This window comes from Pseudomonas sp. GW456-L13, assembly GCF_017350115.1.
Classification (GTDB): Bacteria; Pseudomonadota; Gammaproteobacteria; order Pseudomonadales; family Pseudomonadaceae; genus Aquipseudomonas; species Aquipseudomonas jessenii.
The window spans coordinates 1691898-1748643 of sequence record NZ_JACNAS010000002.1 but is presented as its reverse complement, the minus strand read 5'-3'; the positions used below and the strand labels follow the sequence as shown (position 1 = coordinate 1748643).

Genomic DNA, 56746 nt, shown 5'->3' with positions numbered 1-56746 from the left:
CCGCTGGACTTCCTCAAGCGCCAGAAGAACCTTCATCGGGTGGTCAGCGATGGCCAGTTCAAGGGGGAGGGGCTGTCCAATACCCTCGCGTACCTGTGGGACAACTGGTATCGCAAATCCCGTCGGGTGATGCAGCGGGCGTTTTCCTACGAGTCGCGTAAACAAGTCACCGAGGAAGTGCCGGAACTGAAGATGGGCAACGCGATGGCCGCGCCAACGCCCTACGATGCGCAGCCGCAATTTGCACTGATACCGGGTTTGCCGGTGGTCAGCCAGTTCCGTTATCCGTTGTGGCAGGCCAAGCCGATCCAGCCACCTGCCGGGGTGAATCTGGCCGGTTCTTCCAGCGAGTTCGTCAGCGTCGCGCCGGGCAACGTGTACATCCCGCTGGGCAATCTGAAACCGGGTCTTTATCTGGTGGAAGCGCTGATCGGCAAGTACCGCGCCACCACCATGGTGTTCGTCTCCAACACCGTGGCGGTGAGCAAGATCGCCGGTGACGAATTGTTGGTGTGGGCCGCGCGCAAACACGAAGGCAGCTCGGTGCCGAAGGTCAATGTGCTGTGGACCGATGGCCTGGGCGTGATGAGCAGCGGCGCCACCGATACCGATGGCTTGCTGCGCTTGAAACACGTCAGCCCCGAGCGTTCGTTCGTGATCGGCGAAGACGAAGAGGGCGGGGTGTTCGTCTCCGAGAATTTCTACTACGACAGCGAAATCTACGACACCAAACTCTATGCCTTCACCGACCGGCCGCTGTATCGACCGGGGGATTGGGTGTCGCTGAAAATCGTCGGGCGGGAGTTCAAGAACGCGCGGGACTCGGTGCAGCCAAGCGCGGCCGACGTCAATGTGACCGTGCTGGATGCGACCGGCACGGCGCTGCAATCCCTCGATCTGAAGCTCGATTCCAAGGCTGGCACCCAGGGCCGATTCCAGTTGCCCGATAACGCTGTGGCCGGTGGCTGTGAATTGCGTTTCAACTACAAGGATCAGGCTTACAGCAGCGCCTTCCGCGTGGCTGAATACATCAAGCCGCACTTCGAGATTTCGCTCAACCTGGCCAAGCAGGATTACCGCACAGGCGAACCGGTCAAGGGCAGCCTGGTGCTGCTGTACCCGGATGGAAAACCGGTGGCCAATGCGAAACTGAGCCTGAGCCTGCGCGCCCAACAGCTGTCGATGGTCGACAACGAACTGCAATACCTCGGGCAATTTCCGGTGGAACTGACCAGCACCGAATTGACCACCGACGCCAAGGGCAGCGCGTCCCTCGACTTGCCGGCAGCGGACAAGCCCAGTCGCTACATGCTCACGGTATTTGCCAGCGACGGTGCGGCGTATCGGGTCAAGACCACCAAGGAAATCCTCATCGACCGTGGCGCGGCGAATTTCCGCTTGAGCGCGCCTCAACGCTTCAGCGCGGTGGGTGACAAGGTTGCCTTCAGCTACGCCCGCGAAGGCGAGCAAGCCGATGCCGTTACGCCAGGCAGCTATGGCTGGGTGCGTTTGGAGGACCAGAGCACCGGCGAAGGCAAGCTCGCGGCAACCGACAAAGGTTTCACCCTGGCCTTTGACCGGCCGGGCACCTACAACCTGACGCTCAAGGATGATCATGGCCGGGCGGTCGGCGCCACTGGCCATTCGGTGATCGGCGAAGGTGTCAAAGCTGTACCCGGCACCGTGGAAATCGTCCTCGACAAGCCCGAGTACATCGCAGGCGATGAAGCGCTGGCGCTGATCACTTTCCCCGAGCCAGTGAGTGATGCGCTGTTATCTCTGGAACGCGACAAGGTCGAAGCCACTGCGCTGCTTTCAAAGGGCGGCGACTGGCTGACGATGGAAAAACTCAGCGATACCCAATACCGCGCGCGCATCCCGGTGAAAGACGGTTTCGCGCCGAACCTGACCTTCTCGGTGTTGTACACCAAGGGTGGCCAATACAGTTTCCAGAACGCCGGCATCAAGGTGGTAACGCCACAGATCGACGTGGTCATCGCCACCGACAAAGAAACCTACCTGCCGGGTGAAACCGTCTCGGTGGACCTGACCACCCGGTTCGCCGGCAAAGCGATTCCCGCGCACCTGACGGTCAGCGTGGTCGATGAAATGGTCTACGCCCTGCAACCGGAAGTCGCGCCGAGCATCGACCAGTTCTTCTATCACCCACGGCGCAACAACGTGCGCACCAGCGCCAGTTTGTCGTTCATCAGTTATGACGTCGCCTTGCCGGGCAGCCCCGGCGCACCGGGCAAGGCCAATCGCAGTGAACGCGGCGTGAAAGTGCTGGAGCGGCCGCGTCGTGAGGACGTTGACACGGCGGCGTGGCAACCTGAATTGCTGACCGATGCCAACGGCAAAACCCGCTTCACCTTCAAGATGCCCGACTCCCTGACCCGCTGGCGCATCACTGTCAGGGCCATCGCCGATGACGGTCAGGTCGGGCAGAAGAAGCAGTTCGTACGCTCGGAAAAACCGCTGTACCTGAAGTGGAGCGGGCCGACCCGATTCCGCGTCGGTGACAAACCGGACCTCGGTGTGTTCGCCTTCAGTCAGGCCGAGAAACCGGTCAAGGCCGAACTGGTGACCCGTTACGCCGGCAACGAACAGCGCGTGCCTGTAACTCTGAACAGTGGCATCAACTACATCCCGTTGCCGACCTTTGAACTAGTCAATGGCGAGTGGAGCGCCGAGCTGATGCAGGATGGCAAAACCGCTGATGCCCTGGCGGTGCGCCTGAGCGCAACCGGTGACGGCTGGCAGGTGACTCAAACCCAGAGCCTTGATGTGGGTGAGGGCGATACGCCGCTGACGTTGCCGACAGACGCCAGTGATATCCGCCTGCGTCTGGACGACAGTCCGCAAGCGTTGTTCCGTTCTGCACTCGACGATCTGTTGAGCTACCCCTACGGTGGCGTCGAGCAGACCGCCAGCCGCCTGCTGCCATTGAGCATTGCCTACCCGACGCTGGCGGCGAATCCGCAGATCCGTGATCGCCTGCGTCTGATCATGCAAAACAGTCGCTTGCGTCTGGTACAAATGGCCGGCCCTTCGGCGAGCTTCACCTGGTGGGGCATGGATGGCGAGCCGGATGCATTCCTCACCGCCTACGCCTATTACGCCGACTGGCACGCCAGCCAGGTGCTGGAACTGAGCCTGCCGCCGGAGCATTGGCAGCGGGTGCTGGAGGTCTACGCCAAACAGGCGAAGAACACGCCGTTGTTGCAGCGGGCGCTGATCCTGTCGTTCGCCAAACAGATGCAGTTGCCGGTCAACACCTTGCTCAGTGGCTTGATGGACGACCTGGCGAAAGCGGGCGAGGGCACCGCGGCGAACCTGATGGAGAACGGCGAAGACAGCCTCGTCATGAGTGATCCGGATTCAGCCTTGGGGCTGGCGGCTGCACGCGTGCTGACGGCATCGTTGGCCAGGCAAGCGAAGGTCGCTTTACCGGACGCGTTCAATCGGCAACTGGCCGACGCGCAGCAACGTCTGGCGGTCAGTTCCCAGCCGTTTGCCGAAGCGCTGAACCTGTCGCTGCAACCCTTCGATCAGGCTCACGCCCAGGCCTTGCTGCAACGTTTGCTGCCTCAGCAATCGACCCTGGAACGTGCGTTGGCGTTGACCTGGCTGCAACGCAACATCGAGCAGGCATCGCCCACCATTGCATTGGCGCCGGGTGAAGGCTGGAAGAAACAGTACGGGGTTTCTGGGGAGATGTATTGGACGTGGCAGGGGGCTGCGCCAGTGCCGCCGGTATTGACGCTGACCGGCGCGCAAGAGCGTCCGCTGCGCGCTGCATTGAGTTACCGCAGCCAACAGCCGGCGGTCGATCCGATGGCCGTGACCATCACCCGTCGCCTGTCGCGATTGGTGCCGGGGGATGAGGCTTTCACCTTCAAACTTGAAGCGGTCGGCAACGCGCCACTGTCCAGCGACAACCTCTATCTCGATGAGGTGATCGTCACCAGCCAAGCCGCGAGACCGTTGCGTTACGGGATGCTGGAAGTGCCGCTGCCACCGGGCGCCGATGTCGAGCGCACGACCTGGGGCATCAAACTCATGGGCAAGGCCGGCACCGAGCCGACGTCGCTGGAGAAGGCGCGTTTCGAACCGGGGCAAATGGCTTACGCCATTCCGGTCGATGCCTTGAGTGGTGAACTGCGCCTGCGGCATTTGGTGCGTTTCTCGCAGAAAGGGCAGTTCAACTTGCCGCCGGTGCGTTTCACTCAGGTTTATGCGCCGCAGCATCAGGCGATGGAACAAAAGGCAGCCCTTGGCCAGGTCACGGTTCACTGACGTGCACAGGCGGCTGACAGCTTGGTTGTTGTGTTTGATCCCTGTGCTGGCAACGGCGCAGGACGAACCTTTGCGCCTGGCCTTCAAGGGCGATTTGTTGTCGCTGAGTCGAACGCAGGTGATCACCCGCGAGCCGTTGCCGCAGACGTTGCAGTCGCCATTGGGCAGTGTGTGGAAGTTGTTCGTCTACGCCTGGCTGGTGGACACCGGCGCGCGTGAGCCGGCTTATGAATGCCGGGGCCAGTCGAAGGAAGAGGTTTATTGCTGCACGGCGGGCGGCAGGATCGAGCGTGATCAGGCGTTGGTGAAGTCATGTGGTCTGTATTTCGAGCCCGCACGGTTGGGCATCAGCGATGCCGACTGGCGAGCCTATTGGCAGACGCGGCAGGCGCCGCAATGGTTGCTGGATTTGCCTTCGTTGCAACCGGCTACCCGGGTTTCGGTGGCGGAACTGTTGAAGATGTTGGCCGTGCTGCCGGCGCAGGATCAAGCCCGGCGTGTGTTGCTCGATGTGATGCTCAATGCCGCCGATGGCCAGGTCGTCGGCGAACTCGGAAGCCGTCTGCGGGTGAAGACCTGGAGCTGGCTGGCGGATCAGGATGCAACATCGCGACAGGGCGGGTTTGCCGGTTGGACGGCGGACGGTACACCGGTCTGGGCCGGCGGGCGCGGTACCAGTCAACGGGTACTGCGTGATTACGCGCAGGCACTGTCTACGGTGATTCCTGTTGCATGGCCTGTGGATGCAGGGCAGTGCGTAGAGGTCGACCTGTTCTCTCGCTATCCACTTCGGCGCGTGCTGTCAGGGGGCACCGCAGTGACTTCCGGGGCATTGCAGGGTGACTACCACGTCGAATTCGCCAACGGTAATGCGCTGGATATCCACAGCGACGGTGAACTTTTTCTGCTGAGCGACAAGCTCGTGGCTCGTCTGGATCGCGAAGAGTACGTTGCCCGTGTGCTCCAGCGCGAAGCCAGTACCGAACCGGTCGAAGCCGCCAAAGCCCTGGCCGTGGCCATCCGCACTTACCTGCTGCAAAACGCCACGCGCAGCGGTGACTGCCTGAGTATCGACGACAGCAGCAGTCGTCAGCGGGTCGCACCGCGTCCGGCGTCGTCCGAGTCTCGCGACATCGCCGCCTGGACCAGCGACCTGGTGCTGGCCGGCAGCACCATCACCTACCATTCCGATCAACCCGGCCCGGACAAACTGTCCTGGCAGCAAGCCGTCGAACAGGCCCGTGCCGGCCAGCGCTACGACGCCATCCTGCTGCACGCCTACCCACGCGCCAGTCTCAGTCGCTGGGACAACCCGATCGCGTCCTGCGAAGCGTTACCTGCCGCACAAGAATGGCTGCAGAAACAACGGCGCGGCTGGCGCCAAAAACTTGAAAGCGAAACCGGCTACAACGAAGTCAGCACCTTCGCCGTATGCCGCCTGGCATTCGGCCGCCCCTATGTCGACCGCGAACGCCAGCGCATCTACGTGCGTGGCGCGCAGACACTGCAAGACCGCCTCGACCTGACCCACGAATACCTGCACCTGGCCTTCGAAGCACACCCCAATGGCCAGGATGAAACCTACATCGAAGGGCTCGCCCGCCACCTCTTGCTGGAATAGACCATGAAACTCCGTTATCCACAGGTCTTGCTGTTGCTCTGTTCGCTGGTGGCGTTGCCATCGGTGATGGCGGCTGACAGCGTCAAACTCGACACGCCCGCAGGCGGCTGGCGCACCGGCGCGCCTGAGGGCGAAGGGGAAAACTTCCGGCAGACCGTCAACTACCCGGCTTCATCGGTGAATACCCCGACAGGGCAGGCCAACACGGCTCGCATCAGCGGGCAGATCAAAGCTACAGCGAAATCCACAGAGCCCGGCCGACTGATCGTCAACGGGGTCAGCATGCCGCTGAAAATCGACCCGGCCGGGCGCTTCGATCGCCCGTTCTCATTCCCCAACGGCAGCAACAGCGTCGAGGTTCGCAGCCCTGATGGCCAACAACGTCAGCGCACGCAATTTCTCAACAGCAGCGGCGGGGCGACCCCGGCCAAATTGCGCGTATTGCTGGCCTGGGACAGCGACGGCACCGACCTTGACCTCCACCTGATCACCCCCGACGGCGCGCACATCTGGTACGGCGACCGCGTCGTCCCCAACGGCGCAGCGCTCGACGTCGACGTCACCACCGGCTACGGCCCGGAAATCTTCGCCATGCCTGCGCCGATCAAGGGGCAATATCTGGTCTACGTGAACTACTTCGGTGGCGGGTACAGCAGTGATGAGGAGGGGCAGGAAGATGCGGTGCAAGCGCTGACTACCGCGCAGGTAACGGTGATTACCGAGGAAGGCACGCCGAGCGAGAAGATGGAGACGTTCCTGGTGCCGATGCGTGCGGTGGGGGAGTTGACGTTGGTGAAAGGGTTTAGTTATCCGTGAGGGGGAAGTGATAGCGCTGCTGAGACAAATGCAGGTTCTGGGCAGTTAACTTTTTTCAGGCATTAAAAAGCCGGCTTGTGGCCGGCTTCTCGGGGACTGGCTTGGATCATTTTTGGTAAACCGCGCCAGCCTTCAAAACGTACACCCGGATCTTGCGTCCGGCTGTGGGACCTGGTGAGAAAGTCATCTGCCAGGCCAGTGCATCTGAGCCGCAGGGCGGGTCGATGCACAAATGTGGGGCGCAGCATACGCAGGTTTGACGGAAATTCCCAGCGGGAAGTGCCGGGCAGAGCCTTTGGCCACCGGGGTGGGTGGTCGATGGGCGTTCTGGAGCGCTTAAAGAAAGGGCACCGTCGGCCGTCGTTTGTTCAGGGTCGACCACCAGAACACCCAGCCCAGCACCCTGATGTTCTGCTCTTCGATCTGTGCGGCCCTGAAGATTTCATCCGGGTATTCGGCGCGGTTGTGGCTGCGCAGTCGCAGGGAGTTGCCGGGTAGTCGGTGCAGGTACTTGATGCGCAGCATGCCGTCATGTTCGATGGCGTAGATCTCGCCATCGACAATTTGGGTCAGGCCACGGTCAATCGCCAGGGTCGAACCGTCTTCAATTTTCTCACCCATGCTATTGCCGCTCATCAGGGTGCAGATGGCGTCGGCGTGGTTGATTTCCAGGGAGTCGAGGTGGCTGCGGGGCAGGCGGATGGATTTCTCGGGATCTTCTATGACATGGGTTTTGTTGGATCCCGGGGCGGTGACAGCTTCTTTGAGGAATGGCAGTTCGACGTCGACAGGCTCTATGACCGTGTAGACGCCGCGGATGGTCTGGGCATCGAAGGTGTTGCCGGACTCGTCGAGCAGGCGCAGGTGTTGGGCGTCTTTCGAGCCTTCGCCGGTTTTCAGCCAGTCGCTGCTGACGGAGAGTTTTCTGGCGACTTCTTCCATGCAATGGGCAGGCACACCGCGGGTGTACCAGTTATGTACATTTTGCGGAGCCGTATCCAGGAATTCGGCAAATCCGGTGGTCGTGATGTTCGCTGCTTCGAGGAGCGCTTTGAAGCGTGGGCCGCTAGTGTTCTTTTTCATGAACGCGAGTCTACTGGCGGCTAACAAGGGATTGAATAAACGCCTCGTTCAAATTTTGCGGGAAATTTACGACCGGATGTAAGACGCTCTTGGGGAATTTTAAACAGGCAAAAACTATGGGAGGGCGTGTTTAAACGTGGTGTTTGGTGTGCTTGTCTGGCACCCACAAAAAACCCCGGATCATCCGGGGTTTTTCTTGCCGCTTGCAGCTAAAAGCCTGCAGCCGGGCTTAGCCTTTGTAGGCAGCAACCGACTTGGTGATCGCTTCGCGGGCGGCGTCTGCGCCGGCCCAGCCTTCGATCTTCACCCATTTGCCTTTTTCGAGATCTTTGTAGTTCGCGAAGAAGTGCTCGATCTGCTGGATCAGCAGAGCTGGCAGGTCGGTGTATTCCTTCACGTCGACGTACAGCTGGGACAGCTTGTCGTGTGGGACTGCGATGACTTTGGCATCGCCGCCGCCGTCGTCGGTCATGTTCAGGATGCCGACCGGACGGGCGCGGATTACCGAACCTGGAGCAACCGGGTAAGGGGTTACGACCAGCACGTCGAGGGGATCACCGTCGTCAGCCAGGGTGTTCGGGATGTAACCGTAGTTGGCCGGGTAGAACATTGGGGTGGCCATGAAACGGTCAACGAACAGGCAATCGCTGTCTTTGTCGATTTCGTATTTGATCGGCGCGTGGTTGGCCGGGATCTCGATCGCGACGTAGATGTCGTTCGGCAGGTCTTTGCCAGCCGGAATCTTGCTGTAGCTCATTGGGCGTTGCCCCCGTTAGTTGACCAAAAACACTTGGCCGGATTGACCAAAAAGTGGCGGCGATTATAGGCATATTCCTGTGTCGACGCCATGGACCAGAAGTCGTATGGCGCTCACTGGTGTGCCTGATAGACAGGGTCATGCGCCTGAAGTTGCTTCAACCTCGCCAGCGGATCCTGGCGATAGAACAGCTTCAACTGCTGGTACACCTGTGGATAAGCCTCGTGCAGCAAATCCGGGGCGCTGAAGAAGTATTCGCTGGTGACGGCGAAGAACTCGGCAGGATTTTCGGCGGCATACGGATCGATGGCGGTTTCGGCATCGGGATTGCGTTCCAGTTGCCGGTCGAGGTCGTCGTAGGCCTCTTGCATGACGTTGGCCCAGTCGCTGACGCGCATGTCGGCATGCAGCGGTGGCAGGCCGTTGGCGACGCCGTTGAGCATGTCGAGCTTGTGCGCCAGTTCGTGGATCACCAGGTTGTAGCCTTCCCAGCCTCCACTGGCCATTACGCCAGGCCAGGCGAGGATGATCGGGCCTTGCTGCCAGGCTTCACCGCTGTGCTCACCGTCCCATTCGTGCTCGACACCGCTGGCATCGCGATGGCGCTGGGGGCTGAGGAAGTCGTCTGGGTAGAGGATGATTTCGTGGAAGCCCTGATACCAGTTCAGGTCGCCGAGGTGCAGCAGCGGCAATTGCGCCTGGGCGGCGAGCAGCAGGCGTTGTTCCTGATGCAGTTCGACGCCGGGCAGGGCGCTCAGGTGCTTGTCTTCGAGGAACAGTACGCAGGCTTCGCGCAGCCATTGGTCTTCGGCGGCGCTGATGCCGTCGAGAAAACTCAAGTGATGGCGCACCCGTTGCCACATGTCGTCGGCAATCGGGTGTTTTGCCAGGGTGCGCTGGCGACGCCAGGCGCTCAGGGACCACATCGTGTCAGCGCGATTCGGCTTTGGAATTCGAACCGGCAAGGCGGTTACGCACCATGCCAATGATCATCGGCACCAGCGAGAGCAGGATGATGCCGACTACCAGTAGCGACAGGTTCTTCTTGATGAACGGCACGTTGCCGAAGAAGTAACCGAGCGTCACCAGGCCGCCGACCCATAGGAGGGTGCCCAGCACGCTGAAGGCAAAGAAACGCGGATAAGGCATTCTCCCCACGCCGGCGACGAACGGTGCAAAAGTACGGATGATCGGCAGGAAGCGCGCCAGGGTCACGGTTTTGCCGCCGTGCTTGTCGTAGAAGTCGTGGGTTTGTTGCAGGTAGTCACGACGGAAGATCTTCGAGTCCGGATTGCTGAACAGCTTTTCACCTGCCGTTCGTCCGATGATGTAGTTGGTGCTGTCGCCCAGGATCGCCGCCAGCATCAGCAGGCCGGCGAGCAGTACCGGATCCATGCCGCCACCGGCCGCCACGGCGCCAGCGATGAACAGCAGGGAGTCGCCCGGCAGGAAGGGCATGACCACAAGGCCGGTTTCACAGAAGATCACCATGAACAGAATGGCGTAGATCCATGCCCCGTAGTTGGTTACAAGCATGTCGAGGTAGACGTCGAGATGCAGGACAATGTCGATCGGGTTGAAATCCATGGAAAGCACCTGTGGTGACGGCCCGACTCAGCAGACCTGTGCGGATGACTTCGCGTAAGACTACGGATAGGGGTAGTTTTTCTTACAAGCCGGGAATATCGGGATTATACGAGGCGAGTGGTGAAAATCGCGTCGAGATTGTAGCGGGGAATGTCATGACAGGGCTGATGTTTGATAACGAACAGGTGGGAGCGAGCCTGCTCACGATGCCGTTACTTCGTTGGACCATTGTAATCCAGTCGATGCCATCGCGAGCAGGGTGCAGGTGATTCAGAGTTCGTCGCTGATCGGCAGCACGTAGTTCTTGAATTCGGTGTCTTCCTTGAATCCGATGGACTCGTAGGTTTTCTGCGCGACTTCGTTGTTGCTGCTGGTGGAAACACGCATGCGCACGGCATTGGTTTCCTTGGCCATTTTTTTTGCGGTGCGGATCAGGTTGTCGGCCACCAACTGGCGGCGGGCGTCTTCGGCGACATAAATATCGTTGAGGATCCACACACGTTTGAGCGAAAGCGAGGAGAAGCTCGGGTACAGCTGGCAGAAACCCATCAGTTTGTTGCTGTCATCATCGGACAGCGCCAGGTAGATCACCGACTCCTTGCGACGCAGGCGTTTCTCGAGGAACGCCCGGGACGAGTCCGGATACGGCAGGGAACCATAAAACTCGCGATATTTGACGAACAAGGGTGTCAGCAGGTCCAGGTGTTCGAGGGTCGCTTGAATAATCCGCATGGTAGGTCTCGTCTTCAAGTGGCTGTCTTACGTCTCTGACGGCGATGGGAAACCCTTGGCGGCCGCGCAACGATCCTGCCTGAAACTGGTACGAATGTGCAATGCGCAAGCGGTTCAGGCATTCGGCGGTCCGAGCAGGAAATTTCCTTTCATGTCGCCTCCCGTGTCCGAGTCCAGTGTCTGAACCTGCGCTTCGTCCTTCAGATTGACCCCTGACAACTGCCGCCGGCAGGCTTCGCGCATCAAATACAGCAATCGGTGTGCCGCCATGCCGTAGCTCAGGCCTTCGAGCCGGACATTGGAGATGCAATTACGGTAGGCATCGGTAAGGCCGACCTTGGGATTGTAGGTGAAATATAATCCCAGGCTGTCCGGGGAGCTGAGGCCAGGGCGCTCGCCGATGAGGATCACGGTCATTTTTGCGCCAAGCAACTCACCGATCTCATCGGCGACGGCCACCCGGCCCTGTTCTACGAGTACGACTGGCGCAACAGTCCAGCTGTCGCCGGTCATTTGCTCTTCGAAGCGCGCCAGAAACGGCAGGGTATGGCGATGAACGGCCAATGCCGACAGGCCGTCGGCGACCACGATCACCAGGTCCACGCCTCCCGGATGAGCCACCGCGTAATCACGCAGGGCCTGCGCCGAGGCATCACTGAGTTTTCGCCCCAGGTCGGGGCGTTGCAGGTACGTGTTGCGATCCGTCGCCGCACTGTGCAGCAAAAGGCACTCGCGATCACGTTCGGCCAATTGCGCGCTGAGGGAGGCATGGTCAAACGGCAAGTGCACCGCATCCCGCGCTTGAGCGTGGGCGTATTGGAAGTCCAGTTGTGCGCGGGTGGGAATGCTGGTGCCGGTGCGGCCCAGGGCAATTCGTGCCGGCGTCAGGCGTCGTAGCTCCAGCCAAGGGTTGTGTGGATCGAAGGGTAATTTATCCATGTCAATGCTCATCCCAGTTGCGCCAAGGCCTGCCGGAAGGCTGGCGGCAGGCTGTCGCCGAAGAGAACCCTGCCATCGGCTTGAGTGAAGATGCCCATTCTCGCCAGCCACTGTTCGAATTCCGGTGCGGGCTTCAACCCCAGGGTCTGCCGGGCGTAGAGCGCATCGTGGAACGAAGTGGTCTGGTAGTTGAGCATGATGTCGTCGGAGCCGGGGATGCCCATGATGAAGTTGATCCCGGCGACGCCCAGCAGGGTCAGCAGGGTGTCCATGTCGTCCTGGTCGGCTTCGGCGTGGTTGGTGTAGCAGATGTCGCAACCCATGGGCACACCGAGCAATTTGCCGCAGAAGTGGTCTTCGAGGCCGGCGCGGATGATCTGTTTGCCGTTGTACAGGTATTCCGGGCCGATGAAGCCGACGACGGTGTTCACCAGAAACGGTTTGAAATGCCGCGCCACGGCGTAGGCGCGGGTTTCGCAGGTTTGCTGATCGACGCCGTGATGGGCGTTGGCTGACAGCGCGCTGCCCTGGCCGGTTTCGAAGTACATCAGGTTCTGGCCCAGCGTGCCGCGATTGAGGCTCAAACCTGCGTCGTAACCTTCCTGCAATATATTGAGGTTGATGCCGAAACTGGCGTTGGCCGCTTCGGTGCCGGCGATCGACTGGAACACCAGGTCCAGCGGGACGCCACGATTGATCGCTTCGATCGACGTGGTGACATGGGTCAGCACGCACGCCTGGGTCGGGATTTCGTAGCGCTGGATGATCGCGTCGAGCATTTCCAGCATGGCGCAAATCGAGGCGATGCTGTCGGTGGCCGGGTTGATGCCGATCATGGCATCGCCGTTGCCGTGCAGCAGGCCGTCGAGAATGCTTGCGGCGATACCGGCCGGTTCGTCGGTGGGGTGGTTCGGTTGCAGGCGCGTGGACAGTCGCCCGCGCAGGCCGAGGGTGCCGCGGAATTTCGTGACCACACGGATTTTCTGCGCCACCAGCACCAGATCCTGCACGCGCATGATCTTCGACACGGCGGCAACCATTTCCGGGGTCAGGCCGGGGGCGAGGGCGCGCAGAACCTGCTCGTCTGCGGCATCGCTGAGCAGCCAATCGCGAAAGCCGCCGACGGTAAGGTGGCTGATGACCGCGAAGGCTTGTTTGTCGTGGGTGTCGATGATCAGGCGGGTGACTTCATCGGACTCATAGGGAATCAACACTTCTTGCAGGAAGTGGGATAGCGGAATGTCGGCCAAAGTCATCTGTGCCGCGACGCGCTCGCCGTCATTGAGGGCCGCGACACCGGCCAGAAAATCCCCGGAGCGCGCTGGGCTGGCCTTGGCCATCACATCCTTGAGGCTGTCGAAGCGATAGGTCTGGGCGCCGACGGAATGGGCATATACGGCCATGGGGGCGGAGTCCTCCTGTTCTCTAGCTAACACTGTCAATCCCTGTGGGAGCGAGCTTGCTCGCGATGACGGTTTCAAATCCAACGCATGTGTCGAATGAATATCCGCTATCGCGAGCAAGCTCGCTCCCACATGGAGCCTCTGTGCACTTTGATAAGGCAGGCACCGGCAAAAATCCCGGTGCCGGTGCATTCAGATACCTTCGAGCATAGCGTCTGCCGGTGCCTCGGAACGTTGCTTGGCAGTCAACTGGAAGTACAGGTACCCGGCAACCATGAAGCCGAGGAAGACCAGGCCGATCAAGGTGTTGAACCAGGCCATCGCCACCAGGCACACCACCGCCAGGAACAGCGCGATCCCCGGCACGATCGGATAGCCCGGCGCGCGGAAGGTGCGCTCCAGGTTCGGTTCGGTCTTACGCAGCTTGAACAGGCTCAGCATACTGATGATGTACATCACGATGGCGCCGAATACCGACATGGTGATCATCGCAGCCGTCAGGCTCATGCCTTGCAGGTTGACCAGGCCGTCGCTGTAGATCGCCGCGATGCCGATCACGCCGCCGGCCAGAATCGCCCGATGCGGCGTCTGGAAGCGCGAGAGTTTGGCCAGCCCCTTGGGCAGGTAACCGGCGCGAGCCAGGGCGAAGAACTGCCGGGAATAGCCAAGAATGATCCCGTGGAAACTTGCCACCAGACCGAACAGACCGATCCATACCAGCATGTGCATCCAGGTCGAATTATCGCCGACCACGGCTTTCATCGCCTGGGGCAGCGGATCGTTGATGTTCGACAGTTGACGCCAGTCGCCGACGCCGCCGGCCATCACCATCACGCCGATGGCCAGGAACACCAGGGTCAGAATGCCGCTGACATAGGCTCTGGGGATCGTGCGTTTCGGGTCCTTGGCTTCCTCGGCGGCCATGGCCGCGCCTTCGATGGCGAGGAAGAACCAGATCGCAAAGGGGATCGCCGCAAAAATCCCGGGAATCGAGCCCATCGTGAACTCGTTCGAACCCGACCAGCCATTGAGTACGAAGTTACTGAAGCTGAAGCCCGGGGCGACCACGCCCATGAATACCAGCAACTCAGCGACCGCCAGCACGGTGACCACCAACTCGAAGGTGGCCGCGATGCTGACACCTAGGATATTCAGGCCCATGAACACGAAATAGGCGCCAACGGCGGCGATTTTCGGGTCCAGTTCCGGGTATTGCACGTTGAGGTAGGCGCCGATGGCCATGGCGATGGCCGGTGGCGCAAAGACGAATTCGATCAGGGTGGCGATGCCGGCGATCAACCCGCCTTTCTCACCAAAGGCCCGGCGGCTGTAGGCAAACGGCCCGCCAGCGTGGGGAATCGCCGTCGTCAGTTCGGTAAAACTGAAGATGAAGCAGGTGTACATCGTCGCCACCATCAACGCGGTGACGAGAAAGCCCAGTGTGCCTGCGGTGCCCCAGCCGTAACTCCAGCCGAAGTACTCGCCGGAAATCACCAGGCCGACGGCAATGCCCCATAAATGCAGGGTGCCGAGTGTGGGTTTGAGCTGTGTGGAAGAAATAGTCATAAGTCCTCTCTAATTTTTATTGTTCGATCTTTTGGACTTTCGGGTGCGACGGGTTGGGTGCAATTCCTGAATGACGGGTACGCAAGGCCCGTGCCAGAGCGGCCAGCCTTTTGTGTTGTGTCATTTAAGTCGCTATCGCGAGCAAGCTCGCTCCCACAGGGTTCTGTGTCAGGTCTCAACAGCTGGATTCACCACAAAAACCTGTGGGAGCGGGCTTGCTCGCGAAGGCGGTAGAAAGGGCGACACAGAGTTAACTGTGTCGCCCCCGGTTTTAGAAGAAGCCCAGCGGATTGATGTCGTAGCTCACCAGCAGGTTTTTGGTCTGCTGATAGTGGTCGAGCATCATCTTGTGGGTTTCACGACCGACGCCGGACTTCTTGTACCCGCCGAACGCGGCGTGCGCCGGGTACAGGTGGTAGCAGTTGGTCCACACCCGACCGGCCTTGATGGCGCGGCCCATGCGGTAGGCGCGGTTGATGTCGCGGGTCCAGAGGCCGGCGCCCAGGCCGAACTCGGTGTCGTTGGCGATGGCCAGGGCTTCGGCTTCGTCCTTGAAGGTGGTGATGCTCACCACCGGACCGAAGATTTCTTCCTGGAACACGCGCATTTTGTTGGTGCCCTTGAGCAGCGTCGGCTGGATGTAATACCCGCTCGCCAGGTTGCCCTCGAGTTTTTCGACCTTGCCGCCGGTCAGCAGCTCGGCGCCTTCGCCCTTGGCGATTTCCAGGTACGAAAGGATTTTGTCGAATTGCTGTTCGGACGCCTGGGCGCCGACCATGGTGTCGGTGTCCAGCGGGTCGCCACGTTTGATTTGCAGGACTTTTTTCATCACGACGGCCATGAATTCGTCGTAGATCGACTCTTGCACCAGCGCCCGGGAAGGGCAGGTGCAGACTTCGCCCTGGTTGAAGAATGCCAGCACCAAGCCTTCGGCGGCCTTCTCGATGAAGGATGGTTCGGCTTTCATGATGTCTTCGAAGAAGATGTTCGGCGACTTGCCACCCAGCTCCACGGTGGACGGAATGATGTTTTCGGCCGCGCATTTCATGATGTGCGAGCCGACCGGGGTCGAGCCGGTGAAGGCAATCTTGGCGATGCGTTTGCTGGTGGCCAGGGCTTCGCCGGCTTCTTTGCCGAAGCCTTGCACGATGTTCAGCACGCCCGGTGGCAGCAGGTCGCCGATCAGTTCGACCAGCACGGTGATGCCCAGCGGGGTTTGCTCGGCGGGTTTGAGCACCACGCAGTTGCCGGCAGCCAGCGCCGGGGCGAGTTTCCAGGCGGCCATCAGGATCGGGAAGTTCCACGGAATGATCTGCCCGACCACGCCCAGCGGTTCATGGATGTGATAGGCCACGGTGTTGCCGTCGATTTCGGCGGCGCTGCCTTCCTGGGCGCGGATGCAACCGGCGAAGTAGCGGAAGTGGTCGGCGGCCAGAGGGATGTCGGCGTTGAGGGTTTCGCGAACGGCTTTGCCGTTATCCCAGGATTCGGTGATTGCCAGCAGTTCGAGGTTCTGTTCGATGCGGTCGGCGATTTTCAGCAGCACCAGCGAGCGTGCCTGGGCGGACGTGGCGCCCCAGGCATCGGCCGCCGCGTGGGCAGCGTCCAGGGCCTTGTCGATGTCTTCGGCCGTGGAGCGGGGGAATTCGGCAATCGGTTGGCCATTCACTGGCGAGGTATTGGTGAAGTACTGACCTTTGACAGGCGCGACGAACTCGCCGCCGATGTAGTTACCGTATTTGGCTTTGAACGAAACGATAGCGCCTTCAGTACCGGGGTGAGCGTAACGCATGGTGGTCTCTCCTTGCTTTTGTGCTTATAGGGAGTCGCGCATGTGCGCTTGCTTTAAGCGTAGAGCAAGGGGCGGGCCAGTGCCTTGCATGTCAGGTAAATCAAGGCCTTGCGAGGTTTTTGTCGGACGGGCGGGTAGCGCCTGTGACGCTTTCGGTACAGCCTGGGTGACACTTTGTACCCTTTGTGGCACAGCTTGTGACCAACCGGTCTTGCAGGCATTGCAATGCGGGCCGGGCTGGAGGATGCTCGGCATCACCTCATGCACGGGTCGCCGAGCCCCGGGGAGAATAATAAGAAATGCACGACAACCATTTGAGTCGCCATGCCCAGCAAGTATTGACGGTGACCCAGGGCAAGACCCACCTGCACGGTCCGGGTAGCGATCCGTCCATCGCCCGTTCCTGGCTGCGCTGCCTTGAGGACTATCACCTCGATCCGGCCCTGAGCATCGCGCCGACGGTGCTGGAACATGGCCGTGTCCTGGAAAGCCGCGAGCGCTTGCAGCAAGTGCTGCACATCGCCGGCAATGAAATGACCAGCCTGCATCAACAGCTCTCCGGCGCCGGTCATGCAGTGCTGCTGACCGACGCCCGCGGCGTGATCCTCAACTGCGTCACCGCGCCCGCCGAACGCCAGATCTTCGAGCGCGCCGGCCTTTGGCTCGGGGCCGACTGGAGCGAGGCCTGCGAAGGCACTAACGGTATCGGCACCTGTCTGGTGGAGCGTCAGTCGCTGACCATCCATCAGGACGAACACTTTCGCGGCCGCCACACCGGCCTGACCTGCTCGGCGAGCCCGGTCTTCGATCCCCATGGCGAATTGCTGGCGGTGCTCGACGTGTCGTCGGCGCGGCGCGATGTGTCGCGGCAAAGCCAGTTCCACACCATGGCACTGGTCAATCTGTCGGCGAAGATGATCGAGAGCTGCTACTTCCTGCGCTGCTTCGACAACCAATGGTTGTTGCGTTTTCACTTGCAAGCCGAGTCCGTCGGTCTGTTCAGCGAAGGGCTGCTGGCGTTCGACGGGGAAGGGCGCATTTGCGCGGTCAACCAGAGTGCGCTGAACCTGCTGGGACATATTCGCGGCGGCTTGCTGGGTAAGCCGGTGGAGGCGTTTTTCGATTGCTCGCTCGATGAGTTGCTCGGTCGCGCAAGCACCAATGCCGCCGCCAGTTGGCCGTTGCGCACCCGTGATGGTCGCAAGCTGTTCGCGGTATTGCGCGGTGAGGCACGGCGGCCGCTGCCAACTCCGTTGGTGCCAGCGGCCAAGGTCGCACAAGCACCGCACCTGTCGGGCATTTGCCTGGATGACGCGACGTTGCAGGCGGACTTCCGCAAAGCCTTGCGCGTCTACGAGCGCGACGTACCGCTGCTGATCAACGGCGAAACCGGCTCCGGCAAGGAGGCCTTTGCCAAAGCGGTGCACCACGCCAGCCAGCGGGCGGAGAAAGCCTTTGTCGCCCTCAATTGCGCGGCCATTCCCGAAAGCCTGATCGAAAGCGAGCTGTTCGGATATCGCGGCGGCAGCTTTACCGGTGCACGCAAGGAGGGGATGCGCGGCAAGTTGCAACAAGCCGATGGCGGGACCCTGTTCCTCGATGAAATCGGTGACATGCCACTGGCCTTGCAGACGCGCTTGCTGAGGGTGCTCGAAGACCGGCAAGTGGTGCCGATCGGCGGCGAGCCGGAATCGGTGAATGTGCGGATCATCAGTGCCACTCACCGTAAGTTGCTGGATCGTGTGCAGGACGGCAGCTTCCGTGAGGATTTGTATTACCGGCTCAACGGGCTGGAAGTCGCGTTGCCAGCCTTGCGTGATCGTAGCGACAAATCCCGGTTGCTCGACTTTTTGCTGGCCGAGGAGGCGGGCGGAGAAACCGTATTGATCGACGGGCCGGCGCGGGAGGCCTTATTGGGGTTCGCCTGGCCGGGTAACGTGCGGCAGTTGCGTAATGTGCTGCGTACGTTGGCAGCACTGTGTGAGGACGGGCGGATCGGCCTGGAGGATTTGCCGGCGATGATTCGCCAGGCGCGGCCGGTAGTGTCGACGATTGAAGAAGCTTCGGAGCATCCGCTGGAAGATGCCGAGCGGCTGGCGCTACTCACGGCGCTGGAGCAGACGCGCTGGCATATGACGCATACAGCGGAGCAGTTGGGGGTCAGTCGCAATACCCTTTATCGGAAGCTGCGCAAGCACGGTATCGCCCGATAAACCGCGTCGAACCATTCGCGAGCAAGCCCGCTCCCACAGGGTACACGCGGTCCCTGTGGGAGAGGGCTTGCTCGCGAAGGCGTCCTCAACTCTGAAACATCAGGTGCGATTTTCCCCTCCCTAAGCTAACCTGCGGCCATGTTTTACGAGGTCGACTATGCACATTCATATTCTTGGTATCTGCGGCACTTTCATGGGGTCAATGGCGGTTCTGGCCAAAGAGCTGGGCCATCACGTGACGGGCTCCGATGCCAACGTCTATCCGCCGATGAGCACTCAGCTGGAAGCCCAGGGCATTGAATTGACCCAAGGCTACGACCCGGCGCAACTCGATCCGGCCCCTGATCTGGTGGTGATCGGCAACGCCATGTCCCGGGGCAACCCGGCTGTGGAGTACGTGCTGAACAAAGGCCTGCCCTACGTCTCCGGCCCACAATGGCTGGCCGATCACGTGCTGCAAGGTCGCTGGGTACTGGCGGTTGCCGGTACGCACGGCAAGACCACCACCAGCAGCATGTTGGCCTGGGTGCTGGAACACGCGGGCATGAGTCCGGGCTTCCTGATCGGTGGCGTGCCGCAGAATTTCTCGGTGTCGGCGCGCCTGGGTGGCACGCCGTTCTTCGTCATCGAAGCCGACGAATACGACAGCGCCTTTTTCGACAAGCGCTCCAAGTTCGTGCACTACCGCCCGCGCACGGCAATCCTGAACAATCTCGAATTCGATCACGCGGACATCTTCCCGGACCTGCCGGCCATCGAGCGGCAGTTCCATCACTTGGTGCGGACCATTCCGAGCGAAGGCCTGGTGATTCATCCGACCACCGAGCCGGCGCTGCAGCGTGTCATCGAGATGGGCTGCTGGACTCCGGTGCAGACCACGGGTGCCGGCGGCCAGTGGCAGGTCGAGTTGCTCAGCGAAGACGGCTCGGCCTTTGAAGTGATGTTTGAAGGTGTTTCCCAAGGCGTGGTCGAGTGGGACATGACCGGTCAGCACAACGTCGCCAACGCACTGGCTACCCTGGCTGCGGCGCGCCACGTCGGCGTCGTGCCGTCCATGGGCATCGCCGCGTTGAGCGCCTTCAAAAGCGTGAAGCGCCGGATGGAAAAAGTCGCGGAAGTGGGTGGCGTCACCATTTATGACGACTTCGCTCACCACCCGACCGCCATTGCCACCACGCTGGATGGCCTGCGCAAACGCATCGGCGATGCGCCGTTGATCGCGATCATCGAGCCGCGTTCCAACTCCATGAAGCTTGGCGCGCACCGCGACGGATTGCCGGAAAGCGTGGTCGATGCCGATCAGGTGATCTGGTACGCCCCGGCCAACCTCGGCTGGGACCTGGCGGCCACGGCGGCGCTGTGCACCGTGCCGTCGATTGTCAGCGACTCCCTGGAAGGCATCATCGAACGCGTGAAGAGTCAGGCGCAACCAGGCACTCACGTGGTGATCATGAGCAACGGCGGCTTCGGCGGCCTGCACGGCAAACTCGCCGAGGCGCTAAAATGAACAACGGCCCGGACCGCATCACCCTGGCGATGACCGGCGCTTCCGGTGCTCAGTACGGTTTGCGCCTGCTCGACTGCCTGGTGCGGGAAGATCGTGAAGTGCACTTCCTGATTTCCAAGGCGGCGCAATTGGTGATGGCCACCGAAACCGACGTCACGCTGCCGGCCAAGCCGCAGATGATGCAGGCGTTCCTCACCGAATACACGGGGGCTGCCGCCGGGCAGATTCGCGTGTATGGCAAGGAAGACTGGATGTCGCCAGTGGCTTCGGGCTCCGGTTCGCCGGCGGCGATGGTGGTGGTGCCGTGTTCCACCGGCACTCTGTCGGCTATTGCCACCGGTGCCTGCAACAACCTGATCGAGCGTGCCGCCGACGTGACGCTCAAGGAACGTCGGCAGCTGATCCTGGTACCCCGTGAAGCACCGTATTCGAGCATCCATCTGGAGAACATGCTCAAGTTGTCGAACATGGGCGTGACGATTCTGCCGGCATCGCCGGGCTTCTATCATCAACCGCAAACCATCGATGACCTGATCGACTTTGTCGTGGCGCGGATCCTTAACGTGCTCAATATTCCTCAGGACATGTTGCCGCGCTGGGGCGAGCATCATCTGACCAGCGATGAATAAGCTGCTGGTGATGTTGCTGGCGCTGCAATTGGCCGGGTGCGCCACGGCGCGCACCCTCGATGCGGCCAAGGCGGGGGCGCCGGTGGTGTACGCCGGGACTCGCCTGGATTTGTACGCAATGAACGGTGGGTGCTGTGCGATGGACCGATTCGGCGCCGAAGCACCGAGCTATCCGGGCGTTGATCTGCCGGCCAGTGCGTTGCTCGACACGCTGCTGTTGCCGCTGTCGTTGCTGACGGTGATAGGGGTGAGTTTTCAGGCGACGGGTGGGTTGTAGGTATAGCGCTTTTGTGGCGAGGGGGCTTGCCCCCGTTGGGCTGCGAAGCAGCCCCAAAACCAACCATCTCCATTTTTCTGATACATCGCGAGTTCCATATTTACGACTGCTACGCAGCCGAACGGGGCGGTGCGGCGTTCCGACAAGCCCCATCGCCACAGGTTCGCGGTTTACTTGCCCAACTTCCTCAGCTCATCCGACTCTACAATCCTGATCCCGTCCTGCTCTTCCAGCGCCAGGCGCCACATCGCGCGAGCCAGTTGACAGGCCTCGATACCATGGTATTTGCCAGGGATCAGCCGAGATAACGGGCCGGCGACTTTCTCGCCCAGTCGCGGCTCGGTGCGATCACCCAGCAACAGCGAAGGGCGGCAGATGGTCAGCTGCGGCCAGTCCTGCGCGCGCAGTGCGTACTCCATCTCGCCTTTGACCCGGTTGTAGAGAATCGAGGATCTGCGATCGGCTCCCAGAGCACTGATCACGATCAGGTGCCGTGCGCCCATCTCCCGTGCGCGTTTGGCAAAGGCCACGACCATGTCCAGGTCCACCGCGCGGAACGCCTGTTCCGAGCCTGCCTGTTTGATGGTGGTGCCCAGGCAACAGTAGGCGATGTCGACACGGCCGTTCAGCTGCGGCAGAAACTCCGCCGGGTCGCCGACGGGGTTTTCAAGGTGCGGGTGCTCGGCCAATGGCCTGCGTGAGGGGGCCAATACCCGTGTAATCGTCGGCTCGTTAAGCAGGCGATCAAGCAGATGTTCACCGGTCAGGCCGGTGGCTCCGGCAAGCAATACGTGCTGAGGCGTCAAGTACATAGTGTTTCTCCCTTGATACTATTCAGCTTAGTTGCTGTTTGCATCCTTGCTTTCGATGGACGCACTTTGCAGCGCTTTTCGTGCCTGCTGTTTGCGCAGGAGTTGCCAATGCGAGAGGACGGTTTTCGGTGCCCAGATCTGTGGTTCGGACGCTTCGAAACCGTCCGCCAGCTCACGTTCGGCGACAGTGGCCTTGGCCAGTTTGAAGGCTTGTTCCAGGTCATCGGTCTGGTTCAGGGCCTGGGCGAACAGGGCATCTCCGAAATAAGTGAAGTTGGCTTCCTCCGAGCAACCGAAGGACACTCGGTCGGCCCGCGAGGCCGTCATGATCAGGGTCCGCTCATCCTTGAGGGCGGGAATGAAACCGCCGGAGTAGCAGGACGAAATCACGATGATCTTGTCGCGGTTTTTCAGGGGGGCGAGAACAGCGGCCAATTCGTCGGCTGGCAGATCGGCCAATTCCATGCGTGGCTGGTCAAGCACCAGTTCGTGTTCGCTGGTGCCGTGGCTGGTCAGGTAGATGAAAATCAGGTCTTCCGGACCGCTGCGTTCGGCCAGCGTCAGGGCAGCCCGGCGCAGGTTTTCCCGGGTAGCCATCGGGCGGTCGGCGAGGTGGTCACGATGGTTCACCAAGCGGATCTGGCCAAGGGTGCCAAAACGGGTGGTGAGCATGTTGGCGACGTAGTCGGATTCGCGCAGAAACACGCTTTGCTTGCCATCACCCCCCAGGCTCAACGAATACAGCTCCACCGCCGGCGTCGAGTGTGGAACGTTGGCCAGCGCTGCGTCGAGCAGGCGGCCCTGGGCCAGCAGGCCGAGTTCCAGGGTGTCGGGCAATAATTTGCCTTCGGTGTCGCGTACGCGCTGGCCGTTGATCCAGGTGCCGCTAAGTACGGTGCCATCGGTCAACACCAATGTGCCGCGCCCTTGGTAACTGTCGTTGTCGAACTGGCCGGTGTAAAAGCTGCCGTCGGACAGGTTCAGGCGGCCCTGGCCGGAAAAACGCCAGTCATTGAACTGGCCGATGTAGTGGCTGCCGTCAGTGCCGATCAACTCGCCCTTGCCGTTCAGCGAGCCTTCCTTGAACTGTCCCAGCCAGACATCGCCGTCGGCGTTTTCGTAGCGGCCCTTGCCGTGCAGTTGATTGTTCTTGAAGCTGCCGACATAGATGTCGCCGTCGGCGCTGTTGAAAGTCCCGTTGCCTTCCAGCTGGCCGTCGACGAAGTGCCCGGTGAACTGATTGCCGTTACCGTCGCCGCGCTGGCCTTCGCCATTGGGTTTGCCGTGGGCGAACTGGCCCTGATAGGAGCTGCCGTCTTCGAGTTCGAGGCGACCCAGGCCGGCGTATTGATCGGCCTTGAACTCTCCGCGATAGCTCATGCCGTTTTCTTTGAGGGTGCCTTCGCCGTTGCGCCGGCCGGCCTTGAAGCCGCCGCTGTAGCTGCTGGCGTTGGTGGTCAATGCCCCCTGGCCGTCGAACAGTCCCTGATTGAACTGACCGCGATAGACTTCGCCATTGCTGCCATGCCATTCGCCCTGGCCCTGCCACTGGCCCTTGTCGAATTCGCCGGCGTACCAGCTGCCGTTCGGGTAGTCGATACGCCCCTTGCCTTGCAGCAAGCCATTGACCAGGTCACCGCGATAGCGTCCGCCGTCCGGCAGGCGGGCGTCAGGAGGAAATGGCGATTCGCCGTCGCCGCAAGCGGTGAGCATCAAGGTCAAGGCAAGGAGTGCAAGTGGGCGCATAGCGGATTCCGGGCAATTAGGCGAGGGAGTATGCCGCAGCTATGTGTCCTTAATATAGGGTGAGGTTCCGCGTGAGGGCGCGAAACAGCATGAGCTGCTTCGCATCCGGCAAGGTTTATACGAAGCACAGAGACAGGGGTTCGGCGATGTACGCCGGTTTGTCCGAACCTTCGATTTCCAGGGTGGTGGTGGCCTTGAGCAGCCATTGGCCGGGTTTCTTCTCGATGACTTCGGTCAGGTCGACTTTCAGGCGCACTTTCGAATTGACCTTGACCGGCTGGATGAAACGCACGCTGTCGAGTCCGTAGTTGACCACCATCTTCAAGCCTTCGGGCATGACGAGGATGTCTTCCATCAGTTTCGGGATCAGCGACAACGACAGGAAGCCGTGAGCGATGGTGCCGCCAAATGGCGTTTGCGCGGCCTTGACCGGGTCGACGTGGATGAACTGAAAATCCCCTGTGGCTTCGGCGAACAGGTTGATGCGGTCCTGATCGATAGTGAGCCATTCGGAACGTCCAAGTTCCTTGCCGACATAATCTTTGAGCTCCGCAACTGGAACATAGGGCATTGAGACTCTCCTTGGGTTCATCGGTTTTATAGTTTTGGCTTGCGGGGATCTGACCTCCCGGCTTACTACTTTAGATCAACATGGCCAAACGCAGCGGTCAACTGACAATGCTTTTGGCGAATGCCGGTCTATAGCGCGAGCATGCTTATAATGCCCGGCCAATGCGGGTGATGGATTTTGCGGGAGAACTTTGATGTTGTTACGGGGCCTGACGTGGCTGGTGCTGTTCCAATTGCTCGGCACTGCGCTCAATCATTTGTTCTTGCCGGTGCTGCCGGGGCCGATTGTGGGGTTGCTGTTGTTGCTGGTGTACCTCATCTGTCGCGGGCAGGTTGGCGAGCCGCTGAACCTGGCGGCCAGTAGCCTGTTGCGTTACCTGCCCCTGTTGCTGGTGCCGCCGGCTGTGGGCGTGATGGTCTACGCCGCTGACATCGCGGCGGATTTCTGGGCCATTGTCGGTGCGCTGGTATTGTCGCTGCTGCTTTCCATGGCCTTCGCCGGGGTGCTGATGCATCGTATGGTCAAGGGGCACGCTCACTCCGAGGACAGCCAATGATCTTCGACTGGCACGGCGCCTGGACGTCGGTGATTCATCATCCCCTGTTTGGTATCGGCATTACTCTTGGCGCCTATCAACTCGTCCTGGCGGCATTCGAGAAAACCCGCTGGATCTTTTTGCAGCCGGTGTTGGTCTCCATGTTGTTGGTGATCGGCGTGCTGGTGGGCTGCGGCCTGACCTATGCCGAGTACCGCAAGAGCACCGAGATTCTCAGCATCCTGCTCGGCCCGGCCACTGTCGCGCTGGCGGTGCCGCTTTATCTCAACCTGCGACGGATTCGGCAGTTGTTCTGGCCGATATTTACTACGCTGGTGATAGGCGGGGTGGTGGCCACGGGGATGGGCGTGTTGCTGGGCTGGTCGTTCGGTGCCGAGCACATGATCCTGATGACCATGGCGCCGAAATCGGTGACTTCGCCTATCGCTATGTTGGTGGCCGAGCAGATCGGTGGTGTCGCGGCGCTGGCAGCGGTGTTCGTGTTGATTACGGGTGTGATCGGCGCGATTTTCGGCCCGGCGTTGTTGACCCGGCTGGGTGTGCATAGCCCGGAAGCCAGGGGTATGGCACTGGGCATGACGGCCCACGCGGTCGGCACGGCAGTGGCGATGCAGGAAAGTGAAGAGTGCGGCGCCTTCGCGGCGCTGGCGATGAGCCTGATGGGTGTGGCCACGGCGGTGCTCCTGCCGTTGGCGGTGTCGATGGTGGTGTAAGGAAATGTCTATGAGTCTGCCGCTTTTTCCGCTCAATACAGTGCTGTTTCCAGGCTGCATCCTCGACTTGCAGATCTTCGAGGCGCGCTATCTGGACATGATCGGCCGCTGCATGAAGCAGGGCGGCGGTTTCGGCGTGGTGTGCATCCTCGAGGGTGAGGAAGTCGGGATCGCCCCGGCGGGTTACGCCTTGGTCGGGTGTGAGGCGCTGATCACCGATTTCAAGCAACAGGACAACGGCCTGCTGGGGATTCGGGTTCAGGGCGGACGGCGTTTCCATGTATTACGAACGGAAGTCCAGCGCGATCAGTTGACCGTCGCCGAGGTCGAGTGGCTGGAAGACGAACCCGAGCAACCCTTGCAGGACGAAGATGCCGACCTGGTTGCGTTGCTCAAGGCCTTGGCTGAGCACCCGATGGTCGAAGCGTTGAACATGGGCACTGAGGCGACCGGGCAACAATCACTGGCCAATCAATTGGCGTACCTGTTGCCTTTCGCGGAACTGGACAAGATCGACCTGCTGCAACTTGATGATCCGCAGCAACGACTGGATGCGATTCAGGCGTTGCTGGATGAGTTGCAGGGGGAGTTGTTTGCCTGAGTGATTTTGGCGAACTTCCGATGGCTTGGCTGTATGTTATTTTTAATGGCATTGTTTTTGAGGTTTATTTTAGGTTCAGCCGGCTGAGTCTGTATTTATTTCTAATAACTAAAGGTGATGGTTTGTATTGAGTGTTCACGCGGTGGTGATTATATTTGCTGCGTCTGCATGAGGCGGGCGTTACATATATAAGGAGCTGTTATTGTGAAGAATTTTACTGGTGCCGAGCGTGCTTTGTGGGAGTTGTGCTTTTCTCGAATTATGGTCAACTATGTTTCTGCGCAATCACCGCAGGGCGAAGTTCAGTTTGCCGCGGACTCTGCAGCCAATGCGGCCAATGCGTTGATCCTGGTGCGTCGTTCGGGCCTGAATGGTGATCGTGATAATTATGAGCAGCGGCTTTGGGATAGTTATGTAGGGGACGCTATGATCAAGTTTTCGACAGAGGTTCGTTGGAAACTTGAAGACTATGTTGTCATTGCCGGCCGCGTTGCCAAAAATGCCGATTCAGCCGTTGCGAAGTATCGCGGCACGGAAGGTTCGGAACTGCCAAGCTTTCCATTCGGAAGCTAAGTCGTAATATGGTTTTTTGGTAGTTGATGGTAAAGCGATTCCTTGAATGACGTTTTGTGGGCTGATGTTCCATTTGCGCCAAGGGACGAACGCAGGCTTCAAGAACTCCATAACACCCTGTGGGAGCGAACTTGCCCGCGAAGAGGCTCTTTCAGTCGATACTGATATCGCCTGACTCTCCGCCTTCGCGGGCAGGCCCGCCCCACAGGATTCGATTTACTTCAGGTCCGACTCAGTCAGCTCAACACAAAGTAATCGCGATCTTCGAGCGGGCTAGTTCGACCTGCTGCAACTCGATGATCCGCAGCAGCGACTGAGTGCGATTCAGGCGTTACTGGATGAGTTGCAGGGGGAGTTGTTTACCTGAGCAGCATTTGGCAAACATTGCACTCGATTGCCAGCATTGCTGGGTGCCGGTGTTTTGATTAGTTTGGGGTTGTCCGCATAAGGCGGGTCACTTCAAAATATCAAAAGGATTTCAATGATGACTATTTTCACCAATGAGTGGGCGGCATGGGAAGCGGCCGCTGTAGGTTACCTGCTCAAACATGCAAGTTTTGGTCAGCCCTTCGAGGATACTGCAATTGCAGCAAGCCGGCTCGCTGATGCACTGATTCTGGAAATGCGTAAACGTCAACGTGCCTGATTGCAATTAGCGGAACGCATTCAAAAAGAACCCCGTCATATTGGTCGGGGTTCTTTTTTTATGAGAGGCCGAGATAAAACTGCACTCTTTTTAGTAGGCATACCGCAACATCGTATGGGGCAAGTGCCGCAATACGAAGAAGCCGAACAGGGCCACCAACGCCGGTAGCAGCAGCCACCAGACCTTGGGCGGCATTGCGTTCAGTGGTGCCTGACGTTGATTCAGCCAGAGGCTGGCTGCGCAGACACAGGCCGCCAGCATTGCACCTGCCAATACATCCGTCGGCCAATGTGCGCCGAGGTAAACCCTGGAGAGGGCAATCGCCAAGGCTGGAATGCAACCCAGTAGTAACCAGGTCAATCGCATCCGTGGCGGTTGTCCACGCCCGGCAAGTACGGCGAGGGTTAGAAACAGCGCGAAAGAACCCGAGGCGTGTCCACTTGGCATGCTGTAACTGGTCAGTGGATCGCTCAGGACTTCCGGACGTACGCGAGCGAAGAAGTGTTTGGTCGCGGTGTTGGCCAGTGCCGTGCAGAGCAGGGTGCTGCAGGCGAAGATCGCTTGCGGCCATTGCCTGGCGATTACAAGTAGCGCTACGAGCAAAGCACTGAACACCAGCATGTTGCGGAATTCGCCGATCAGTGTGAAAACTACGGCTACTTCATCGAGCATCGGATTGCGATGCTCTTGCACCAGTGTCATCACGCCCTGATCGAGCGCGCTCAGATGCGAATAGCCGATAAACAACCCTGCCAGAATCAGAAAACTCATGCCAGTGATGAACATCGTGGCATTGCGATGCCGGCGCAGGCTACTGGTTGCGCTCAAGCCGACCATCACAGCAATGCTGCCGACAACAACTCCGGCCTGGAGCCAGAAGCCTTCGGGCAATGGCAAGCGGATTGCCGCGCCCGTGGCCCAGCCAGGCATCAGATAAGCTAACGACCAACCCGCGCCAGCCAACAGGCTGACAGCGAAGAAGCGCGGGAAAGGCATGTCGCACATTCCGGCCACCATCGGCAGCATTGGCCGCAAGGGGCCGATAAAGCGCCCAACCAGCAGGCTGGCGATGCCGTAGCGCTGGAAGTACGACTCGGCTCCGGCGATCCATTCCGGATGATGGCGCAAGCCCGGCAGGCGCCGGATGTTCTGATGGAAGTGCCGTCCCAGAAAATACGAAATGACGTCACCCAGCACCCCGGCGACGAAACCCAGCAAGAGCGTCTCACTGAGCGTCAGTGCGCCACTGCCTGCCAGTACCGCCACGGCGAACAGCAGCACCGTGCCGGGAACGATCAGCCCGGCAATCGCCAGGCATTCCACAAAGGCCACGATGAATACCGCTGCCGCCAGCCATTGCGGGTTGGCCGCCAACCATCCGGTCACGCTATCGAGCCATGGGCCCATAAAAACCACTCCATCAAATGTTCAATTTTCTACTTGTAGGCGCGAGCCTGCTCGCGATAGCGCACTTTGAGTCAACGGTGATGTTGATTGTGCTGACCTCATCGCGAGCAGGCTCGCTCCTACAGAAGATTCCTTCAGTTTCAAAATCCGGATCGGTCTCAGGACAGTACAAAATAATCGCGACCTTCGACCTGTCCCCGTCGTAGCGGGTTGCGCGTGCAATAAGCCGCGTAGGCCGCATCGACGAAGCGGTACATCAGGTGTTCATCGCGCCCGTGGGGAATGCCCAGACGCGTGGTCTGGATGATGTGGGCAGGCGTCTGCCCTACGTGTTCTACCAGCAGCACTTCATGGTCGAAGCGTTTGGCGTCCCATACCGGCACTTTCAGACCCAGCGCCTTGCAGAGCAGGGTTTGCCCGGCACAGAGTTTTTGTGACGGGCGAGGGTGGCCCTGGGAATCGGGATTGTTCAGTAGCATCTGCGCCAGGCTGGCCGGCCCGCTCAATTGATCGACCCACGGGTAGGCGGATTTGATCAGTACCGCGTTTCCCGGCCCCTGAGCACTGAAGTTCAGTGAGTCGCCGCCCCGAGCGTAATACATATAGATGTGGCCACCATCCAGAAACAAAGCCTTACGCTTTTCTGTGTAGCCGAGGGATGCGTGGCTGCCCTTTTCCGCGCAGTAGTAGGCCTCGGTCTCGATAATTCGGGCGCTGAGCCACAGGTCGCCCACTCGATGGCGAATGACTTTGCCCAGTAAATCCCGGGCCAGAATTTGCGCGTCACGGTCGAAAAACGCGTCCGGGAGACCCGTGGGCAGGCTCGCGGCGGACGCTCGAACAGTCAGATTGGACATGATGACCGGCATTTGTCAGGGCTGAATGAGTCGTGATGATAACAATTTGCAGCTTAATCCCGGCTGAACATCGGCAATTTGCCCTCCATTTCGACCATCCGCCCGTCACCGCTGTTAGTCGGTGGGCGCGACAGCTATAATCTGTCGCTTTACTCTTTACCAAGACCTAATCAAAGACCACGCCAGACCATGACTGAGTCCGTTCTTGACTACATGACCCGCCTGGGTCGCGCTGCCCGCGAAGCTTCCCGCGTGATCGGCCGTGCCAGTACCGCGCAGAAAAACCGCGCCCTGCAGGCCGCCGCCAACGCGCTGGACGCTGCCCGCGCCGAGCTGACGGCGGCCAATGAACAGGATTTGGCTGCCGGTCGCGCCAATGGTCTTGAGCCGGCCCTGCTTGAGCGCCTGGCACTGACCCCGGCGCGTATCGACGGCATGATCGTCGGTCTGCGTCAGGTGGCAGCCCTGCCGGACCCGGTCGGCGCTATCCGTGACATGAGTTTCCGCCCGTCCGGTATTCAGGTCGGCAAGATGCGCGTGCCACTGGGCGTGATCGGAATCATCTACGAGTCGCGACCGAACGTGACCATCGATGCGGCCAGTCTGTGCCTGAAGTCCGGTAACGCGACCATCTTGCGTGGCGGTTCCGAGGCCATTCATTCCAATCGCGCCATCGCCGCCTGCATTCAGCGCGGCCTGGCCGAGGCCGATCTGCCGGCCGCGGTGGTGCAAGTGGTCGAAACCACCGATCGCGCTGCCGTCGGCGCGCTGATCACCATGCCTGAATACGTTGATGTCATCGTGCCGCGCGGCGGTCGTGGCCTGATCGAGCGCGTCAGCCGTGATGCCCGTGTCCCGGTGATCAAGCACCTGGACGGCATCTGCCACGTTTACGTGAGTGAACACGCCGATCTGGCCAAGGCACAGCGCATCGCGTTCAATGCCAAGACTTACCGTTATGGCATCTGCGGTGCCATGGAAACGCTGCTGGTGGACCACACCGTTGCCAAGGATTTCCTGCCGGCGATGGCGGCACAGTTCCGCGAAAAAGGCGTCGAACTGCGCGGCTGCGAGCGTACTCGAGCAATCATCGACGCCGTGGCCGCTACCGAAGAAGACTGGAGCACCGAGTACCTGGCGGCGATTTTGTCGATCCGCGTGGTCGACGGACTGGGACAGGCCATCGAGCACATCAATCATTACGGTTCCCATCACACCGATTCGATTGTCAGCGAACACCAGGGCGACACCCGGCGTTTCGTGGCTGAAGTCGACTCCTCGTCGGTGATGATCAATACCCCGACATGCTTCGCCGATGGCTTCGAATACGGATTGGGTGCCGAGATCGGCATTTCTACTGATAAGCTGCACGCCCGCGGCCCGGTGGGCCTCGAGGGACTGACCTGCGAGAAGTACATCGTGGTCGGCGACGGGCAGTTGCGCGGACAGGAGCCGGTCTGACTTGGGCGACTTCGACCCGTCAGCCCCGGTCACCGTCAGCGAGCCAGCCCCTCGCCGCATTGGTGTGCTGGGCGGAACGTTCGACCCGGTGCACATCGGCCATTTGCGCGGTGCGCTGGAAGTCGCCGAAACACTTGCGCTCGATGAGTTGCGCCTGACACCCAGTGCCAGGCCGCCCCATCGGGACAAGCCGCAGGTGTCGGCAAAAGACCGTCTGGCGATGGTCGAGTGCGCGGTGGCCGGTGTGGCGCCGTTGGTGGTGGACGCCCGCGAATTGCAGCGGGACAAACCGTCCTACACCATTGATACCCTGGAACTGATGCGCGCCGAACTGGCCGTATCCGACCAGGTTTTTCTGCTTTTGGGCTGGGACGCTTTTTGCGGCCTGCCCACTTGGCACCGCTGGGAAGAGTTGCTCCAGCATTGCCATATCCTGGTGTTGCAACGCCCGGATGCCGACAGCGAACCGCCGGATGCCTTGCGCAACCTGCTGGCAGCGCGCTCGGTGAGCGACCCGCTGGCCCTCAAAGGGCCGAGCGGACAGATTGCATTCGTCTGGCAGACACCGCTCGCGGTATCCGCCACCCAGATCCGTCAACTGCTGGCCAGCGGTAAGTCGGTACGTTTCCTGGTGCCCGACGCGGTCCTGGCCTACATCGATGCGCACGGACTCTACCGTGCGTCGAACTGAATGGGAGTGCCTCAAGGCACGTGGCAACAACGTGTATTGAAGCGCCCGAACAAACGAGCAAAACGAGTTTTATATGACGAGCAACAACGAAAGCAAAGTAAAACGCAAAGGCACATTCAAGAGTGCCCCGCTGCCGGAAAAGGTCCTCGCCGCCGAGCCGCCTAAAGGCGACGAGCTGGTCAAGATCGCCGTAGCCGCCCTTGAAGACGTCAAGGCCCAGGACGTGCTGGTGATTGATGTCCGCGACAAGCAGAGCATCACTGACTACATGATCATCGCCACCGGTACCTCCAACCGCCAGATCGGCGCGATGCTGGACAAGGTTCGCGAGGCCGTCAAAGCCCTGGGCATCAAGCCACTGGGTGAAGAAGGCAAGGGCGACAGCGACTGGGTGCTGTTGGACATGGACGACGTGATCGTTCACATGATGACCTCCAACGCCCGTCAGTTCTACGACCTGGAGCGCCTGTGGAAGGGTGCCGAGCAGAGCCGTGCGGCCGATGGCAAGCACCACAGCCCTGAAGTTGGTCACGAGCACTTCAACAAGCTCAACAAAGACCAGGAATAAGGGACCGCTGTGCGACTGCGACTGATCGCCGTCGGTTCACGCATGCCCAAGTGGGTGGAAGAAGGCTGGCATGAATATGCCAAGCGTCTTCCGTCCGAGCTGGCGCTGGAACTGGTGGAAATTCCGCTCAATACCCGTGGCAAGAACGCCGACGTGGCCCGTTTCATCCGTCAGGAAGGCGAAGCCATGCTGGCCAAGGTCGGGCCGAACGAGCGGATTGTCACTCTCGAAGTCCATGGCAAGCCCTGGAGTACCGAGCAACTGGCGGTCGAGCTCGATCGCTGGCGGCTGGACTCGCGCACTGTCAACTTCATGGTCGGTGGCCCCGAAGGGCTGGCGCCGGAAGTCTGTGCCCGGGCTGACCAGCGCTGGTCGTTGTCGCCGCTGACCTTGCCGCACCCGCTGGTGCGGATCCTGATCGGCGAACAGATGTACCGTGCCTGGACCGTGTTGTCCGGTCACCCTTACCACAAGTAGTTCTGCCCTCATGTCCCAGCCGATCCGCATCAAGGACCACGAAAAAGACGCCCGTCTGGTGCGTGGTCGCGTCGTGTTCGGGGCCATTGCAGTGGTGGCGCTGATTGCGGTGCTGATCGCGCGTCTGTATTTCCTGCAGGTGATCCAGTACGAGTACCACTCGACCCTGTCGGAAAACAACCGCGTCCACGTGCAGCCGATTCCGCCGACTCGCGGGCTGATTTTCGACCGCAACGGCGTGGTGATTGCCGATAACCGGCCGAGTTTCAGCCTGAGCATGACCCGCGAGCGTTCCGGCGACTGGCAGCAGGTGCTCGACGTGATCGTCGAAGTGCTGGAACTGACGCCCGAGGACCGGGTGATCTTCGAGAAGCGCATGCGTCAGGGGCGTCGGCCGTTCGAGCCGGTGCCGATCCTGTTTGAGCTGAGCGAAGAGCAGATCGCCCGGATCGCCGTTAACCAGTTCCGCCTGCCGGGGGTGGAAGTGGTCGCGCAGTTGGTTCGTCACTATCCCCAGGGGGCGCACTTTGCTCACTCGGTGGGCTACATGGGGCGGATCAACGAGAAAGAGCTCAAGTCGCTGGACCCGGTCAATTACAGCGGCACCCACCACATCGGCAAAACCGGCATCGAGCGTTTCTACGAGCCTGAATTGCACGGCCAGGTGGGTTACGAGGAAGTCGAGACCAACGCCAGGGGCCGCGTACTGCGCGTGCTCAAGCGTACCGATCCGATTCCCGGCAAGGACATCGTCCTGAGCCTGGACATCAAATTGCAGGAAGCCGCCGAAGCTGCGCTCGGTGGTCGTCGTGGCGCGGTGGTAGCGCTGGACCCGAAAACCGGCGAAGTGCTGGCGATGGTCAGCCAACCGAGTTTCGACCCGAACCTGTTCGTCACCGGCATCAGCTTCAAGGCCTATTCCGAGCTGCGCGACTCCATCGACCGGCCGCTGTTCAACCGCGTGCTGCGTGGCCTGTACCCGCCGGGTTCGACCATCAAGCCCGCGGTGGCGATTGCCGGTCTGGACGCGGGCGTGGTGACGGCGTCGTCGCGAGTGTTCGACCCGGGTTACTACATGCTGCCCAACTACGATCACAAATACCGTAACTGGAATCGCACCGGTGACGGTTTCGTCGACCTCGATACGGCGATCATGCGTTCCAACGACACCTACTTCTATGACCTGGCCCACAAGCTGGGGATCGATCGGCTGTCGGCATACATGACCAAGTTCGGCATCGGCCAGAAAGTCTCCCTGGACATGTTCGAAGAGTCGCCGGGGCTGATGCCGTCCCGCGAATGGAAACGTGCGACCCGCCGGCAGGCGTGGTTCCCGGGTGAAACGCTGATTCTGGGGATCGGCCAGGGCTATATGCAGTCGACCCCGTTGCAACTGGCCCAGGCCACCGCTCTGGTCGCCAACAAAGGCGTCTGGAACCGTCCGCACCTGGCCAAGACCATCGAGGGCGTGAAGCCGGTGGATGAGAATCCGATGCCGGACATCATCCTGCGCGACCCCTCGGACTGGACCAGGGTCAACCACGGCATGCAGCAGGTTATGCATGGTGCCCGTGGTACGGCGCGCAAAGCCTCGATCGGCGCGCAATACCGGATCGCCGGCAAGTCGGGTACGGCCCAGGTGGTCGCGATCAAACAGGGTGAGAAGTATGACCGTTCCAAGGTTCAGGAGCGCCATCGCGACCACGCCCTGTTCGTCGGTTTCGCGCCGGCCGACGACCCGAAAATCGTGGTGTCGGTGATGGTCGAGAACGGCGAGTCCGGCTCCGGCGTCGCCGCGCCAGTGGTGCGCCAAATCATGGATGCCTGGCTCCTGGACCAGGACGGTCGGTTGAAGCCCGAATACGCCAGCCCTATCAGTGCAGAGGCTACCGCCCGTGATGAATAACTTCGATCGCATGCTCTCCAGTGAGGATGTGATGCGTCGCCGTGCGACGCTGCTGCAACGCCTGCACATCGACGGCCCGTTGCTGATCCTGCTGCTGACCCTGGCGGCCGGCAGCCTGTTCGTACTCTATTCGGCCAGTGGCAAAAGCTGGGATCTGCTGGCCAAACAAGCCACCTCTTTCGGCATCGGCCTGGTGTCGATGATCGTCATCGCCCAGTTCGAGCCACGCTTCATGGCCCGCTGGGTCCCGGTCGGTTATGTGATCGGCGTGCTGTTGCTGGTAGTCGTCGACGTCATGGGTCACAACGCCATGGGTGCTACCCGCTGGATCAACATTCCCGGGGTGATCCGCTTCCAGCCTTCGGAGTTCATGAAGATCCTGATGCCGGCGACCATCGCCTGGTACCTGTCCAAGCGCACCTTGCCGCCGCAACTCAAGCATGTGGGGGTGAGCCTGTTCCTGATCGGCTTGCCATTCATCCTGATCGTGCGTCAGCCCGACCTCGGCACTTCATTGCTGATTCTGGCGGGGGGCGCCTTCGTGCTGTTCATGGGTGGCCTGCGCTGGCGCTGGATCCTCAGCGTGCTCGCTGCCGCCGTGCCGGTGTCCGTGGCCATGTGGTATTTCGTTATGCACGATTACCAGAAGCAGCGCGTCCTCACGTTCCTCGACCCGGAAAGTGACCCACTAGGCACCGGCTGGAACATCATCCAGTCCAAGGCCGCCATCGGCTCCGGTGGGGTGTTCGGCAAGGGGTGGTTGCTGGGCACCCAGTCGCACCTGGACTTCCTGCCGGAAAGCCATACCGACTTCATCATTGCCGTATTGGGTGAAGAGTTCGGCCTGGTGGGGATCTGCGCGCTGTTGCTGATCTACCTGCTGTTGATCGGCCGCGGCCTGGTGATTACCGCCCAGGCGCAGACATTGTTCGGCAAGTTGCTCGCGGGCAGCCTGACCATGACGTTTTTTGTTTATGTTTTCGTCAACATCGGTATGGTCAGTGGCCTGTTGCCGGTGGTGGGGGTGCCGTTGCCGTTCATTAGCTACGGAGGAACTTCGCTGGTGACGCTACTGTCAGCGTTTGGGGTTTTGATGTCGATCCATACCCATCGCAAGTGGATCGCGCAGGTTTGAATAAGGTGAAATTTTCAATGCAAGTAATGCGTGGCTGGGCGACTCGATACGCGCCATGGGTCAGCCTGGTAAGCATCCTTGGCACCATGCCGGACGCGTTGGCCGGCGACTACGAAGGCTCACCCCAGGTGGCCGAATTCGTCGGTGAAATGACCCGCGACTACGGTTTCGCCGGTGAACAATTGATGGGTGTGTTCCGCGAAGCCGAGCGCAAGCAGTCGATTCTGGACGCCATCTCCAAACCTGCCGAACGGGTCAAGCAGTGGAGCGAGTATCGCCCGATGTTCATCACCGATGCGCGCATAGCCCGGGGTGTGGATTTCTGGCGTCAGCACGAAGCGGTGTTGGCTCGTGCCGAGCAGGAATATGGCGTGCCGGCCCAGGTGATTGTCTCGATCATCGGTGTTGAAACCTTTTTCGGCCGTAATACCGGAAATTTCCGGGTGATCGATGCCTTGTCGACCCTGGGTTTCGACTATCCTCCCCGTGCCGAGTTTTTCCGCAAGGAGTTGCGTGAGTTCCTGCTGCTGGCCCGCGAAGAGCAGGTCGATCCGTTGACGCTCAAAGGCTCCTACGCTGGCGCAATGGGATTGCCGCAGTTCATGCCGAGCAGTTTCCGCGCTTATGCAGTGGATTTCGACGGTGATGGCCATATCAACATCTGGACCAATCCGGATGATGCCATTGGCAGTGTCGCCAGTTACTTCAAGCGCCATGGCTGGGTCGCCGGCGAACCGGTAGTCAGCCGCGGCGATGTCCGTGGCGATCAGGTCGACGAAGGTTTGACCACCGGTATCGAACCGACGAAAACCGTCGGGGAGTTGCGAGCCCTGGGGTGGTCAAGTCATGATGCGCTGCGCGATGATATGCCGGTTACTGCTTTCCGTCTGGAAGGCGACAATGGCTCCGAGTACTGGATGGGCCTGAAGAATTTTTACGCGATCACGCGATATAACCGCAGCGTGATGTACGCCATGGCCGTACATCAACTGTCTGAGCAGCTGGTCCAAGCACGGGGCGTCAAGTAATGCGGGCATTGCCTATCAATAAACCCCTGAAGCTGATGGCATTCGCCGCGTTGGCAATGCTGGTCGCCAGTTGTTCGACCAGCCGTGCGCCGGCCCAGAAGACCAGCAGCACCGCTGTGCGCACGACGCCGGGGCTGGACATAAACCGCGCCCACAAGGATGGCGCGCCATGGTGGGATGTCGATGTTTCGCGTATCCCGGACGCCACGCCGACCCTGCACACCGGCCCGTACAAGGCCGCTCCCTACTCGGTACTGGGCAAAACCTACTTTCCGCTGCAGGAGTCAAAGACCTACGTGCAGTCGGGCACGGCGTCCTGGTACGGCACCAAGTTTCACGGTCAGAACACCGCCAACGGCGAAGTGTATGACCTGTACGGCATGAGCGCTGCCCACAAGACTCTGCCACTGCCAAGTTACGTTCGGGTGACCAATCTGGATAACAACAAGTCGGTGATCCTGCGCGTCAACGATCGCGGGCCGTTCTATTCGGACCGGATCATCGACTTGTCCTACGCGGCCGCCAAGAAACTCGGCTACGCCGAAACCGGCACCGCGCGGGTCAAGGTCGAAGGCATCGATCCGCAGCAATGGTGGGCTGCCAAGGGCCGTCCGGCACCATTAATGCTCAACGAACCGAAAGTCGCGCAGAATAGCGCCCCGGTGATCACGGCTTCGGCCGGCACCGTCGAGCAATGGACGCCTCCGCCGCAGCAACACGCCGCCGCGGTGGTGCCCGTGCAGCTCGATGCAAAAAAAAACGCTTCTGTAGCAGCCTCTGGCCAGTATCTGCAGGTGGGCGCGTTCGCCAACCCGGACGCTGCAGAACTCCTGAGATCGAAGCTCAGCGGGATGGTGAGCGCTCCGGTGTTCATCAGCTCGATCGTGCGCAATCAGCAGACCCTGCATCGGGTGCGCATGGGGCCAATCGGTTCGCCGGGTGAAATCCAGCAGGTGCAGAACAGTGTGCGCCTGGCCAATCTCGGTTCGCCGAGTGTGGTCACGGAGTAATACGTAGAGCTTGATTGACGGTTCGTCTGCGGTATTGGGGGGCGAACCAGGTTGTTGACTCGTTGAAGAACAAAAGCCCGGCAAGGGTGACTGAGTGAGCAACTGAACACGCGATGACTCGTTAGAAAGTCATTTGATTAGTTTTGCCCTTGGGCAAGTTTCCATTAGCGATTTCGAGAGACGGATGAACATCACCACCTTTGCCAAACGCCTGTTCCTGCTAGTCCCGCTGCTTCTCTCACCCGCCGCGTTCGCGGTCGAGATGATGCCTTCGCCACCACAACTGGCCGCCAAGGCCTATGTGCTCATGGATGCCAGCAGCGGCAACGTGCTGGTCGAGAACAACGGTGACCAGCGTCTGCCGCCGGCCAGCCTGACCAAGCTGATGACCGCGTACATCGCGACTCTGGAAATCCGTCGTGGCCAGATCGGCGAAAACGATCCGGTGACCGTCAGCGAAAACGCCTGGCGTACCGGCGGTTCGCGGATGTTCATCAAGGTCGGCTCGCAGGTGACTGTCAGCGACCTGTTGCACGGCATCATCATCCAGTCGGGCAACGACGCCAGCGTTGCGCTCTCCGAGCACATCGCCGGTAGCGAAGACGCGTTCGCCGACATGATGAACAAAACCGTTGGCGACCTGGGCATGACCAACAGCCACTTCATGAACCCGACCGGTCTGCCGAACCCTGAGCACTACTCGTCGGCTCACGACATGGCCGTACTGGCTCGCGCGATCATCCACGAAGACCCGGCTCACTACGCGATCTACTCGCAGAAAGAGTTCTTCTGGAACGGCATCAAGCAACCGAACCGCAACCTGCTGCTGTGGCGCGACAAGACCGTCGACGGCCTGAAAACCGGTCACACCGACGAAGCCGGCTATTGCATGGTGTCTTCGGCCGTACGTGATGGCATGCGTCTGATCGCCGTGGTCTTCGGCACCAACAGCGAAGTGGCCCGTGCCGCCGAAACCCAGAAGCTGCTGACCTACGGTTTCCGTTTCTTCGAAACCCAGACCTTCTATCAGAAGGGCACCGAGCTGGCTCAGGCTCCAGTCTGGAAAGGCTCCACCAACCAGATCAAGGCTGGCCTGGCGCAAGACCTGACCATGACCCTGCCAAAAGGCCAGCTGAAAAAGCTCGCTGCCAGCATGACCATGAACCCGCAACTGATCGCGCCAATCGCCAAGGGCGACGTGATCGGTAAAGTCGAAGTGAAACTGGACGACAAGGTGGTGCACAGCGCCGATCTGATCGCTCTGGACGCTGTCGAGGAAGGTGGTATCTTCCGCCGCATGTGGGATAGCATCCGTCTATTCTTCTACGGCTTGTTCAACTGAATTTAGTGTGCACCTGCATGGCTCCGCGCTGATCTGGCGCGCAGCCATGCCCGTCGCCACGGCTTACGCTTACGAGGCCGTTACGCCATGACCGATACCGAAGTAAAGGCGCCAAAGATCGAGTTCCCTGCCAATGATTACCCGGTTAAGGTGATCAGCGACACCGGTGTGGGCAACAAGGACAGAATCATCGACATCGTCCGCAAATATGCAACGATCAACGATGAGCGTGTTGATGAGCGCCAGAGCAGCAACGGCAAATACACCACCATTCAGTTGCACATCGTCGCGACCGACCAGGACCAGCTGTACAACATCAACAGCGAACTGCGGGCAACGGGTTTCGTGCACATGGTGCTGTGATGTCCGGTGTGCTGGGCTTTCGCGAGCTCGGCCAGATGGCTTACGAGCCGGTCTGGCATGCCATGCAACGCTTCACCAACGAACGCGGCAACGATGCCGCCGACGAGATCTGGCTGGTCGAACACCCTGCGGTGTTCACCCAGGGCCAGGCCGGCAAGGCCGAGCATCTGCTGCTTCCCGGTGATATTCCGGTGGTGCAGGTCGACCGTGGTGGTCAGGTGACCTACCACGGCCCCGGCCAACTGGTGGCTTATCTGCTGCTGGACGTGCGCAAGCTCGGGTTTGGCGTGCGCGATCTGGTCAGCCGGATGGAGCAATGCCTGATCGAGCTGCTGGCCAGTTACGGTGTCACCGCCGTGGCCAAGCCCGATGCGCCGGGTGTCTACGTCGACGGGGCGAAAATCGCCTCCCTGGGTCTACGGATCCGCCACGGTTGTTCCTTTCATGGCCTGGCCTTGAACGTGGACATGAACCTGGAACCGTTTCGACGGATTAATCCCTGCGGCTACGCCGGGCTGGCGATGACCCAGCTGAGCGATCACGCAGGATCGATTGAATTTGCCGAGGTAAGTGCCCGGCTGCGCGCGCAGCTCGTCAAACACCTCGACTATGCTGAGCAGACGACCCTGACGGGCGGAATCGACTGATATGACTACTGATGCAGTGCAAACCATGATCCCGACGCTTGATGTCACCGAGCGCCCGGCCCCGCGTCCCAAGGTTGAAGCCGGCGTCAAGCTGCGCGGCGCCGAAAAGGTTGCACGCATCCCGGTGAAGATCATTCCGACCACCGAACTGCCGAAGAAGCCGGACTGGATTCGCGTCCGCATCCCGGTTTCGCCGGAAGTCGACCGCATCAAGGCCCTGCTGCGCAAACACAAGCTGCACAGCGTGTGCGAAGAGGCGTCCTGCCCGAACCTGGGCGAGTGCTTCTCCGGCGGCACCGCGACCTTCATGATCATGGGTGACATCTGCACCCGTCGTTGCCCGTTCTGCGACGTCGGCCACGGCCGTCCGAAGCCGCTGGACGTCAACGAGCCGGAAAGCCTGGCCATTGCCATCGCCGACCTGCGCCTGAAGTACGTGGTGATCACTTCGGTAGACCGCGACGACCTGCGTGACGGCGGTGCCCAGCACTTTGCCGACTGCATCCGCGAAATCCGCAAGCTGTCGCCGAACGTGCAGCTCGAAACCCTGGTCCCGGACTACCGTGGCCGCATGGACATCGCGCTGGAAATCACCGCCGCCGAGCCGCCGGATGTGTTCAACCACAACCTGGAAACCGTGCCACGTCTGTACAAGGCTGCCCGCCCAGGTTCGGACTATCAGTGGTCGCTGACCCTGCTGCAACGCTTCAAGCAGATGATGCCGCACATTCCGACCAAGTCCGGCCTGATGCTGGGTCTGGGCGAGACCGACGAAGAAGTCATAGAAGTCATGAAGCGCATGCGCGAGCACGACATCGACATGCTGACCCTCGGCCAGTACCTGCAACCGTCCCGCAGCCACTTGCCGGTCCAGCGTTTCGTGCACCCGGACACCTTCGCCTGGTTCGCCGAGGAAGGTTACAAGATGGGCTTCAAGAACGTCGCTTCCGGTCCATTGGTTCGCTCCTCGTACCACGCCGACGAGCAGGCGAAGCTGGTCAAGGCCGAGCTGATGTCGTCCTGATCGACCGTGACGCATAAAACGCCCGCAAGGTTTCAAAGCCTTGCGGGCGTTTTTTTGCCTGGCCTACGACAACGGCTGCCTTTTCCTGCAACCTGCGGGGCAACGGTTCCTCTTCTGTTTGTCCTCGTTCCTGACTACTGTGTGCTGATGTTTTCACGCAGGGAGATTCACGGATGACCGCTCGACCGACCCTCACCCTTTGCCCTCATGCTCCCGTCCCGGCACTGCCGTCGGAAGGCATGATCGGCGTTATCGCACCCGCCGGTCCCGCGCCGCTGGACACCGACAAGGCGGTGCAATGGATGCGTGCCCGGGGTTATTCACTGAAAGTGTTTCCCGGGGTCTACGAAAAAAACGGCTACCTGGCCGGCAGTGACGAGGTGCGACTCGACGATCTGCATGCAGCGTTCGCCGACAGCGAGGTGGATGCGATCATCTGCCTGCGCGGTGGTTATGGCACGCCCCGGCTGCTCGACCGCATCGATTTTGATTTGCTGCGTGACAACGCCAAGCCGTTCGTCGGCTACAGCGATATCACTGCGCTGCATTTGGCGATCAGTCGTTATGCCGGCTTCGTGACCTTTCATGGTCCGTTGCTCAATGCCGACCTGCTGGGTGAGAAGCAAATACCTACCGAGTCTTCGTTCTTCAACATGCTGCGAGGGAAGGTGAGGGCGGGAACAGTGCTGGCGCATCCGGTGGCCTACCCGCTGACCACGATCGAGCCCGGCGTGGCTCACGGGCGCTTGCTCGGTGGCAATCTGGCCATGATCGCCGCGACCATGGGCACGCCCTACGAGATTGACGCCGAGGGCGTCATTCTGTTGATCGAGGATATCAACGAGCCGCTGTATCGCATCGACCGGTTGCTCACCCATCTGCGGCTGGCAGGCACGTTGCACAAGCTGCGCGGCGTGTTGGTCGGGGATGTGGCGGGGGTTGAGGTGGCGGCGCTGGACAGGTTGCTCAAGCAGATCTTCGAGCCATTGAAGATTCCGGTGCTGTCCGGGTGGCGCAGCGGCCATTGCGACCCGAACCTGACGTTACCCATGGGGGCGCTGGTCAGGCTGGATGCCGGAAACAAGGAATTGATGCTGGAGCAGGATGTGGTGGCCAGGCGCTAGATTTTTATCGCCTGTCAGTCAGTCTTCGCGGGCAAGCCCGCTCCCACAGTGTCCGCGTCGTACACAAATCATGTGAACGCCCCTGAACCTGTGGGAGCGGGCTTGCCCGCGATGCTTTTAGCGGTTACGCAGTCCTTCGAGCAACTTGTGCGTCGGATACCCATCTGCCGGCCAGCCAAACGACTGTTGGGCGCTGCGGATAGCCTTGCGGGTGTTGGCGCCGATGATCCCGTCGGCGGTGCCGGCGTCATAGTTTTGCGCGCTCAATAGGCTTTGCAGCTCGATCCGCTCGGTACGGCTCAGAGGCAGGTCATCCTTTGGCCACGTACCGCTGATCAAGCCTGCGCCATTGAAGCGTTCGGACAACAGGCTCACCCCCAGGGCATAGGACGACGAATTGTTGTACTTGAGAATCGCACGAAAGTTGTCGAGCACAAGGAACGCCGGGCCGCGGTAGCCAGCCGGCAATAGCAGTGCCGCAGACAGTTGCTCCGAGCCTGCCGGGACCTGGCCACCGTTGGGCAGCGTAACGCCCATTTGGCGCCACTCGGCAACACTCTTGCGAATCGTGCCATCGGCCAGTACGTAGTTGAAGCCGCTCGGCAGCTGGACTTCAAAGCCCCACGGCTGACCTCTCTGCCAGCCGGAGCTTTGCAGGTAATGCGCGGTCGAGGCCAGGGCATCAGCCGAACTGCTCCAGATATCGCGACGGCCGTCGCCGTCGAAATCGACGGCGTGGGTGTTGTAGGTGGTCGGGATGAACTGGGTCTGGCCCATGGCGCCGGCCCAGGAACCGAGCATCTTTTCGGGTTCGATGTCGCCTTGTTGCAGGATTTGCAGGGCCGCGATCAATTGCGCGTGGGCGAAGCCGGGACGGCGGCCTTCGTAGGCCAGGGTCGCCAGCGAGTTGATCACCGACTTGCTGCCCTGGAACTGGCCAAAATTGCTTTCCATGCCCCACACGGCCACCAGCGCCTGACGATCAACGCCATAACGCTGCTCGATGCCTTGCAGGATGTCGGCGTACTGGTCGATCAGTGACTGGCCTTTGCGTACCCGCAGCGGCGACAACGCGCCATCGAGGTATTCCCACACCGGTTTTGCGAATTCCGGTTGGCTGCGATCGGCACGAATCACACTGGGGTCGAAGCTGACATTGGCGAAAGCGCGATCAAACAGATCGGCGCGGATACCGGCGGCCAGGGCATCCTTGCGGAAACCCGCCTGCCATTCGGCAAATGTCTGGGTAGGCTGGATGTCGAGGTTCTCACCCGTCGGAACCACCTGCGGAACAACCGCCGGGGCGGTAGCGACAGGAAGTGTCTGAAGCGGCTGAGCGTCGGCTGCGGTCGGTTTTTCCGCACAGGCGACAAGCAAAACAAGGCTGGAGGCAGCGATCAATTGGCGTAAGTGCCAACGATGGGGAAGACAAAAGGGCATGCACGGGTCCAGGGAATACGAATCAGGTACAGACCTTAACATGTTGAAGGGGGGTTCTGCTTTACGCAGCCAGAAAGTAAGAAGCCTCCCAGCTGTCAGACTGGAAGGCTTCGCGGCGGTAGCTGCCTTTGCCCTTGGTGGGGCGTTCCTGGCGGCTGCGGAACAATGGCTGGGCGATGATGGATTTGGCCTTGTTGGGGCCATGCTTTGATGGCTTTTTGCTCATGATGGTGCCTCGCAAGTGAGTGGTTTTTGCGGGGCAAATCATCGGCCGAAGTTGAGGGGCTGTCTAGTCCCTGTAGCTGTCGGAAAAAGCGCCGTTCTTTGTAGGAGCGAGCTTGCTCGCGAAGCACTTGAGGGCGCTGCGTTAAATCAGAAAGTCTGCGTTATCGTTAACGACCATCACGAGCAAGCTCGCTCCTACAGGGGGCGGTGTTATTCAGCGGGTAGGGTTAAGCGTTGCCCGGCCATCAACAACGTCAGCCGGCTCAGACTCATCCACGGCGAACCGGCCGCCTGGCCCTTGATCTGCGCGTCGATGCGCTGTGCTTCGAGCAGCAATTGCGCCCAGCGTTGCGCCGAGTAGCGTTGCAGGGCTTTGCTCATCAAGGGTTTTCGTTTGTCCCAGACCGGAGGTTTGGCCTGGCTGAAAGCCTTGTCCAGCGGCGTGCCCTGACTGTATTGCAGCGAAATATTGGCCAGCAGGCGCAACTCTCGGGCCAGGGCCCAGAGAATCACCGGCGGCTCGACGCCTTCGCCGCGCAACCCTTCGAGCATGCGCAAGGCATGGGCTGCTTCACCATTGAGAACCGCATCGGTCAGGCCAAAGACGTCGAAGCGCGCACTGTCGGCCACCGCAGCCTGCACGGTTTCAACGGTGATCTGACCCCCTTCGGCCATCAGTTTGAGCTTTTCGATTTCCTGGGCGGCGGCCAGCAAGTTGCCCTCGACCCGTGCCGCGATCAGCTCAACGGCGTCCTGGCTGGCGGAAAGCCCGGCCTGGGACAAACGTTGGCGGATCCAGCTTGGCAGTTGGGCGACATCGACCGGCCAGATCTGCACGAACTGGGTCTGTTGTCCTTCGACCAGCGCCTTGCCCCACTTGGTTTTCTGTGCGCTGCCATCGAGTTTCGGCAAGCTGATCAGCAGCACGGTGTCGTCGGCCGGGCGCGAGCAGTACTCGATCAGCGCGGCAGCGCCCTTGTCGCCGGGTTTGCCGGACGGCAGGCGCAGTTCCAGCAGGCGCTTTTCGGCGAACAGCGACATGCTGGCACCGGCTTGCAGCAGCGTCCCCCAGTCGAAACTGGCGTCGGCGGCAAACACTTGGCGTTCATCGAATCCCTGCTGGCGGGCGGCAGTGCGAACAGCATCGGCCGCCTCCTGGCACAACAACGGGTCATCGCCGCTGATGATATAGACCGGCGCAAGGGCGCCTTGCAGGTGTTTGGCGAGTTGGGCGGGGGCGAGCTTCATAAGAGAGGGCGAACGGGGCGCACAGGCGCCCCGTAAGTCTTACTGCTGTGGCAGTTCGACAGGCGACTGACGCGGGGTTTCCGCTTCAGCCTTCTTTGCCGCTTCCAGCGCCGCGGCATCAGCCTTGGCCCTGGCTTCGGCAGTCTGCTGCAACTGGTCCAGTTGGGTGGGGCTCAGTTGTTCCAGGCGCAGCATCATGCGTTGAACCAACTCCCGGCGGCCTTCTGTCCGGGCCGTTTCAGCTTCTTGGTCAGAGCCCACCAAGTTGTTGCCGTCGTGCATATAGATCTTCTGCACTTCAAGCTTGTCGCTCAACAGGGGCAGATCGCCGCGACCACGGATGTCGTAGCTCAACACGGTGGTGACTTGGTACTCGCCGGCACGACCGGCACCTGCGTAGGTGAGGATGCGCTGGCTTTCCTGTTCATTGGTCAGTACCAGCTTGTAAGGAGCGCCGGTATAGACCTTGACGCCGCTGCCAATCAGTACCTGACGCAACTGGGTAACGGTTGGGCCATAAGCGTTACGGGCGCTCAGGTCGAGTTCCTTGATCGCCAGTTCATTGGTGCCGGTGCCGCGCAGCTGGAAACCGCAGGCACTCAGCAGAACCGCGAGGCCCATCACCAGCAGATTGCGTTTGATCATCTTGTTGCTCCCCTTGAAACCATGTGGGCCGATCAAGCGGCCCGAAAGGTTTTACTCGGCGCCAGGCTCACCTGGCGCCTGATCCAATTAGCTGGCGACGATATTGACCAGTTTCCCGGGCACTACGATCACTTTACGAATGGTCAGACCGTCGACGAAGCGCAGCACGTTCTCGTTGGCACGGGCGGCGGCTTCGACTTCTTCACGGCTGGCACTGGCCGGCATTTCGATGTGGCCACGCAGCTTGCCGTTGACCTGAATCACCAGTTGCAGGCTGTCCTGTACCAAAGCGCTGTCATCCACCACCGGCCAACCGGCGTCGATCACAGGATCGGCGTGACCCAGTTGATTCCACAGCTCGTGGCTGATGTGCGGCGTGATCGGAGCCAGCAGCAGCGTCACGGTTTCCAGACCTTCGTGAATCAGTGCGCGATCCTGGTCGGTGGTTTGTGCGGCTTTTTCCAGTACGTTCATCAGCGTCATCACCTGAGCGATGGCGGTGTTGAACTTGTGGTTCTGGCCGACGTCCTGGCTGGCCTGCTTGATGGCCAGGTGGATCGAGCGACGAACGGCTTTCTGCTCGTCATTCAGGCTGGCGACGTCCAGTTTGCCCGGCAGGCCCTGAGTGACGTGGGCTTGAGCCAGGCGCCAGACGCGCTTGAGGAAACGGTGCGAACCTTCGACGCCGGAGTCGGACCATTCCGCGCTCATGTCAGGTGGCGAGGCGAACATCATGAACAGGCGGCAGGTGTCTGCGCCGAACTGGTCGATCATCGACTGTGGGTCGACGCCGTTGTTCTTCGACTTGGCCATCTTCTCGGTGCCGCCAATTTCCACCGGCAAGCCGTCTGCTTTCAACTTGGCGCTGATGACCTTGGCCTTGCTGTCACGCTCAAGCTCGACGTCCGCCGGGTTGAACCAGGTGTAAGCGCCATTGGCTTCGCGGCGATAATAAGTCTCGGCGATCACCATGCCCTGGGTCAGCAGGTTCTTGAACGGCTCGTTGGAGCTCACCAGGCCTTCGTCGCGCATCAGCTTGTGGAAGAAGCGCGCATAGAGCAGGTGAAGAATCGCGTGTTCGATACCGCCGATGTACTGATCCACCGGCAGCCAGTGGTCGGCCGCCGACTTTTCCACCAGGCCGCCTTCAAAGTGCGGCGAGGCGTAGCGGGCGTAGTACCACGAGGACTCGACGAAGGTGTCCATGGTGTCGGTTTCACGCTTGGCAGGCTGGCCGCATTTAGGGCAGCTGCACTCGTAGAACTCGGGCATGCGCGCCAGTGGCGAACCGGCGCCATCGGGTACGACGTCTTCCGGCAGCACGACAGGCAGTTGATCTTCCGGTACCGGCACGTCACCGCAGGTGCCGCAGTGGATGATCGGGATCGGGCAGCCCCAGTAGCGCTGGCGGCTGATGCCCCAGTCGCGCAGACGGAACTGGGTACGCGAGGCGCCCAGTTCTTTCTTGATCAGCGCGACTTCGATAGCGTCGAAGGCGCCCGCGAAGTCCAGGTCGTCGAACTCGCCGGAATTGATCAGCGTGCCGTACTCGCCGTAGGCGTCTTGCCATGGCGCCGGGTTGCTGTCACCGGAGCTGGTGCGCACCACGGATTTGACCGGCAGGTTGTATTTGTGGGCGAATTCGAAATCGCGCTCGTCGTGGGCAGGAACAGCCATGACCGCGCCGTCGCCGTAATGCATCAGCACGTAGTTGGCGACCCATACCGGTAGCTTTTCACCGGTCAGTGGGTGCTCAACGAACAGGCCGGTCGGCAGGCCTTTTTTCTCTTGAGTCGCAACGTCGGCTTCCGCAACGCTGCCGCCCTTGCATTCAGCGATGAACGCTTGCAGCTCAGGGTTGTTCTGTGCGGCCAGGGTAGCCAGGTGGTGCTCGGCGGCGACGGCGACGTAGGTCGCGCCCATCAGGGTGTCCGGACGGGTGGTGAAGACTTTCAGCGCGCCCGCTTCGCCGATGGAATCGACGTTGTACGGGAACTGCACTTCCATGCCGCGGGACTTGCCGATCCAGTTGCGCTGCATGGTCTTGACCTGTTCAGGCCAGCCAGTCAGTTCGTCCAGGCTCTCCAGCAGTTCATCCGCGTAGGCGGTGATCTTGAAGTAGTACATCGGGATTTCGCGCTTTTCGATCAGCGCGCCGGAACGCCAGCCGCGACCGTCGATCACCTGTTCGTTGGCCAGGACGGTCTGGTCGACCGGGTCCCAGTTCACGGTGCCGCTTTTTTTGTAGATCACGCCTTTTTCGAACAGGCGGGTGAACAGCCATTGTTCCCAGCGGTAGTAATCGGGCTTGCAGGTGGTCACTTCACGCGACCAGTCCACCGCCAGGCCCAGGCTGCGCAGCTGGGATTTCATGTAGGCAATGTTTTCGTAGGTCCACTTGGCGGGCGCTACGTTGTTCTTCATCGCGGCGTTTTCCGCCGGCATGCCGAAGGCGTCCCAACCCATGGGTTGCAGAACGTTCTTGCCTTGCATGCGCTGGTAGCGGGAGATCACGTCGCCGATGGTGTAGTTGCGCACGTGCCCCATGTGTAGCTTGCCGCTGGGGTAAGGGAACATCGACAGGCAGTAGTAAGTCTCCTTGCCTGGCTGTTCGCTGACTTCAAAGGACTTTTGCTCGTCCCAGAACGACTGGGCGGCGGCTTCGATTTCACGGGGCTGATATTGTTCGTGCATGGCTACTTTTGAACTGAATAGGGGTGGCCTAATCCTCTTCAATGCAACGCTGGACGCTGATCACGCCGCATTGGCGTTTTCGATGTCCAGCCGAGCTGGAAGTGGAGTTACAGGAAGCGCCGTAGCATACATGACCGCGCTCTACCGAGGGAAACCCTGATTGCTGCCGCGCGTCCCGCAAAAACCGCCGCGAGGGCCGTTGGTCGCGGCGCTCAGCCGGTTTGTTCATGGAAGCTAAGCTCTAACTGGGGAGTAGGTCTTATCTTCCAATGAGGTGAGGGATGGTTGAGTCACAGCAAAAAGCTACAAAACCGGAGCTGTACGAAAGGCTGATCGATCGTTTGGCCCTGGCCTTGGAAGCGGCAAGAACTGCTGGCCGGTTGCGCGACGTACGCCCTCTGGAACTGGAACTGCGTGGCCTGAGCTCCGCAGAGTTTGCATTGATCAAGGCGTATCTGGATCGCAGTGAGCGTGAGACGCACGGATGCTTGTCAGAGGCGATAAAGCAACTCGACGCACCACGTTCGGCCAAGATCATCTGGCTCAAGGACAAGGTTCCCGGCAGAGACGCGGTAAAGGTCCGGTCTTTGCAGTTCAAATAAGACGCAGAGCCGTGCTCAATGGTTTTTTGAAGCATAGTTCTTCTGTATTGATTGTCGCATTGCGCTAACCCACTTAGGCTTCGGGCATCTCCAGGAGATGCTCGATGCCTTTTCGTTACTTTGTAAAACAACTTCTTTTGCCCCCCGGCATTCTATTGCTGCTGCTTTTGCTTGCCTGGTGGTTGCGCCGCTCAAGGCCAAGGCTCGCCGGTGTGTGCTTTGCACTGGGGCTGGGTGGCCTTTGGCTGATGAGCCTGCCGGTGGTGGTGCAGTGGAGTGCCAGCCTGCTCGAGCGCGAGCCACCGCTGGCCCGCGACGAATGGGCGGTGCTGGGGCAGCGCGCGGACGCCATCGTTGTCCTTGGTTCCGGGCGCGAGCGCGGTGACGTGGCCTGGGGTGCCGACCAGCCCACGGGTGTAGGCCTGGAGCGCCAGCGTTTTGCCGCGCGACTGACCAAGGCTTCCGGCCTGCCGGTACTGACCAGCGGCGGCTTGCATTACGGCACTCCGCCAAGCGAAGCGCAGATGATGGCTGACTCCTTGCGCGACGATTTTGGCGTGACCGTGCGCTGGCAGGAAGGGCACAGCCGCACGACCTGGGAAAATGCGCAGTTCAGCGCCCAGGTGTTGCTGCCACAGGGCATCAAACGTGTGGTGCTCGTGACTCATGCCGGGCATATGCCACGAGCGGTCTGGAGTTTCCGCAAGGCCGGGTTTGAGGTGGTGCCGGCGCCGGTAGGGTTTCTGAGCGGCGACAATGCGCGGCCACTGGGAGGCTGGATGCCGGAGTACAAGGCGATCTGGCAGAACGGGCAGTTGATGAACGAGGCGGTGGGGCAGATCGGTTATTCGTTGTTCTATCGTTGAGCGCTAATCCCTGTGGCGAGGGAGCAAGCTCCCTCGCCACAAATGATTTCAGACAGTCTTCGCCATCCGGCTCGCAACCAGCGCCCAGCCAAACAACAACACGCAGAGAATGAGCAATGGCCACGAACGCCATTCCAGGTACGGCGTGAGGTTGTGCATCGGTACCACTTCGCCATACAGGATGCCGCGTTCGAACTGCGGGATCTGATCGGTAATCTGACCGAACGGGTTGATCAGGCCGGACACGCCGTTGTTGGTGGCGCGGATCATCCAGCGGCCGGCCTCCAGCGCACGCATCTGCGCCATCTGCAGGTGTTGCAGCGGACCGATGGAGGTGCCGAACCAGGTGTCGTTGCTGATGGTCAGCAACAGGTCGCTGCGGGCGGCGAGGCTGGCGGCGAATTCCGGGTACACCACTTCATAACAGATGTACGGCGCGATCTGATAACCCTTGGCTTGCAGCAGCGGCTGGTCAGATGGTCCGCGGGCAAAGTCCGACATCGGCAGATCGAAGAAGGCGATCAGCCCGCGCAACAGATCCTCCAGCGGAACATATTCACCAAACGGCACCAGTTTTTGCTTGAGGTAGGTGCCGTCGCCTTCGCCGACAACGGTGATGCCATTGAAGAAGCGCTTCTCGTGGTGGACCTCCATGCGGACCGGGACGCCGGTAATCAGCGCCGATTTACGCTCGGCCGCGAAGCTGCCCATCATGTTCAGGTAGCCCTCGGCGGACTCCTTGAGCACCGGGATCGCCGTTTCCGGCCAGATGAGAAGGTCGACTCGCCTGGAGCTGAAACTCATGTCGCGGTACAGCGCCAGTTGCGCGTTGAGCTGCGTCGGGTCCCACTTCATGCTTTGTTCGATGTTGCCCTGGATGGCTGCGACGCTCAGTGGCGGGCCCGACGGGCTGGTCCAGGCGTGGTGCTTGAGCGCGATGCCGGCCAGCCACGGGCCGACGAGCAGCAAAACACCGGCAACGATGAAGCCTTTGCGCCCCGTGCGAACCAGGCGCATGCCGTTGTAGATCAGCGCAGCTGTCAGGGCCAGGGTAAAGGAAATCAGCCACATCCCGCCGACAGGCGCGAGCCCGGCCAGCGGGCCATCGAGCTGGCTGTACCCGGAATATAGCCACGGGAAACCTGTCAGGAACCAGCCGCGGAAGGCTTCCTGGCCGACCCACAGCGCTGCGAAGGCCAGGGCGTCGGCCAGCGGCGCTTCATTTCGGCGAAGCCAGCGCACCCATATCCAGGCGGGCAGGGCAAAGAACCAGGCAATTGCCGCCGTGAAGAGCAGCATCAGGAAGCCGGCCAGCAATACCGACGCGCCGCCGAAGTGGTGAATGCTGTAGTAGATCCAGCTGGTGCCGGCACCGAACAGGCCGAAACCGAAACACCAGCCGCGCCCTAGTGCCTGACGTGGGCTCAGCTCGCGCAGGCCTGCATAGAACAGGCCGACGGCGAGCAGTGCCAGGGGCCAGATATCGAACGGCGCCAGGGCCAGTGTGGTGATTGCACCGGCCGCCACGGCCAGCAGGTTACCGGGCCAGCCGGGGCGGGTTGTCCAGCGCATTTCAATCCTTAGCGAGCAATGGGCGTCAGGCGAAGCAAGTGAATCCGACGGCTGTCGGCGTTCAGGATGCGGAAGCGGTACGGGCCGATTTCAGTGATTTCGTTACGTTTTGGCAAATGCCCGAACGCGCTCATCACCAGGCCGCCAACGGTGTCGAATTCGTCGTCGGAGAACTCGCTGTCGAAAAACTCGTTGAAGTTCTCGATCGGTGTCAGGGCCTTGATCAGGAAATCACCGCTGGGCAGCGGCTTGATGTAGCTGTCTTCTTCGACGTCGTGTTCGTCTTCGATGTCGCCGACGATCTGTTCCAGCACGTCTTCGATGGTCACCAGGCCTGCCACGCCGCCGTACTCGTCAATGACGATGGCCATGTGGTTGTGGTTGGCGCGAAACTCGCGCAGCAGCACGTTAAGGCGCTTGGACTCCGGCACGAAGGTGGCTGGGCGCAGGAGGTCCTTGATGTTGAAGCTGTCGCCGTTCTCCCTGAGGATCAACGGCAGCAAGTCCTTGGCCAGCAACACGCCCATCACGTCATCATGGCTTTCGCCGATCACCGGGTAGCGGGAGTGGGCCGAGTCGACCACGGCAGGCAGGAACTCGCGGGGTGTCTGGGTCGCCTTGATGCTGACCATCTGCGAGCGCGGGACCATGATGTCCCGGACCTGCAAGTCAGCCACCTGGATGGCGCCTTCGACGATGGCCAGCGCTTCACTGTCCAGTAGTTTGTTCTGGTGTGCATCGCGCAGCAGCTCCAGCAGCTCCTGGCGGTTTTTCGGCTCGTGGGCAAAAGCCTGGGTGAGTTTACCCAGCCATGACTTCTGCCCGTTGCTCGATCGATCTTCGCTCATAGCGATTACTCTGAATCCTTTGTTGTTTCGGTAGGGAATGCGTCGGTTTCGTCGTCCGCGTACGGATCGGGAAAGCCCAGTTCTGCAAGCAACGTTCGTTCCAGTGCTTCCATTTCTTCGGCTTCTTCGTCATCAATATGGTCGTAACCAAGCAGATGCAAGCAGCCGTGAATCACCAGATGCGCCCAATGGGCCTTGAGCTCCTTGCCCTGTTCAGCGGCTTCGCGCTCGACCACGGCCACGCAGATCACCAGATCGCCCAGCAGCGGGATGTCGAGGAACTCATCCGGCACGTCGGCCGGGAATGACAAGACGTTAGTTGCGTAGTCCTTTTGCCGCCAGGTGTGGTTCAGCTCGCGTCCTTCGGCTTCGTCGACCAGACGAATGGTCATCTCCGAGTCGGCGGTGCGCTGGCGCAGGGCCAGTTCGCACCACTGGCGGAACTCGGCCTCGCTGGGGGCGCAGGCTTCGGTAGCGATTTGCAGGTCAAGCTCAAGCATCGCGGCGGCTATCCTTGGCGGCGGCATCATCGGCCGCTTTGGTTTCGAAGCGCTCGTAGGCTTCGACGATGCGCTGTACCAGTGGGTGGCGCACGACGTCCTTGGGCTGGAAGTGGGTGAAGCTGATCCCCGGCACATCCTTGAGCACTTCAATCACGTGGTGCAGGCCGGACTTGGTGCCGCGTGGCAGGTCGACCTGGGTGATGTCCCCGGTGATGACGGCCGTGGAGCCGAAGCCGATCCGGGTCAGGAACATCTTCATTTGCTCGACCGTGGTGTTCTGGCTTTCGTCGAGAATGATGAAGCTGTTGTTCAGCGTGCGGCCGCGCATGTAGGCCAGCGGCGCGACTTCGATCACCTGGCGCTCGATCAGCTTGGCGACGTATTCGAAGCCGAGCATTTCGTAGAGCGCGTCGTAGAGCGGGCGCAGGTACGGGTCGATTTTTTGCGACAGGTCGCCGGGCAGGAAGCCGAGTTTTTCACCCGCTTCGACCGCCGGACGAACCAGCAGGATGCGGCGAATCTGCTCGCGCTCCAGTGCATCCACCGCGCAGGCGACAGCCAAGTATGTCTTGCCGGTACCGGCCGGGCCGATGCCGAAGTTGATATCGTTACCGAGGATTTCCTTCACGTAGCGCAGCTGATTCAAGCCACGGGGGCGAATCATGCCTTTCTTGGTGCGCAGGGCCACGGACGGTTCGGCAGGGGAGTGGTTGTCCAGCTGCTCGACGGCCGATTCCTGCAGGAACAGGTGCACCATGTCCGGCGACAGCTCGGTACCCTTGGTTTCCCGGTACAGGCGGCGCAGGAGGTTTTCCGCGGAGGTGGTGTGTTTGGGTTCGCCGATCAGCTCGAACTGGTTTCCGCGATTGCGGATCTCGATGGTCAGGCGCTGTTCGATCAAGCGCAAATGCTCGTCGAATTGCCCGCACAGATTGGCGAAGCGGCGAGCTTCAAAAGGCTCGAGGATGAAACGATGTGGTTCTATGGGTGCGTTCAAGGTCGTATTTAGCCGCCCTGGGGCAATGGTGATGAGTTCAAGGATAGCGCCAGTGGCGTGGGTGCGAAAGCTCTTAAATAACCAACGTCGTACGCAGTCCCTGTGGGAGCGAGCTTGCTCGCGATGACGGCCTGACATTCAACATATGAGTTGTCTGGCCTGACGCTATCGCGAGCAAGCTCGCTCCCACAGTGGAATGCAGTGTTACTGGATCAGCGAGCCCCGCAGCGAGTGCGGCTGCGCGGCATCGATGTGCACGTCCGCGAACTGGCCGATCAGGGTCGGATTGTCGCAGCGGAAGTTGACGATACGATTATTCTCGGTCCGGCCTTGGAGCTCGCCCGGGTCTTTTTTCGAGTAATCGGTCACCAGGATTCGCTGGATCGAGCCGACCATTTGTCGGCTGATCTCGAAACCTTGCTGGTTCAAGCGATGCTGCAGGGCATTCAGACGTTCTTTCTTCAGCTCTTCCGGCGTGTCATCGGCCAGATCGGCGGCCGGTGTGCCCGGGCGCTGGCTGTAGACGAACGAGTAGGAAAAGTCGAAGCCGACGTCGGCAATCAGCTTCATGGTTTGCTCGAAGTCTTTCTCGGTCTCGCCGGGGAAGCCGACGATGAAGTCCGAGCTGATGCAGATTCCCGGCACGGCGGCGCGCAGTTTGCGCAGTTTGGATTTGTATTCAAGCGCGGTGTGGTTGCGTTTCATCGCCGCGAGGATGCGGTCCGAGCCCGATTGCACCGGCAAGTGCAGGTGCTTGACCAGCTCCGGCACGTCGGCGTGGGCCTGGATCAGGCTGTCGGAGAACTCCAGCGGGTGCGACGTGGTGTAGCGGATGCGGTCGATGCCATCGACCGCGGCGACCACGCGGATCAGCTCGGCCAGGTCGGCCAGGCGCCCGTCATGGGTGAGGCCGCGATAGCCGTTGACGTTCTGCCCCAGCAGCGTCACTTCCCGCACGCCGTTTTCGGCCAGGTGAATGATCTCGGCAATCACGTCGTCGAACGGCCGGCTGACCTCTTCACCGCGGGTGTAGGGCACCACGCAGAACGTGCAGTACTTGCTGCAACCTTCCATCACCGACACGTAAGCGCTCGGGCCGTCGATGCGGGGCTCGGGCAAGTGGTCGAACTTTTCGATTTCCGGGAACGAGACGTCGACTTGCGGCAGCTTGCTGATGCGCGCGGCGTCGATCATTTCCGGCAGGCGGTGCAGGGTCTGCGGGCCGAAGACAACGTCGACGTACGGCGCGCGATCGCGAATGGCCGCGCCTTCCTGGCTGGCCACGCAACCGCCGACGGCGATCACCATGTCCGGGTTGGCCAGCTTCAGTTCGCGCCAGCGGCCGAGCTGGGAGTAGACACGATCCTGGGCACGTTCACGAATCGAGCAGGTGTTGAGCAGGATCACGTCGGCGTCTTCAGCGCGAGCGGTGACTTCCAGGGCCTGATGTTCGCCCAGCAGATCGACCATGCGCGAGCTGTCGTACTCGTTCATCTGGCAACCGTGGGTTTCGATGTAAAGCTTCTTGGCCATGGAATAGAGTCATCACGTGATTCAAAGAACCGCGCATTATAGGGAACATGTACCCAGGTTCCTACCGCTGCGCGTCCGATGGCTATGCTATAGTTCGCGCCCTCATTTTTATCCCCCGATGTGTTTCGCCCACCATGACCAAACGTGAAGCTCCAATCTACAAGGTGATTTTCCTCAACCAGGGCCAGGTGTTCGAAATGTACGCCAAGCAGATCTATCAAAGTGATCTGTGGGGCTTTCTGGAAGTGGAAGAGTTCGTCTTTGGCGAGCGCACGCAAGTGGTCGTCGATCCGAGCGAAGAAAAGCTCAAGGCTCAGTTCGAAGGCGTAGTGCGCAGTTTTGTGCCGATGCATTCGATCGTGCGTATCGATGAAGTCGAGCGAATGGGAACACCGAAAATCAGCGAAGCCCGTGGCGCGGTCGGCAATGTCATGCCGTTTCCGATGCCGATGCCCGAGAAGTAGGGCTCAAGACCGGGTCGCCCCCAATCGCGAGCAAGCTCGCTCCCACAGTTGGCCGAGTTCTCACATGGGAATGCAGTCGGATGTGGGAGCGAGCTTGCTCGCGATTGGGGCAGTCAGAACAACACGGAAGTCAGGGCAGTGGCGCGAACGGCGTACGCCCATCGGCGCTCTGCAATTCCATCAGGTATTTACGGAAAATTTGCCCGAGCACCTGGGTAGCAAGCTCCAGTTCTTCGCGGGGCATCTTTTCGGTGACTTCGTCGGCGGTGTCCAGGGCCTCTTCGGCGCCGTTGACCGCCGCCATTTTCAGCAGGATGTACGCCTGAACGTTATTGGCCGGCACGCCTTCGCCGTGGAAGAACATGGTGCCGAGTTTGAATTGTGCCTGGGCGTGGCCTTGCAGCGAGGCTTTTTCGAAATAGCTCAGGGCTTGATTGAGGTCGCGCGGCGTGTTTTTGCCTTCGTAGTAGAACTCACCCAACTCGTATTGCGCTTGCGCATCCCCTTCTTCCGACGCTTTCTGGCAGGCGGCGAGCGCCTGTTCCAGGTCTTGCGGCTGGGTATTGAGGGTGCAGCGACCCATCGCTGGGATTAACAACGAGTTGCCGCCTGCTTGTGCGTGCGCGAGCA

General features: G+C 60.5%; 53 protein-coding genes (2 of these 53 only partly in view). 28 read left to right on the top strand and 25 right to left on the bottom strand.

Translation table 11 applies throughout. The annotated features are described in order from the left end of the window. The 3 genes in view from J4D25_RS22065 to J4D25_RS22055 are tightly spaced (at most 3 nt apart) and all read left to right on the top strand, a layout consistent with a single transcriptional unit that may run on beyond the window. Positions 1-4299, top strand: the 3' portion of a protein-coding gene (locus J4D25_RS22065) for an alpha-2-macroglobulin (RefSeq protein ID WP_079246708.1). 261 nt of this gene lie to the left of the window's left edge; the window shows 4299 of its 4560 coding nt (coding positions 262-4560); its start codon lies off the left edge, out of view; the stop codon is at positions 4297-4299. A gap of 1 nt (position 4300) precedes the next feature. After that, the gene (locus J4D25_RS22060; RefSeq protein WP_057713138.1) at positions 4301-5920 is read left to right on the top strand and encodes a DUF2300 domain-containing protein; all 1620 of its coding nucleotides are present in this window, start codon (positions 4301-4303) and stop codon (positions 5918-5920) included. Between the two features lie 3 nt (positions 5921-5923). Then, positions 5924-6736 (top strand): YfaP family protein, encoded by an 813-nt coding sequence (locus J4D25_RS22055; protein ID WP_057713139.1) that lies wholly within the window; start codon positions 5924-5926, stop codon positions 6734-6736. 336 nt (positions 6737-7072) lie between these two features. Here J4D25_RS22055 and J4D25_RS22050 read toward each other — a convergent pair whose 3' ends face one another. From J4D25_RS22050 to J4D25_RS22010, 9 genes are all read right to left on the bottom strand, one after another. Beyond that, positions 7073-7819: a S24 family peptidase gene (locus J4D25_RS22050; RefSeq protein ID WP_057713140.1), complete on the bottom strand. Its 747-nt coding sequence runs from the start codon at positions 7817-7819 to the stop codon at positions 7073-7075. 229 nt (positions 7820-8048) lie between these two features. Next, positions 8049-8576 carry an inorganic diphosphatase gene (ppa, locus tag J4D25_RS22045; RefSeq protein WP_007990564.1) on the bottom strand — a complete coding sequence of 176 codons (528 nt, stop codon included), beginning with the start codon at positions 8574-8576 and terminating at the stop codon, positions 8049-8051. 113 nt (positions 8577-8689) lie between these two features. Further along, positions 8690-9502 carry a zinc-dependent peptidase gene (locus J4D25_RS22040; protein WP_057713141.1) on the bottom strand — a complete coding sequence of 271 codons (813 nt, stop codon included), beginning with the start codon at positions 9500-9502 and terminating at the stop codon, positions 8690-8692. Between the two features lie 4 nt (positions 9503-9506). After that, on the bottom strand, positions 9507-10163 hold the full coding sequence (locus J4D25_RS22035; RefSeq protein WP_057713142.1) for a DedA family protein: 657 nt from the start codon (positions 10161-10163) through the stop codon (positions 9507-9509). Between the two features lie 270 nt (positions 10164-10433). Next, complete coding sequence (locus tag J4D25_RS22030) at positions 10434-10895, bottom strand: N-acetyltransferase (protein WP_007990572.1); 462 nt, start codon at positions 10893-10895, stop codon at positions 10434-10436. Between the two features lie 114 nt (positions 10896-11009). Then, positions 11010-11834 carry an ethanolamine ammonia-lyase subunit EutC gene (gene eutC / locus J4D25_RS22025; protein WP_057716554.1) on the bottom strand — a complete coding sequence of 275 codons (825 nt, stop codon included), beginning with the start codon at positions 11832-11834 and terminating at the stop codon, positions 11010-11012. An 8-nt stretch (positions 11835-11842) separates the two neighbouring features. Continuing rightward, complete coding sequence (locus J4D25_RS22020; protein WP_057713143.1) at positions 11843-13237, bottom strand: ethanolamine ammonia-lyase subunit EutB; 1395 nt, start codon at positions 13235-13237, stop codon at positions 11843-11845. Positions 13238-13429: 192 nt separating this feature from the next. After that, positions 13430-14803, bottom strand: coding sequence for an ethanolamine permease (gene eat / locus J4D25_RS22015; protein ID WP_057713144.1), 1374 nt, complete (start codon positions 14801-14803; stop codon positions 13430-13432). A gap of 271 nt (positions 14804-15074) precedes the next feature. Beyond that, complete coding sequence (locus J4D25_RS22010) at positions 15075-16595, bottom strand: aldehyde dehydrogenase family protein (protein ID WP_034148108.1); 1521 nt, start codon at positions 16593-16595, stop codon at positions 15075-15077. A gap of 299 nt (positions 16596-16894) precedes the next feature. Between J4D25_RS22010 and J4D25_RS22005 the strand changes: the two genes are divergently transcribed. The 4 genes from J4D25_RS22005 (at position 16895) to J4D25_RS21990 (ending at position 21221) form a co-directional block, all read left to right on the top strand. After that, positions 16895-18808 carry a sigma-54-dependent Fis family transcriptional regulator gene (locus J4D25_RS22005; RefSeq protein WP_057713145.1) on the top strand — a complete coding sequence of 638 codons (1914 nt, stop codon included), beginning with the start codon at positions 16895-16897 and terminating at the stop codon, positions 18806-18808. A 157-nt stretch (positions 18809-18965) separates the two neighbouring features. Continuing rightward, positions 18966-20315 (top strand): UDP-N-acetylmuramate:L-alanyl-gamma-D-glutamyl-meso-diaminopimelate ligase, encoded by a 1350-nt coding sequence (gene mpl / locus J4D25_RS22000; protein ID WP_057713146.1) that lies wholly within the window; start codon positions 18966-18968, stop codon positions 20313-20315. After that, positions 20312-20944 (top strand): flavin prenyltransferase UbiX, encoded by a 633-nt coding sequence (ubiX, locus tag J4D25_RS21995; protein WP_057713147.1) that lies wholly within the window; start codon positions 20312-20314, stop codon positions 20942-20944. The genes mpl and ubiX overlap by 4 nt, the downstream gene beginning before the upstream one ends. Beyond that, positions 20937-21221, top strand: coding sequence for a YceK/YidQ family lipoprotein (locus J4D25_RS21990; protein ID WP_057713148.1), 285 nt, complete (start codon positions 20937-20939; stop codon positions 21219-21221). The genes ubiX and J4D25_RS21990 overlap by 8 nt, the downstream gene beginning before the upstream one ends. 170 nt (positions 21222-21391) lie before the next feature. On the opposite strand, the gene J4D25_RS21985 is transcribed toward J4D25_RS21990, so the two are convergent. The 3 genes from J4D25_RS21985 to J4D25_RS21975 form a co-directional block, all read right to left on the bottom strand. Continuing rightward, positions 21392-22033, bottom strand: a complete 642-nt coding sequence (locus J4D25_RS21985; protein WP_057713149.1) for an oxidoreductase — start codon at positions 22031-22033, stop codon at positions 21392-21394. A gap of 27 nt (positions 22034-22060) precedes the next feature. Further along, complete coding sequence (locus J4D25_RS21980; protein WP_057713150.1) at positions 22061-23779, bottom strand: C13 family peptidase; 1719 nt, start codon at positions 23777-23779, stop codon at positions 22061-22063. 115 nt (positions 23780-23894) lie between these two features. After that, on the bottom strand, positions 23895-24350 hold the full coding sequence (locus tag J4D25_RS21975; protein ID WP_057713151.1) for a MaoC family dehydratase: 456 nt from the start codon (positions 24348-24350) through the stop codon (positions 23895-23897). 193 nt (positions 24351-24543) lie between these two features. On the opposite strand from J4D25_RS21975, the gene J4D25_RS21970 reads away from it, so the two are divergent. The 5 genes from J4D25_RS21970 (at position 24544) to J4D25_RS21945 (ending at position 27439) form a co-directional block, all read left to right on the top strand. Continuing rightward, a complete protein-coding gene (locus J4D25_RS21970; RefSeq protein WP_057713152.1) occupies positions 24544-24906 on the top strand; it encodes a CidA/LrgA family protein in 363 nt (120 codons plus the stop codon). After that, positions 24903-25619, top strand: coding sequence for an LrgB family protein (locus J4D25_RS21965; RefSeq protein ID WP_057713153.1), 717 nt, complete (start codon positions 24903-24905; stop codon positions 25617-25619). The genes J4D25_RS21970 and J4D25_RS21965 overlap by 4 nt, the downstream gene beginning before the upstream one ends. Positions 25620-25629: 10 nt before the next feature. Continuing rightward, positions 25630-26220, top strand: a complete 591-nt coding sequence (locus tag J4D25_RS21960) for an LON peptidase substrate-binding domain-containing protein (protein ID WP_046041675.1) — start codon at positions 25630-25632, stop codon at positions 26218-26220. A gap of 204 nt (positions 26221-26424) precedes the next feature. Beyond that, on the top strand, positions 26425-26793 hold the full coding sequence (locus J4D25_RS21955) for a hypothetical protein (protein ID WP_057713154.1): 369 nt from the start codon (positions 26425-26427) through the stop codon (positions 26791-26793). 484 nt (positions 26794-27277) lie between these two features. Further along, the gene (locus J4D25_RS21945) at positions 27278-27439 is read left to right on the top strand and encodes a hypothetical protein (protein ID WP_157858919.1); all 162 of its coding nucleotides are present in this window, start codon (positions 27278-27280) and stop codon (positions 27437-27439) included. Positions 27440-27529: 90 nt separating this feature from the next. On the opposite strand, the gene J4D25_RS21940 is transcribed toward J4D25_RS21945, so the two are convergent. Continuing rightward, on the bottom strand, positions 27530-28846 hold the full coding sequence (locus J4D25_RS21940; protein WP_057713155.1) for a bifunctional DedA family/phosphatase PAP2 family protein: 1317 nt from the start codon (positions 28844-28846) through the stop codon (positions 27530-27532). Between the two features lie 158 nt (positions 28847-29004). Continuing rightward, the gene (locus J4D25_RS21935) at positions 29005-29703 is read right to left on the bottom strand and encodes a DNA-3-methyladenine glycosylase (protein WP_057716555.1); all 699 of its coding nucleotides are present in this window, start codon (positions 29701-29703) and stop codon (positions 29005-29007) included. 189 nt (positions 29704-29892) lie between these two features. Here J4D25_RS21935 and J4D25_RS21930 point away from each other — a divergent pair, with 189 nt between their 5' ends. From J4D25_RS21930 to J4D25_RS21870, 13 genes are all read left to right on the top strand, one after another. Further along, entirely contained in the window at positions 29893-31164 is a 1272-nt protein-coding gene (locus J4D25_RS21930) for a glutamate-5-semialdehyde dehydrogenase (RefSeq protein ID WP_057713156.1), read from the top strand. A 1-nt stretch (position 31165) separates the two neighbouring features. Beyond that, complete coding sequence (gene nadD / locus J4D25_RS21925; RefSeq protein ID WP_007975898.1) at positions 31166-31855, top strand: nicotinate-nucleotide adenylyltransferase; 690 nt, start codon at positions 31166-31168, stop codon at positions 31853-31855. A gap of 73 nt (positions 31856-31928) precedes the next feature. Further along, positions 31929-32423 carry a ribosome silencing factor gene (gene rsfS / locus J4D25_RS21920; RefSeq protein WP_007975896.1) on the top strand — a complete coding sequence of 165 codons (495 nt, stop codon included), beginning with the start codon at positions 31929-31931 and terminating at the stop codon, positions 32421-32423. 9 nt (positions 32424-32432) lie between these two features. Next, positions 32433-32900, top strand: coding sequence for a 23S rRNA (pseudouridine(1915)-N(3))-methyltransferase RlmH (gene rlmH / locus J4D25_RS21915; protein ID WP_008052376.1), 468 nt, complete (start codon positions 32433-32435; stop codon positions 32898-32900). Positions 32901-32910: 10 nt separating this feature from the next. Further along, positions 32911-34806 carry a penicillin-binding protein 2 gene (gene mrdA / locus J4D25_RS21910; protein WP_057713157.1) on the top strand — a complete coding sequence of 632 codons (1896 nt, stop codon included), beginning with the start codon at positions 32911-32913 and terminating at the stop codon, positions 34804-34806. Between the two features lie 31 nt (positions 34807-34837). Further along, entirely contained in the window at positions 34838-35941 is a 1104-nt protein-coding gene (gene rodA, locus J4D25_RS21905; RefSeq protein ID WP_057716556.1) for a rod shape-determining protein RodA, read from the top strand. A gap of 17 nt (positions 35942-35958) precedes the next feature. Then, positions 35959-36969: a lytic murein transglycosylase B gene (gene mltB / locus J4D25_RS21900; RefSeq protein WP_057713158.1), complete on the top strand. Its 1011-nt coding sequence runs from the start codon at positions 35959-35961 to the stop codon at positions 36967-36969. Further along, positions 36969-37979 (top strand): septal ring lytic transglycosylase RlpA family protein, encoded by a 1011-nt coding sequence (locus J4D25_RS21895; RefSeq protein WP_057713159.1) that lies wholly within the window; start codon positions 36969-36971, stop codon positions 37977-37979. The genes mltB and J4D25_RS21895 overlap by 1 nt, the downstream gene beginning before the upstream one ends. Before the next feature lie 184 nt (positions 37980-38163). Further along, positions 38164-39321, top strand: coding sequence for a D-alanyl-D-alanine carboxypeptidase family protein (locus tag J4D25_RS21890; protein WP_057713160.1), 1158 nt, complete (start codon positions 38164-38166; stop codon positions 39319-39321). A gap of 87 nt (positions 39322-39408) precedes the next feature. Further along, a complete protein-coding gene (locus J4D25_RS21885) occupies positions 39409-39684 on the top strand; it encodes a DUF493 domain-containing protein (protein WP_008052383.1) in 276 nt (91 codons plus the stop codon). Continuing rightward, a complete protein-coding gene (lipB, locus tag J4D25_RS21880) occupies positions 39684-40331 on the top strand; it encodes a lipoyl(octanoyl) transferase LipB (RefSeq protein WP_046041686.1) in 648 nt (215 codons plus the stop codon). Before J4D25_RS21885 ends, lipB begins: the two co-directional genes overlap by 1 nt. Before the next feature lie 25 nt (positions 40332-40356). Continuing rightward, positions 40357-41355, top strand: a complete 999-nt coding sequence (gene lipA / locus J4D25_RS21875; RefSeq protein WP_162130289.1) for a lipoyl synthase — start codon at positions 40357-40359, stop codon at positions 41353-41355. A gap of 173 nt (positions 41356-41528) precedes the next feature. Next, a complete protein-coding gene (locus tag J4D25_RS21870; protein ID WP_057713161.1) occupies positions 41529-42479 on the top strand; it encodes an LD-carboxypeptidase in 951 nt (316 codons plus the stop codon). Positions 42480-42596: 117 nt separating this feature from the next. Here J4D25_RS21870 and J4D25_RS21865 read toward each other — a convergent pair whose 3' ends face one another. The 5 genes from J4D25_RS21865 to leuS form a co-directional block, all read right to left on the bottom strand. Further along, a complete protein-coding gene (locus J4D25_RS21865) occupies positions 42597-43919 on the bottom strand; it encodes a lytic murein transglycosylase (RefSeq protein WP_057713162.1) in 1323 nt (440 codons plus the stop codon). A 61-nt stretch (positions 43920-43980) separates the two neighbouring features. Next, the gene (gene arfA / locus J4D25_RS21860; protein WP_003228536.1) at positions 43981-44145 is read right to left on the bottom strand and encodes an alternative ribosome rescue factor ArfA; all 165 of its coding nucleotides are present in this window, start codon (positions 44143-44145) and stop codon (positions 43981-43983) included. 209 nt (positions 44146-44354) lie between these two features. Then, positions 44355-45392, bottom strand: a complete 1038-nt coding sequence (holA, locus tag J4D25_RS21855) for a DNA polymerase III subunit delta (RefSeq protein WP_057713163.1) — start codon at positions 45390-45392, stop codon at positions 44355-44357. A 39-nt stretch (positions 45393-45431) separates the two neighbouring features. Beyond that, complete coding sequence (lptE, locus tag J4D25_RS21850) at positions 45432-46037, bottom strand: LPS assembly lipoprotein LptE (RefSeq protein ID WP_057716557.1); 606 nt, start codon at positions 46035-46037, stop codon at positions 45432-45434. 87 nt (positions 46038-46124) lie between these two features. Continuing rightward, positions 46125-48731, bottom strand: a complete 2607-nt coding sequence (gene leuS / locus J4D25_RS21845; protein WP_057713164.1) for a leucine--tRNA ligase — start codon at positions 48729-48731, stop codon at positions 46125-46127. A gap of 281 nt (positions 48732-49012) precedes the next feature. On the opposite strand from leuS, the gene J4D25_RS21840 reads away from it, so the two are divergent. Both J4D25_RS21840 and J4D25_RS21835 read left to right on the top strand, forming a co-directional pair. Further along, positions 49013-49333: a hypothetical protein gene (locus J4D25_RS21840; protein WP_057713165.1), complete on the top strand. Its 321-nt coding sequence runs from the start codon at positions 49013-49015 to the stop codon at positions 49331-49333. Between the two features lie 104 nt (positions 49334-49437). Beyond that, on the top strand, positions 49438-50199 hold the full coding sequence (locus J4D25_RS21835) for a YdcF family protein (protein ID WP_057713166.1): 762 nt from the start codon (positions 49438-49440) through the stop codon (positions 50197-50199). Between the two features lie 48 nt (positions 50200-50247). Here J4D25_RS21835 and lnt read toward each other — a convergent pair whose 3' ends face one another. From lnt to miaB, 5 genes are all read right to left on the bottom strand, one after another. Beyond that, positions 50248-51771 (bottom strand): apolipoprotein N-acyltransferase, encoded by a 1524-nt coding sequence (gene lnt / locus J4D25_RS21830; protein WP_057713167.1) that lies wholly within the window; start codon positions 51769-51771, stop codon positions 50248-50250. Positions 51772-51779: 8 nt separating this feature from the next. After that, complete coding sequence (locus tag J4D25_RS21825; protein WP_046028710.1) at positions 51780-52619, bottom strand: HlyC/CorC family transporter; 840 nt, start codon at positions 52617-52619, stop codon at positions 51780-51782. Positions 52620-52624: 5 nt separating this feature from the next. Next, on the bottom strand, positions 52625-53119 hold the full coding sequence (gene ybeY / locus J4D25_RS21820; RefSeq protein ID WP_057713168.1) for an rRNA maturation RNase YbeY: 495 nt from the start codon (positions 53117-53119) through the stop codon (positions 52625-52627). Continuing rightward, positions 53112-54119, bottom strand: coding sequence for a PhoH family protein (locus tag J4D25_RS21815; protein WP_008022966.1), 1008 nt, complete (start codon positions 54117-54119; stop codon positions 53112-53114). The genes ybeY and J4D25_RS21815 overlap by 8 nt, the downstream gene beginning before the upstream one ends. Before the next feature lie 204 nt (positions 54120-54323). Beyond that, on the bottom strand, positions 54324-55652 hold the full coding sequence (gene miaB / locus J4D25_RS21810) for a tRNA (N6-isopentenyl adenosine(37)-C2)-methylthiotransferase MiaB (RefSeq protein WP_015096961.1): 1329 nt from the start codon (positions 55650-55652) through the stop codon (positions 54324-54326). Positions 55653-55786: 134 nt separating this feature from the next. On the opposite strand from miaB, the gene J4D25_RS21805 reads away from it, so the two are divergent. Next, positions 55787-56116 carry a DUF1820 family protein gene (locus tag J4D25_RS21805; protein WP_008052403.1) on the top strand — a complete coding sequence of 110 codons (330 nt, stop codon included), beginning with the start codon at positions 55787-55789 and terminating at the stop codon, positions 56114-56116. Between the two features lie 130 nt (positions 56117-56246). On the opposite strand, the gene J4D25_RS21800 is transcribed toward J4D25_RS21805, so the two are convergent. Further along, positions 56247-56746, bottom strand: the 3' portion of a protein-coding gene (locus J4D25_RS21800; protein WP_057713169.1) for a tetratricopeptide repeat protein. The gene runs 55 nt beyond the window's last position; the window shows 500 of its 555 coding nt (coding positions 56-555); its start codon lies beyond the right edge, outside the window; the stop codon is at positions 56247-56249.

Excerpts from the sequence above, each read along its gene's own strand:
- rsfS (WP_007975896.1), top strand. The coding sequence starts at position 31,929 with ATGACGAGCAACAACGAAAGCAAAGTAAAACGCAAAGGCACATTCAAG.
- ybeY (WP_057713168.1), bottom strand. The coding sequence starts at position 53,119 with ATGCTTGAGCTTGACCTGCAAATCGCTACCGAAGCCTGCGCCCCCAGC.
- J4D25_RS21945 (WP_157858919.1), top strand. The coding sequence starts at position 27,278 with ATGACTATTTTCACCAATGAGTGGGCGGCATGGGAAGCGGCCGCTGTA.
- J4D25_RS21895 (WP_057713159.1), top strand. The coding sequence starts at position 36,969 with ATGCGGGCATTGCCTATCAATAAACCCCTGAAGCTGATGGCATTCGCC.
- J4D25_RS21825 (WP_046028710.1), bottom strand. The coding sequence starts at position 52,619 with ATGAGCGAAGATCGATCGAGCAACGGGCAGAAGTCATGGCTGGGTAAA.
- holA (WP_057713163.1), bottom strand. The coding sequence starts at position 45,392 with ATGAAGCTCGCCCCCGCCCAACTCGCCAAACACCTGCAAGGCGCCCTT.
- J4D25_RS22010 (WP_034148108.1), bottom strand. The coding sequence starts at position 16,595 with ATGCGTTACGCTCACCCCGGTACTGAAGGCGCTATCGTTTCGTTCAAA.
- ppa (WP_007990564.1), bottom strand. The coding sequence starts at position 8,576 with ATGAGCTACAGCAAGATTCCGGCTGGCAAAGACCTGCCGAACGACATC.
- J4D25_RS22035 (WP_057713142.1), bottom strand. The coding sequence starts at position 10,163 with ATGGATTTCAACCCGATCGACATTGTCCTGCATCTCGACGTCTACCTC.
- J4D25_RS21990 (WP_057713148.1), top strand. The coding sequence starts at position 20,937 with ATGAATAAGCTGCTGGTGATGTTGCTGGCGCTGCAATTGGCCGGGTGC.
- rodA (WP_057716556.1), top strand. The coding sequence starts at position 34,838 with ATGCGTCGCCGTGCGACGCTGCTGCAACGCCTGCACATCGACGGCCCG.
- J4D25_RS21870 (WP_057713161.1), top strand. The coding sequence starts at position 41,529 with ATGACCGCTCGACCGACCCTCACCCTTTGCCCTCATGCTCCCGTCCCG.
- J4D25_RS22040 (WP_057713141.1), bottom strand. The coding sequence starts at position 9,502 with ATGTGGTCCCTGAGCGCCTGGCGTCGCCAGCGCACCCTGGCAAAACAC.
- lipA (WP_162130289.1), top strand. The coding sequence starts at position 40,357 with ATGATCCCGACGCTTGATGTCACCGAGCGCCCGGCCCCGCGTCCCAAG.
- mpl (WP_057713146.1), top strand. The coding sequence starts at position 18,966 with ATGCACATTCATATTCTTGGTATCTGCGGCACTTTCATGGGGTCAATG.
- J4D25_RS21805 (WP_008052403.1), top strand. The coding sequence starts at position 55,787 with ATGACCAAACGTGAAGCTCCAATCTACAAGGTGATTTTCCTCAACCAG.
- leuS (WP_057713164.1), bottom strand. The coding sequence starts at position 48,731 with ATGCACGAACAATATCAGCCCCGTGAAATCGAAGCCGCCGCCCAGTCG.
- lptE (WP_057716557.1), bottom strand. The coding sequence starts at position 46,037 with ATGATCAAACGCAATCTGCTGGTGATGGGCCTCGCGGTTCTGCTGAGT.
- mrdA (WP_057713157.1), top strand. The coding sequence starts at position 32,911 with ATGTCCCAGCCGATCCGCATCAAGGACCACGAAAAAGACGCCCGTCTG.
- J4D25_RS21980 (WP_057713150.1), bottom strand. The coding sequence starts at position 23,779 with ATGCGCCCACTTGCACTCCTTGCCTTGACCTTGATGCTCACCGCTTGC.
- J4D25_RS22005 (WP_057713145.1), top strand. The coding sequence starts at position 16,895 with ATGCACGACAACCATTTGAGTCGCCATGCCCAGCAAGTATTGACGGTG.
- eat (WP_057713144.1), bottom strand. The coding sequence starts at position 14,803 with ATGACTATTTCTTCCACACAGCTCAAACCCACACTCGGCACCCTGCAT.
- J4D25_RS21930 (WP_057713156.1), top strand. The coding sequence starts at position 29,893 with ATGACTGAGTCCGTTCTTGACTACATGACCCGCCTGGGTCGCGCTGCC.
- J4D25_RS22020 (WP_057713143.1), bottom strand. The coding sequence starts at position 13,237 with ATGGCCGTATATGCCCATTCCGTCGGCGCCCAGACCTATCGCTTCGAC.
- J4D25_RS21840 (WP_057713165.1), top strand. The coding sequence starts at position 49,013 with ATGGTTGAGTCACAGCAAAAAGCTACAAAACCGGAGCTGTACGAAAGG.
- mltB (WP_057713158.1), top strand. The coding sequence starts at position 35,959 with ATGCAAGTAATGCGTGGCTGGGCGACTCGATACGCGCCATGGGTCAGC.
- J4D25_RS21885 (WP_008052383.1), top strand. The coding sequence starts at position 39,409 with ATGACCGATACCGAAGTAAAGGCGCCAAAGATCGAGTTCCCTGCCAAT.
- J4D25_RS22030 (WP_007990572.1), bottom strand. The coding sequence starts at position 10,895 with ATGCGGATTATTCAAGCGACCCTCGAACACCTGGACCTGCTGACACCC.
- arfA (WP_003228536.1), bottom strand. The coding sequence starts at position 44,145 with ATGAGCAAAAAGCCATCAAAGCATGGCCCCAACAAGGCCAAATCCATC.
- eutC (WP_057716554.1), bottom strand. The coding sequence starts at position 11,834 with ATGGATAAATTACCCTTCGATCCACACAACCCTTGGCTGGAGCTACGA.
- J4D25_RS21865 (WP_057713162.1), bottom strand. The coding sequence starts at position 43,919 with ATGCCCTTTTGTCTTCCCCATCGTTGGCACTTACGCCAATTGATCGCT.
- J4D25_RS21960 (WP_046041675.1), top strand. The coding sequence starts at position 25,630 with ATGAGTCTGCCGCTTTTTCCGCTCAATACAGTGCTGTTTCCAGGCTGC.
- J4D25_RS21890 (WP_057713160.1), top strand. The coding sequence starts at position 38,164 with ATGAACATCACCACCTTTGCCAAACGCCTGTTCCTGCTAGTCCCGCTG.
- lipB (WP_046041686.1), top strand. The coding sequence starts at position 39,684 with ATGTCCGGTGTGCTGGGCTTTCGCGAGCTCGGCCAGATGGCTTACGAG.
- J4D25_RS21965 (WP_057713153.1), top strand. The coding sequence starts at position 24,903 with ATGATCTTCGACTGGCACGGCGCCTGGACGTCGGTGATTCATCATCCC.
- J4D25_RS21935 (WP_057716555.1), bottom strand. The coding sequence starts at position 29,703 with ATGTCCAATCTGACTGTTCGAGCGTCCGCCGCGAGCCTGCCCACGGGT.
- miaB (WP_015096961.1), bottom strand. The coding sequence starts at position 55,652 with ATGGCCAAGAAGCTTTACATCGAAACCCACGGTTGCCAGATGAACGAG.
- J4D25_RS22055 (WP_057713139.1), top strand. The coding sequence starts at position 5,924 with ATGAAACTCCGTTATCCACAGGTCTTGCTGTTGCTCTGTTCGCTGGTG.
- ubiX (WP_057713147.1), top strand. The coding sequence starts at position 20,312 with ATGAACAACGGCCCGGACCGCATCACCCTGGCGATGACCGGCGCTTCC.
- J4D25_RS21975 (WP_057713151.1), bottom strand. The coding sequence starts at position 24,350 with ATGCCCTATGTTCCAGTTGCGGAGCTCAAAGATTATGTCGGCAAGGAA.
- J4D25_RS21985 (WP_057713149.1), bottom strand. The coding sequence starts at position 22,033 with ATGTACTTGACGCCTCAGCACGTATTGCTTGCCGGAGCCACCGGCCTG.
- lnt (WP_057713167.1), bottom strand. The coding sequence starts at position 51,771 with ATGCGCTGGACAACCCGCCCCGGCTGGCCCGGTAACCTGCTGGCCGTG.
- J4D25_RS22050 (WP_057713140.1), bottom strand. The coding sequence starts at position 7,819 with ATGAAAAAGAACACTAGCGGCCCACGCTTCAAAGCGCTCCTCGAAGCA.
- J4D25_RS21835 (WP_057713166.1), top strand. The coding sequence starts at position 49,438 with ATGCCTTTTCGTTACTTTGTAAAACAACTTCTTTTGCCCCCCGGCATT.
- J4D25_RS21970 (WP_057713152.1), top strand. The coding sequence starts at position 24,544 with ATGTTGTTACGGGGCCTGACGTGGCTGGTGCTGTTCCAATTGCTCGGC.
- J4D25_RS21940 (WP_057713155.1), bottom strand. The coding sequence starts at position 28,846 with ATGGGCCCATGGCTCGATAGCGTGACCGGATGGTTGGCGGCCAACCCG.